General features: G+C 63.6%; 50 protein-coding genes and 1 pseudogene (1 of these 51 running past the window's edge). 34 read left to right on the top strand and 17 right to left on the bottom strand.

The genetic code is table 11. The features are described 5' to 3' along the window. The first annotated feature begins 254 nt into the window (after positions 1 to 254). The 5 genes from ACP7BY_RS16610 (at position 255) to ACP7BY_RS16630 (ending at position 7,234) form a co-directional block, all read left to right on the top strand. On the top strand, positions 255 to 1,484 hold the full coding sequence (locus tag ACP7BY_RS16610; protein WP_066112623.1) for a TolC family protein: 1,230 nt from the start codon (positions 255 to 257) through the stop codon (positions 1,482 to 1,484). Next, a complete protein-coding gene (locus ACP7BY_RS16615; protein ID WP_010405530.1) occupies positions 1,481 to 2,974 on the top strand; it encodes an efflux RND transporter periplasmic adaptor subunit in 1,494 nt (497 codons plus the stop codon). The genes ACP7BY_RS16610 and ACP7BY_RS16615 overlap by 4 nt, the downstream gene beginning before the upstream one ends. Further along, positions 2,971 to 6,114 carry an efflux RND transporter permease subunit gene (locus tag ACP7BY_RS16620; RefSeq protein ID WP_033963083.1) on the top strand — a complete coding sequence of 1,048 codons (3,144 nt, stop codon included), beginning with the start codon at positions 2,971 to 2,973 and terminating at the stop codon, positions 6,112 to 6,114. The genes ACP7BY_RS16615 and ACP7BY_RS16620 overlap by 4 nt, the downstream gene beginning before the upstream one ends. 17 nt (positions 6,115 to 6,131) lie before the next feature. Further along, on the top strand, positions 6,132 to 6,524 hold the full coding sequence (locus tag ACP7BY_RS16625; protein ID WP_010405537.1) for a copper-binding protein: 393 nt from the start codon (positions 6,132 to 6,134) through the stop codon (positions 6,522 to 6,524). Positions 6,525 to 6,649: 125 nt separating this feature from the next. Beyond that, on the top strand, positions 6,650 to 7,234 hold the full coding sequence (locus ACP7BY_RS16630; protein ID WP_269430243.1) for a YgjV family protein: 585 nt from the start codon (positions 6,650 to 6,652) through the stop codon (positions 7,232 to 7,234). On the opposite strand, the gene ACP7BY_RS16635 is transcribed toward ACP7BY_RS16630, so the two are convergent. The 8 genes from ACP7BY_RS16635 to ACP7BY_RS16670 form a co-directional block, all read right to left on the bottom strand. After that, positions 7,166 to 7,609, bottom strand: coding sequence for an MAPEG family protein (locus ACP7BY_RS16635; protein ID WP_010405543.1), 444 nt, complete (start codon positions 7,607 to 7,609; stop codon positions 7,166 to 7,168). The genes ACP7BY_RS16630 and ACP7BY_RS16635 overlap by 69 nt on opposite strands. 274 nt (positions 7,610 to 7,883) lie before the next feature. Then, complete coding sequence (locus tag ACP7BY_RS16640; RefSeq protein WP_081988567.1) at positions 7,884 to 10,004, bottom strand: NAD(+) synthase; 2,121 nt, start codon at positions 10,002 to 10,004, stop codon at positions 7,884 to 7,886. Positions 10,005 to 10,039: 35 nt separating this feature from the next. Further along, entirely contained in the window at positions 10,040 to 10,606 is a 567-nt protein-coding gene (gene lspA, locus ACP7BY_RS16645; RefSeq protein WP_126849018.1) for a signal peptidase II, read from the bottom strand. 64 nt (positions 10,607 to 10,670) lie between these two features. Then, a complete protein-coding gene (locus ACP7BY_RS16650; protein WP_245535557.1) occupies positions 10,671 to 11,936 on the bottom strand; it encodes a sodium:proton exchanger in 1,266 nt (421 codons plus the stop codon). Between the two features lie 27 nt (positions 11,937 to 11,963). Next, on the bottom strand, positions 11,964 to 12,305 hold the full coding sequence (locus tag ACP7BY_RS16655; RefSeq protein ID WP_010405551.1) for a DUF190 domain-containing protein: 342 nt from the start codon (positions 12,303 to 12,305) through the stop codon (positions 11,964 to 11,966). A 14-nt stretch (positions 12,306 to 12,319) separates the two neighbouring features. Next, positions 12,320 to 15,586, bottom strand: a complete 3,267-nt coding sequence (locus ACP7BY_RS16660; protein WP_010405552.1) for an efflux RND transporter permease subunit — start codon at positions 15,584 to 15,586, stop codon at positions 12,320 to 12,322. A gap of 3 nt (positions 15,587 to 15,589) precedes the next feature. Continuing rightward, on the bottom strand, positions 15,590 to 16,759 hold the full coding sequence (locus tag ACP7BY_RS16665; protein WP_010405553.1) for an efflux RND transporter periplasmic adaptor subunit: 1,170 nt from the start codon (positions 16,757 to 16,759) through the stop codon (positions 15,590 to 15,592). Positions 16,760 to 16,847: 88 nt separating this feature from the next. Then, complete coding sequence (locus tag ACP7BY_RS16670; protein ID WP_033963168.1) at positions 16,848 to 18,128, bottom strand: TolC family protein; 1,281 nt, start codon at positions 18,126 to 18,128, stop codon at positions 16,848 to 16,850. A 279-nt stretch (positions 18,129 to 18,407) separates the two neighbouring features. On the opposite strand from ACP7BY_RS16670, the gene ACP7BY_RS16675 reads away from it, so the two are divergent. The 4 genes from ACP7BY_RS16675 to ACP7BY_RS16690 all read left to right on the top strand — a co-directional run bounded on the left by ACP7BY_RS16675 (position 18,408) and on the right by ACP7BY_RS16690 (position 21,561). Beyond that, the gene (locus tag ACP7BY_RS16675; RefSeq protein ID WP_033963081.1) at positions 18,408 to 18,806 is read left to right on the top strand and encodes a MerR family transcriptional regulator; all 399 of its coding nucleotides are present in this window, start codon (positions 18,408 to 18,410) and stop codon (positions 18,804 to 18,806) included. Positions 18,807 to 18,918: 112 nt separating this feature from the next. Beyond that, positions 18,919 to 19,659, top strand: a complete 741-nt coding sequence (locus tag ACP7BY_RS16680; protein WP_126849019.1) for a transporter — start codon at positions 18,919 to 18,921, stop codon at positions 19,657 to 19,659. Positions 19,660 to 19,778: 119 nt separating this feature from the next. Further along, the gene (locus tag ACP7BY_RS16685) at positions 19,779 to 21,011 is read left to right on the top strand and encodes an aspartyl protease family protein (protein WP_231564856.1); all 1,233 of its coding nucleotides are present in this window, start codon (positions 19,779 to 19,781) and stop codon (positions 21,009 to 21,011) included. A 313-nt stretch (positions 21,012 to 21,324) separates the two neighbouring features. Further along, entirely contained in the window at positions 21,325 to 21,561 is a 237-nt protein-coding gene (locus ACP7BY_RS16690) for a copper-binding protein (protein ID WP_010405563.1), read from the top strand. A gap of 229 nt (positions 21,562 to 21,790) precedes the next feature. On the opposite strand, the gene ACP7BY_RS16695 is transcribed toward ACP7BY_RS16690, so the two are convergent. Further along, positions 21,791 to 22,663 carry an undecaprenyl-diphosphate phosphatase gene (locus ACP7BY_RS16695; RefSeq protein WP_010405564.1) on the bottom strand — a complete coding sequence of 291 codons (873 nt, stop codon included), beginning with the start codon at positions 22,661 to 22,663 and terminating at the stop codon, positions 21,791 to 21,793. Between the two features lie 65 nt (positions 22,664 to 22,728). Continuing rightward, a complete protein-coding gene (locus tag ACP7BY_RS16700; RefSeq protein ID WP_249340854.1) occupies positions 22,729 to 25,251 on the bottom strand; it encodes a heavy metal translocating P-type ATPase in 2,523 nt (840 codons plus the stop codon). Between the two features lie 67 nt (positions 25,252 to 25,318). Between ACP7BY_RS16700 and ACP7BY_RS16705 the strand changes: the two genes are divergently transcribed. The 22 genes and pseudogenes from ACP7BY_RS16705 (at position 25,319) to ACP7BY_RS16810 (ending at position 48,277) form a co-directional block, all read left to right on the top strand. Next, entirely contained in the window at positions 25,319 to 25,738 is a 420-nt protein-coding gene (locus tag ACP7BY_RS16705; RefSeq protein WP_010405566.1) for a MerR family transcriptional regulator, read from the top strand. Between the two features lie 140 nt (positions 25,739 to 25,878). Further along, positions 25,879 to 27,816 carry a cytochrome c/FTR1 family iron permease gene (locus tag ACP7BY_RS16710; protein WP_029622657.1) on the top strand — a complete coding sequence of 646 codons (1,938 nt, stop codon included), beginning with the start codon at positions 25,879 to 25,881 and terminating at the stop codon, positions 27,814 to 27,816. A 170-nt stretch (positions 27,817 to 27,986) separates the two neighbouring features. Next, positions 27,987 to 28,337 (top strand): hypothetical protein, encoded by a 351-nt coding sequence (locus ACP7BY_RS16715; RefSeq protein WP_081988561.1) that lies wholly within the window; start codon positions 27,987 to 27,989, stop codon positions 28,335 to 28,337. Positions 28,338 to 28,402: 65 nt separating this feature from the next. After that, positions 28,403 to 29,755 carry a TolC family protein gene (locus tag ACP7BY_RS16720; protein ID WP_010405568.1) on the top strand — a complete coding sequence of 451 codons (1,353 nt, stop codon included), beginning with the start codon at positions 28,403 to 28,405 and terminating at the stop codon, positions 29,753 to 29,755. Then, on the top strand, positions 29,755 to 30,921 hold the full coding sequence (locus tag ACP7BY_RS16725; protein ID WP_010405569.1) for an efflux RND transporter periplasmic adaptor subunit: 1,167 nt from the start codon (positions 29,755 to 29,757) through the stop codon (positions 30,919 to 30,921). The genes ACP7BY_RS16720 and ACP7BY_RS16725 overlap by 1 nt, the downstream gene beginning before the upstream one ends. A gap of 3 nt (positions 30,922 to 30,924) precedes the next feature. Then, entirely contained in the window at positions 30,925 to 34,179 is a 3,255-nt protein-coding gene (locus ACP7BY_RS16730) for an efflux RND transporter permease subunit (protein ID WP_126849020.1), read from the top strand. Further along, positions 34,179 to 34,526 (top strand): DUF190 domain-containing protein, encoded by a 348-nt coding sequence (locus ACP7BY_RS16735; RefSeq protein WP_033963078.1) that lies wholly within the window; start codon positions 34,179 to 34,181, stop codon positions 34,524 to 34,526. Before ACP7BY_RS16730 ends, ACP7BY_RS16735 begins: the two co-directional genes overlap by 1 nt. 146 nt (positions 34,527 to 34,672) lie before the next feature. Further along, complete coding sequence (locus ACP7BY_RS16740; RefSeq protein WP_010405572.1) at positions 34,673 to 35,173, top strand: SRPBCC family protein; 501 nt, start codon at positions 34,673 to 34,675, stop codon at positions 35,171 to 35,173. 131 nt (positions 35,174 to 35,304) lie between these two features. Then, positions 35,305 to 35,547, top strand: a complete 243-nt coding sequence (locus ACP7BY_RS16745) for a zf-TFIIB domain-containing protein (protein WP_010405574.1) — start codon at positions 35,305 to 35,307, stop codon at positions 35,545 to 35,547. Between the two features lie 117 nt (positions 35,548 to 35,664). Then, complete coding sequence (locus ACP7BY_RS16750; RefSeq protein ID WP_010405576.1) at positions 35,665 to 36,105, top strand: hypothetical protein; 441 nt, start codon at positions 35,665 to 35,667, stop codon at positions 36,103 to 36,105. Continuing rightward, positions 36,105 to 36,560, top strand: a complete 456-nt coding sequence (locus tag ACP7BY_RS16755) for an MgtC/SapB family protein (RefSeq protein WP_010405579.1) — start codon at positions 36,105 to 36,107, stop codon at positions 36,558 to 36,560. Before ACP7BY_RS16750 ends, ACP7BY_RS16755 begins: the two co-directional genes overlap by 1 nt. Positions 36,561 to 36,586: 26 nt before the next feature. Further along, complete coding sequence (locus ACP7BY_RS16760) at positions 36,587 to 37,042, top strand: hypothetical protein (protein ID WP_010405581.1); 456 nt, start codon at positions 36,587 to 36,589, stop codon at positions 37,040 to 37,042. Between the two features lie 65 nt (positions 37,043 to 37,107). Then, positions 37,108 to 37,443, top strand: coding sequence for a hypothetical protein (locus tag ACP7BY_RS16765; protein WP_231564852.1), 336 nt, complete (start codon positions 37,108 to 37,110; stop codon positions 37,441 to 37,443). Positions 37,444 to 37,474: 31 nt separating this feature from the next. Beyond that, positions 37,475 to 38,158, top strand: coding sequence for a ZIP family metal transporter (locus tag ACP7BY_RS16770; RefSeq protein WP_010405583.1), 684 nt, complete (start codon positions 37,475 to 37,477; stop codon positions 38,156 to 38,158). After that, on the top strand, positions 38,155 to 38,760 hold the full coding sequence (locus ACP7BY_RS16775) for a cation diffusion facilitator family transporter (protein WP_010405584.1): 606 nt from the start codon (positions 38,155 to 38,157) through the stop codon (positions 38,758 to 38,760). The genes ACP7BY_RS16770 and ACP7BY_RS16775 overlap by 4 nt, the downstream gene beginning before the upstream one ends. Next, positions 38,760 to 41,285 (top strand): heavy metal translocating P-type ATPase, encoded by a 2,526-nt coding sequence (locus ACP7BY_RS16780; protein ID WP_010405585.1) that lies wholly within the window; start codon positions 38,760 to 38,762, stop codon positions 41,283 to 41,285. Before ACP7BY_RS16775 ends, ACP7BY_RS16780 begins: the two co-directional genes overlap by 1 nt. After that, positions 41,282 to 41,569, top strand: a pseudogene (locus ACP7BY_RS16785) (HAD family hydrolase); the annotation flags it as partial. The gene ACP7BY_RS16780 and the pseudogene ACP7BY_RS16785, both read left to right, overlap by 4 nt. Before the next feature lie 726 nt (positions 41,570 to 42,295). Continuing rightward, positions 42,296 to 43,780: a multicopper oxidase family protein gene (locus tag ACP7BY_RS16790; protein WP_010405588.1), complete on the top strand. Its 1,485-nt coding sequence runs from the start codon at positions 42,296 to 42,298 to the stop codon at positions 43,778 to 43,780. Between the two features lie 444 nt (positions 43,781 to 44,224). Beyond that, positions 44,225 to 45,757 carry a PAS domain-containing sensor histidine kinase gene (locus tag ACP7BY_RS16795; protein ID WP_033963157.1) on the top strand — a complete coding sequence of 511 codons (1,533 nt, stop codon included), beginning with the start codon at positions 44,225 to 44,227 and terminating at the stop codon, positions 45,755 to 45,757. Next, on the top strand, positions 45,747 to 46,373 hold the full coding sequence (locus tag ACP7BY_RS16800) for a response regulator transcription factor (RefSeq protein ID WP_033963074.1): 627 nt from the start codon (positions 45,747 to 45,749) through the stop codon (positions 46,371 to 46,373). Before ACP7BY_RS16795 ends, ACP7BY_RS16800 begins: the two co-directional genes overlap by 11 nt. Positions 46,374 to 46,467: 94 nt before the next feature. Continuing rightward, positions 46,468 to 46,887: a response regulator gene (locus tag ACP7BY_RS16805; RefSeq protein WP_052191973.1), complete on the top strand. Its 420-nt coding sequence runs from the start codon at positions 46,468 to 46,470 to the stop codon at positions 46,885 to 46,887. A 226-nt stretch (positions 46,888 to 47,113) separates the two neighbouring features. Beyond that, positions 47,114 to 48,277, top strand: a complete 1,164-nt coding sequence (locus ACP7BY_RS16810) for an MFS transporter (RefSeq protein ID WP_171010527.1) — start codon at positions 47,114 to 47,116, stop codon at positions 48,275 to 48,277. Between the two features lie 52 nt (positions 48,278 to 48,329). On the opposite strand, the gene ACP7BY_RS16815 is transcribed toward ACP7BY_RS16810, so the two are convergent. The 7 genes from ACP7BY_RS16815 to ACP7BY_RS16845 all read right to left on the bottom strand — a co-directional run bounded on the left by ACP7BY_RS16815 (position 48,330) and on the right by ACP7BY_RS16845 (position 53,767). After that, positions 48,330 to 48,755 carry a DUF6691 family protein gene (locus tag ACP7BY_RS16815; protein WP_031308708.1) on the bottom strand — a complete coding sequence of 142 codons (426 nt, stop codon included), beginning with the start codon at positions 48,753 to 48,755 and terminating at the stop codon, positions 48,330 to 48,332. Continuing rightward, the gene (locus tag ACP7BY_RS16820) at positions 48,752 to 49,189 is read right to left on the bottom strand and encodes a YeeE/YedE family protein (RefSeq protein ID WP_024018485.1); all 438 of its coding nucleotides are present in this window, start codon (positions 49,187 to 49,189) and stop codon (positions 48,752 to 48,754) included. The genes ACP7BY_RS16815 and ACP7BY_RS16820 overlap by 4 nt, the downstream gene beginning before the upstream one ends. Positions 49,190 to 49,224: 35 nt before the next feature. Further along, positions 49,225 to 49,719 (bottom strand): hypothetical protein, encoded by a 495-nt coding sequence (locus tag ACP7BY_RS16825; protein WP_130752805.1) that lies wholly within the window; start codon positions 49,717 to 49,719, stop codon positions 49,225 to 49,227. Positions 49,720 to 50,031: 312 nt separating this feature from the next. Continuing rightward, positions 50,032 to 50,481 carry a four-helix bundle copper-binding protein gene (locus tag ACP7BY_RS16830; RefSeq protein WP_024018487.1) on the bottom strand — a complete coding sequence of 150 codons (450 nt, stop codon included), beginning with the start codon at positions 50,479 to 50,481 and terminating at the stop codon, positions 50,032 to 50,034. Between the two features lie 48 nt (positions 50,482 to 50,529). Next, complete coding sequence (locus tag ACP7BY_RS16835; protein WP_370569401.1) at positions 50,530 to 51,420, bottom strand: copper resistance protein B; 891 nt, start codon at positions 51,418 to 51,420, stop codon at positions 50,530 to 50,532. A gap of 44 nt (positions 51,421 to 51,464) precedes the next feature. After that, positions 51,465 to 53,183, bottom strand: a complete 1,719-nt coding sequence (locus ACP7BY_RS16840) for a copper resistance system multicopper oxidase (RefSeq protein WP_137902812.1) — start codon at positions 53,181 to 53,183, stop codon at positions 51,465 to 51,467. A 221-nt stretch (positions 53,184 to 53,404) separates the two neighbouring features. Beyond that, on the bottom strand, positions 53,405 to 53,767 hold the full coding sequence (locus ACP7BY_RS16845; protein ID WP_052191971.1) for a hypothetical protein: 363 nt from the start codon (positions 53,765 to 53,767) through the stop codon (positions 53,405 to 53,407). Between the two features lie 386 nt (positions 53,768 to 54,153). Here ACP7BY_RS16845 and ACP7BY_RS16850 point away from each other — a divergent pair, with 386 nt between their 5' ends. The 3 genes from ACP7BY_RS16850 to adhP form a co-directional block, all read left to right on the top strand. Beyond that, positions 54,154 to 55,206, top strand: a complete 1,053-nt coding sequence (locus tag ACP7BY_RS16850) for a retropepsin-like aspartic protease (RefSeq protein WP_010405608.1) — start codon at positions 54,154 to 54,156, stop codon at positions 55,204 to 55,206. A gap of 225 nt (positions 55,207 to 55,431) precedes the next feature. After that, positions 55,432 to 56,952: an aldehyde dehydrogenase family protein gene (locus tag ACP7BY_RS16855; RefSeq protein ID WP_010405610.1), complete on the top strand. Its 1,521-nt coding sequence runs from the start codon at positions 55,432 to 55,434 to the stop codon at positions 56,950 to 56,952. Positions 56,953 to 57,009: 57 nt separating this feature from the next. After that, positions 57,010 to 57,671, top strand: the 5' portion of a protein-coding gene (gene adhP / locus ACP7BY_RS16860; protein ID WP_033963068.1) for an alcohol dehydrogenase AdhP. 376 nt of this gene lie beyond the right edge of the window; only the first 662 of its 1,038 coding nucleotides appear in the window; its start codon is at positions 57,010 to 57,012; the stop codon falls past the right edge of the window.

Raw genomic sequence — 57,671 nt, forward strand, 5'->3', positions numbered from 1 at the left:
CAACATCATCGACCTTTGCTGCGAGGCTTGGAACAGGCTGGTTGATCAGCCATGGCGCATCATGACAATCGGACGCCGCAAATGGGCGCGTGGGTCGTGATCAATGCAGGTTGGTATAAGCACAGGTTCTGGCCGCTACAGGTCGCATAGACGGCTAGGCCAGCAGTGGCGGCGGGATGCCCCCCATCCCGCCGCCACTGACATGCCTGTCATATTGCGCGATGCCGGCCTGACCCTCCGATCAGGAGTTTTCCATGCGATTGTTTCTTTGCGCGCCGCTTCTTGCGGCGATCCCCGGCATTGCATTCGCCGGTCCGCTCACCTTCGAAGCTGCGCTCCAGCGCGCCCGACAGGAAGCCCCGTCGATCAAGGCCAAGGCGCTCGGCGCCGATGCCGCGCGTTACGCGCGCGGCGCGGCCGGAGCTCTGCCTGATCCGACGCTCGGCGTGAGCGTCGAAAGCTTCCCGATCTCGGGACCGCTCGCGTTCGAGCCCAATCGCGACGATTTCACCATGGCGCGGGTCGGCGTGTCCCAGGACATTCCCAACCTCGCCAAGCGCCATGCCCAGCAGGCGCGCGCCGATAGCGACATCAAGGTGGCCGAGGCCGATACCGCGGTCGAGGCGCGCACCGTCGAGGTGGGCACCGCGCTTGCCTGGATCAATCTCGCCTACGCCGAACGCCGGCTTGCCGCTCTCGACGATGTTCTCTCCCGGCTCGAGCGCGTGGTGGGAACGACGCCGGGGGCTGTCGCCTCGGGCAACGCACGGCCGGCGCAGACGCTTGCCGGTCAGCAGGCGGTCGCGGCGATGCAGGATCGCCGCAGCGAACTGGTCTCCAACGTGGCGCGCGCCCGCGCGACGCTGACCCGCTGGACAGGCGATCCCGCGCCTGAGATCGCTGGACCAATCCCTGAATTCCCGGTCGATGCCGCCAAGCTGCGTGCCGGCCTTGATCACCATCCCACCATCGAGATGATCGATGCCCAGGCCGACCAGGCGGATGCCGATGTGCGTGTGGCCGACGCCGGTCGGCGCTCTGATTTCGGTGTCAACCTGGCCTATCAACGCCGCGACCCCCGTTTCGGCGACTTTATCTCGGCCGGCGTGACGGTCAGCCTGCCGTTCTTCACCCGCAATCGCCAGAATGCCGGGATCGCGGCGGCCCAGGCCAGTGCCGGGCGGGTCTTGGCCGAACGCGAGGCCGCGCGGCGCACGCTTGCCGCCGACCTTGACGCTGATATCGCCGACCATGTCATGCATCATGAGCAGTGGATGCGCGCGCAGGGCACGCTGCAACCGCTCGCCGAGCAGCGCGTGAAGTTGGAAACAGCGAGTTATGGTGCGGGCCGCGCCAGTCTGATTGACGTCGCGGACGCTTTTGCCGCGCTCGCCGATGCCACCCTGACGACCGTTGATCGCGAAGCCAAGGTCGCAGCGGACGGAGCCGGATTGAACTTTACTTACGGGAGCGCACCGCGATGAGCCAAGTTACAATTACCCGCAGCCGCCTTCTTGGTGCCGCTGCTCTTCTTGCGCTCGCTGCTGGCGGGATCGGTTTTACCGTGGCCCAACAATGGGAAGGTTCGCACGATCCGGAGAGCGCGAAGCCCGCCGCGCGCAAGATTCTCTATTGGTACGACCCGATGATCCCGGCCGAACATCATGACGGTCCCGGCCTTTCGTCGATGGGGATGCAGACGATCCCCCGCTATGCAGATGAGGCGGGGGCAGGCTCGGCAGCGCCGGGGATTTCAATAGATCCTTCCGCGTCTCAGGCGCTCGGGCTGCGCACCGTCCTGGTCCGACGTGGCGCTTTGGCGAGTAGCGTGACCGCGACGGGGACGATCGATTTCAATCAGCGTGATATCGCAGTCGTCCAGGCACGCACTGGAGGTTTCGTCCAGCGCGTCTATGCGCGCGCACCTGGCGACATCATCGGGGCAGGGGCACCTCTTGCCGACCTACTGGTGCCGGAATGGGGCGGCGCGCAGGCTGAATTCCTTGCGGTCCGCCGCACCGGCAACGCGGCGCTGACCCAGGCCGCGCGCCAGCGGCTCATGCTGCTCGGCATGTCGTCGGGCACGATCGCCTCGGTCGAGCGAGCGGGACGGCCGCACAATGTCATCACAATCTCTACGCCCACCCGCGGGGTCATCAAGACATTGAACGTGCGGGCGGGCATGACCATGATGGCAGGCCAGACGCTCGCGGAGGTCAATGGCCTCGGCACGGTCTGGCTCAATGCCGCTGTACCCGAGGCGATCGCCGGTCCGCTCAAACCCGGACAAACCGTGCAGGCCACGCTTGCCGCTTTTCCTGGCGAGACCTTGTCGGGCCGTGTCTCGGCGATCCTGCCCGAGACTCAGGCCGACAGCCGCACCCTTACTGTCCGGATCGAGCTGCCCAATCGCGGAGGACGTCTGCGTCCCGGCATGTTTGCTACCGTCTCGTTCGGTGGAGCCACGCAACCGGCGTTACTTGTGCCCTCCGAAGCGCTGATCCGCACCGGCAAGCGGACCTTGGTGATGCTGGCCCTCGACAAGGGCCGCTACCGACCCGCAGAGGTGCAAATCGGAAGGGAATCCGGCGATGACACCGAAATCCTCGCCGGGCTCTCCGAAGGTGAGAAGGTTGTCGCCTCGGGCCAGTTCCTGATTGATTCCGAGGCAAGTTTGTCCGGTGTCGAAGCGCGGCCAATCGGAGCTGCCACGCCAACCGCCGCCGCGAAGCCCGCGGCTACGGGAACGCTTTACGAGACCGTCGGCAAGATCGAACAGATCACCGCCAATTCGGTGACGCTGAGCCACGAGCCCGTGCCGGCGATTGGCTGGCCGGCGATGACGATGACGTTCCAGCTTCCCGATCCGAAGATTCCGCGTGGCCTGAAGACAGGGGACCGCGTTCGCTTCGGCTTCGACCGGCCTCCCGCGGGGCCAACGATACGACGTATGACCAAGGTGGCGGGCCAATGATCGCTCATCTCATCCGCTGGTCGGTCAGGAACCGCTTCTTCGTCTTGATCGGCGTACTGGCCCTCATCGGCGTGGGCGTCTGGGCCGTGCGATCGACCGCGATCGACGCGCTGCCCGATCTCTCCGACACGCAGGTCATCATCCGCACCAGCTACCCGGGCCAGGCACCGCAGATCGTCGAGAACCAGGTCACCTATCCGCTCACCACCACCATGTTGTCGGTGCCAGGGGCGAAGACGGTGCGCGGCTACTCCTTCTTCGGCGACAGCTTCGTCTATGTGATCTTCGAGGACGGCACCGACCTCTACTGGGCGCGCAGCCGTGTGCTCGAATATCTCAACCAGGTGCAGGGACGATTGCCGGCGAGCGCGCGTAGCGCGCTCGGTCCCGATGCGACCGGCGTCGGCTGGGTCTATGAATATGCGCTGGTCGACCGGAGCGGCCGGCATGACCTGTCGCAGCTCCGCGGGCTTCAGGACTGGTTCCTGCGCTACGAGCTGAAAACCGTGACCGGCGTCGCCGAGGTCGCCAGCATCGGCGGCATGGTGAAGCAATATCAGGTGCTGCTCGATCCAGTGAAGCTCGCTGCCTACGGCGTCACCCATCAACAAGCAGTCCAGGCGATCAGACAAGCCAACCAGGAGTCGGGCGGCTCGGTGCTGGAGATGGCCGAAGCCGAATATATGGTCCGCGCCTCGGGCTATCTGAAGACGCTCGACGATTTCCGGGCGATCCCGTTGAAGACAGCAAGCGGTGGCGTTCCGGTCCGGCTAGGCGACGTCGCCACGATCCAGATCGGTCCGGAGATGCGGCGCGGCAGCGCTGAGTTGAACGGCGAAGGCGACGTCGCCGGCGGCGTCGTGATCCTGCGCTCGGGCAAGAATGCCCGCGAAACGATCGCAGCGGTCAAAGACAAGCTCGCCGCCCTGAAGGCAAGCCTGCCGCCCGGCGTTGACGTCGTGACGGTCTATGACCGCTCGCAACTGATCGATCGCGCGGTCGATAACCTCACCCACAAGCTAATTGAGGAGTTCATCGTCGTCGCGATCGTCTGCGGCCTGTTCCTCTGGCACGTCCGCTCGGCGCTGGTGGCGATCCTGACCCTGCCCTTGGGCGTGCTCGCCGCGTTCGTCGTCATGCGGTTTCAGGGCGTGAACGCCAACATCATGTCGCTGGGCGGCATCGCCATCGCCATCGGCGCGATGGTCGATGCGGCCGTGGTGATGATCGAGAATGCCCACAAGAAGATCGAGCGCTGGGAGCAGGATCATCCGGACGAGCATCTCGAGGGCGAGATGCGCTGGATCGTCGTCACCGAAGCCGCGGCCGAAGTCGGCCCGGCCCTGTTCTTCAGCCTGCTGATCATCACGCTGTCGTTCATTCCGGTGTTCACGCTGGAGGCGCAGGAGGGCCGGCTGTTCGCGCCGCTCGCCTTCACCAAGACCTATGCGATGGCGTCCGCCGTGATCCTGTCGGTGACCCTCGTTCCGATCCTGATGGGGTGGTTGATCCGGGGCCGCATCCCAGCCGAGCAGGCCAATCCGGTCAACCGCTGGCTGACCAACCTCTACCGCCCCGCGATCGACTGGACGATGCGAAAGCCGAAGGCGGTGCTGGTGATCGCTGCGCTGGTCTTCGCGACAACGGCCTGGCCACTCACCCGGCTCGGCGGTGAGTTTATGCCCAATCTCGACGAGGGCGACCTGCTCTACATGCCCTCGGCCTTGCCCGGCCTCTCTGCGGCCAAGGCCTCGCAACTGCTCCAGCAGACCGACCGGCTGATCAAGACGGTGCCCGAGGTCGAGAGCGTGTTCGGCAAGGCCGGCCGCGCCGAGACCGCGACTGATCCGGCGCCGCTGGAGATGTTCGAGACGACGATCCAGTTCAAGCCCCGCGACCAATGGCGTCCCGGAATGACGCCGGACAAACTGGTCGACGAACTCGACCGCACGGTGAAGCTGCCCGGCCTCGCCAATGTCTGGGTGCCGCCGATCAGGAACCGCATCGACATGCTGGCGACCGGCATCAAGAGCCCGATCGGGGTCAAGGTGTCGGGCGCCGATCTCGCCCAGCTCGATCGCATCGCGCATGATGTCGAGACGGTCGCCAAGACCGTGCCGGGCGTTTCCTCTGCCCTCGCCGAACGGCTGACCGGCGGGCGCTATGTCGATGTCGATATCGACCGCGCTGCCGCCGCGCGGTTCGGGCTCAACATCACCGATGTGCAGGCGATCGTCTCGGGCGCGATCGGCGGCGAGACGATCGGCGAGACTGTCGAGGGGCTGGCCCGCTATCCGATCACCGTGCGCTATCCGCGCGAACTGCGCGACAGCCTGGAGGGTCTGCGGACACTGCCGGTCCTGACCCCTTCGGGGCAGCAGATCACGCTCGGTACAGTTGCGAACATATCGATCGCCGAAGGGCCGCCGATGCTCAAGACCGAGAATGCCCGGCCATCGACCTGGGTCTATGTCGATGTGCGCGGGCGCGACCTCGCCTCGGTGGTCGGCGATCTGCAAAGGGCGGTGGCGAAGCAGGTCAGACTCTCGCCGGGCGTCAGCATCGCTTACTCAGGCCAGTTCGAATATCTCCAGCGGGCGATCGACAAGCTCAAGCTGGTGGTGCCAGCGACGCTGCTGATCATCTTCGTGCTGCTCTACATGATCTTCGGGCGCTTCGACGAAGCTGCCCTGATCATGGGCACGCTGCCGTTCGCGCTCACCGGCGGTATCTGGACGCTGTACCTCCTTGGCTTCAACCAGTCGGTTGCGACCGGGGTCGGGTTCATTGCCCTCGCCGGTGTCTCCGCCGAGTTCGGCGTGGTGATGCTGATCTACCTCAAGAACGCGCTCGAAGAGCGCGGCCACGATCCCGATGCGAGCCAGGTCGAGACGGCGGTTCGAGAGGGGGCTCTTCTCCGCGTCCGCCCCAAGGCAATGACGGTCGCGGTGATCCTTGCCGGCCTGCTGCCGATCCTCCTCGGCTCGGGCGCGGGCTCGGAGGTCATGAGCCGGATCGCAGCGCCGATGATCGGTGGCATGCTGACCGCGCCGCTGCTCTCCATGTTCGTTCTGCCCGCCGCCTATCTGCTGCTGCGCAAGCCCAAGACCAAGACCAAGCCCACCCATCAACCCGCCTAACATGCAAGGAGAAGACCATGAACTATGCACGACTGACTATCGCCCTCGGCCTCGCCGCCCTGACCGCCGCGTGCGGCAAAAAAGCGGAAGCACCTATCGCGACCGAGACCAATCAGGCATCGCCCGATGCGGCGATGAGCGGCGATATGGCGAATATGGCAATGGCGCCCTCCGCGACATCCGCGATCAAGGCCAAGGGACAGGGGACGGTGAAGGAGATCGATAAGGCGGCAGGCACGATCACGCTCGACCATGGCCCGATCCCGGAAGCCAAATGGCCGGCGATGACGATGGCGTTCAAGGCAGCGCCTGGGATCACCGATGCCGCCAAGGTCGGCGACAAGGTCGATTTTGATGTCACGCTTGTTGGCAGTGCGGGTGAGGTGACAGCAATCCAAAAGAAGCCTTGAATGGTCGATTTCATGAGGGCCATTAAAGCGTAATTAACCTCGTTCCTTCACGCTTCAGCTATGGGAAAAGACAGAGCTGAGCGCGGCACGCAGATCAACACAGGAACAACCGCGCGGGGGCCGTCGTGATTGCCACCGCGTTCGGTTGCATGGCTCTTTTGTGCGTCATCAGCTGGCCGTTTTTCAGCGACTATAAAAAGGTCGTCCAAATTCAGAGTGCAGGCGCTGCCGCCTTCGCGATGTATTTTCTGATGTTGGGATCTCCTACGGCGGCGATCGCGTGCCTCATTTCCTGCGCGCAGCTCGTCGTTTCGGCATCGGTGCGTGATCGCTATGTCGTCGTGCGACTCTACGGAGCCAGCCTCATTATATTGTCTTTCCTTTCGGTAGTGACATGGCACGGCATACCGTCTGCGCTGGCATTGACGGGGAGCTCGCTGGGTAGTCTGGCGCGCTTGCAGACATCGACTACGCGTATGAAGGGGCTCTTCCTCCTGGGGGCTCCATTTTGGCTTGCCCATAATTTGATCGTCGGAGCTCTGTTCGCGTTGGGGACAGACGCGGTATCGTTGGCGTCAAACCTGGCGAACCTGATGAGGTTTGTGGTGCGTCGCCGGAGGACTGTATCTTTCAGCCAAAGGTCAAGCGCTTCCGCCAATGCGCCCGGAATATTTGCTCAGGCTGGACCGGTTTCGACACTGGGCATTTAGTGGCATGCCACGCACCTCGATCCGTCCTGCCGCGAACAGGACTACGGCGCCGGTGATGAAGCCGAGCGGAGCGTCGCCATCGACGGTGGAGAGCCCGAGAAAGGCGATGCTCGTCATCGTCGCCTGCTCAAGCGTGTTTTGAAGAAATGCGAGCGGCACCCTCAGCCGCTCGCTTGGAGGAGCGAAGGCGGAGCCGGGATTGTCATGTGCCGAGTAGCGCCGGATGGTCGACACCATCCCGACACCGATGGCGACCCACAGCATTACGAGGAGGCTTTCGCGGGCGGCAAACGCGAGCCGCGGGGCAGTTTCCCGTGGCAGCTCAATCTGTTCGGGAAGCCACAAAGTGGCGACACCCAGGACCGTTGCGCACATCAGGAAGACCCACCCGGCCCTCCCTTCGTATTCCCGACCGTTCTGCGGCCATGGTCAAAGGCTTCGGATGCTCAGCCATTGTCGTTCGCTCCAGCTTGCCTGCCGATGGATCGTCGCCGCCCCTCCGCGCCCTGGATGGGGGCCGCCCCGCAACGGCGCCTCCGTCGCACCCACGTCGGGCTGCCTCTTCGCCGTGCTCGGGACGACGATGTCGCCGGGCGCCCCGAGGTGCGGACGGCCGGTGCGCAGCCACCGGGCCGTATGGTATCGGATTTCATCGGACAATGGGTCTGCCCTCCGCGGCTACCGCAGGTGGTTCCTGCGTCAGAGGAGACACGTCCGCCGCGTTGAGGTCCTCGGGCACGTTGTTGCAAAGCTCATCGATCCAGAGCTGGCCGTTGGCGTCCGAGGGCGCGCGCCAATCGCCGCGCGGCGACAGCGAGCCGCCAGTCGTGACCTTCGGCCCATTCGGCTGGGCGGATCGCTTGAACTGGTTGGCGAAGAAGCGGCGCAGGAAAACGTCGAGCCAGTGGCGGATGGCAGGTATATCATAGGAGCGCTTCTGGTCCTCCGGAAAGCCCGGCGGCCAGTTGCCCGCGGAGGCGTCCTGCCAAGCGTGCATTGCTAGGAAGGCGATCTTGGAGGGGCGCAGCCCAAATCGGGTCAGATAGTAGATCCAGAAGTCGTGGAGTTCGTAGGGGCCGATCTTTTCCTCTGTACTCTGCGACTGGCCTTCGGATGCCTGCGGGATGAGCTCCGGCGATATAGTCGTCCCGAGCACGTCGAGCAGGATGTCGGTCACTTGGGCGTCGAACAGCCGGTTCGACGCCGTCCACCGGATGAGGTGCTGAATGAGGGTCTTCGGAAGCGAGCCGTTGACGTTGTAGTGGCTCATCTGGTCGCCGACGCCGTAGGTGCACCAGCCGAGTGCGAGCTCCGACATGTTGCCGGTGCCGAGCACCAGGCCCTGGCGCTGGTTGGCGGCCCTGAACAGGAGATCGGTCCGGATCCCCGCCTGCACGTTCTCGAAGGTCGTGTCGTAGACCGGCTCCCCGCTCGCGAACGGGTGCCGCAGATCGCGAAGCATCTGGTTGGCCAGCGGCGTGATATCGATTTCCTCGGCCGTCACCCCGAGCCCGCTCATCAGCGAATGCGCGTTGGACCTGGTCCTGCTGCTGGTGGCGAAGCCGGGCATCGTGAAGCCGAGGATGTCGGTACGCGCACGCCCGAGCAGATCAAATGCCTTCGCCGCGACAATCAGGGCGTGGGTCGAATCCAACCCTCCGGACACGCCGATGCAGATCTTGCTTATTCCGGTCGTCTCAAGGCGCTTCGCGAGCCCGGTCACCTGGATGTTGAACGCCTCGTAGCAGTCCTGATCGAGCCGGGCTGGATCGTTAGGTACGAAGGGGAAGCGATCGATGCGTCGCCGCAGGCCCAAGTCGCCAGCGGGCGGCTGGAGAACGAAGGACACGCGACGGAAGCGCCGGTCCGGCATGCCGTTGGCGATTGCCGCCTCGTTGAACGTACCGGTCCGCATGCGCTCCAATTGCAGCCGCTCGATGTCAATGTCCGCGACGGCCATCTGGGACTCTGCGCTGAAGCGCTCCGTCTCCGCGAGTTGGGCCCCGAGTTCGTAAATGCAGGCCTGGCCATCCCAGGCTAGATCGGTTGTCGACTCCCCGTGTCCAGCCGCCGAGTAGACGTAGGCGGCCCAGCAGCGGCCGGACTGGACCTCGCAGAGGCGTCGCCGTGTGTCTGCCTTGCCCACCACGATGTTGCTGGCAGAGAGGTTCGTCAGGATCAGCGCGCCGGCGAGCGCGCCGAAGTCGCTGGGCGGGGCGGGCGCCCAGGCATCCTCGCATATCTCGGTGTGGAAGATCAGGCCGTCGACATCCTCCGCCTGGAACAGGAGGTCCATCCCGAACGGAACGGGCTCGCCTCCGAGGCAGATCTCGCCGCGCACGTCCCGCCCGGAGGCGAACCAACGCTTCTCGTAGAACTCCCGATAGTTGGGCAGGTGCCCCTTCGGCACGACGCCGAGAATTCGACCCCGATGAATGGCGATGGCGCAGTTGTAGAGCCGCCCCTCACGGCGCAGCGGTGCCCCGACGAGGAGGACCGGGTGGAGATCGCTACTTTCGGCGACCAGCTCCAGAAGTCGTCGTTCGACCTCGTCGAGCAGGGCCCGCTGATGGAGGAGGTCGTCGATCGAATAGCCCGACAGCCCGAGCTCCGGGAAGACCATCAGCGCGACCCCTTCATCACTCCCTCTGCGGGCGAGCCTCAGTGTTTCCTCGAGGTTGAACGCCGGTTCCGCGATCCTGCAGAGGGGGCAGCAAGCGGCGACCCTCACAAAGCCTTGTCGGTAGATCGACAGGAAGTGGCCTGTCATGGGTGGCGCTCCCTCATTCATCCCCGCTTCTGACATCAGTTCTTCCCGCAACGGGTGGATCGCGGCTTCAAATGCCCGTTGGACTCGTCGCAGGCGATGAGCATGATGACGAAGCCAACGGTGATGAAAGCATCTGCCATATTGAACGTCGGCCAGTGAGATCCGCCCCAGTGGAGGTCGATAAAGTCGCGTACGGCGCCGAATCGCAGCCTGTCGGCGATATTCCCAATGCCGCCGCCGAGGATCATGCCCAGCACGGCGCGGTAGAGAGGACTCGCCGACCGCAGGATCATCGCGAGGAGAAGAGCCGTGACGGTCGCCGCGACCCCGATCAGCAGGATCGGATGCACCCTTGTGCCGATCCCGAAGGCAACGCCGGCGTTCATGCTGGACGTGATGGTAAGGAAGGGGAGGACGGGTATCGCGCCGTGGCTTGCAACGAGCTCGAAGGCCGCCGGCTTGGTCACCTGGTCCACGGTCAGGGCGAGCCCTGCGCCCAGCCAGGTGGCAGCCCTCGTCATGGCTTCACCCTCGCGCTGCGGCGTATTCCCCGGCCTAGAGGCTGGGCTGTCGAGGACCGGAGCGGCGAGTTGGTCAAACAACGACTCCACCTCCTACGTTTGCCGGCGGGCCGGCCGTGTCGGTTCAACGACGCTGGCCGTCTCACTAGCCTGTTTTCCTGAAAAGCGCGCCAAGCGCTTTGCGGTTCGTCAAGAACAGGCCAGCCGCGAGCGCCAGATAGCCCCAAGCCAGCCACGTCAGACTGTTGACGATACGCAGTTCGTCACCCTGCCAGATTACCGCCAAAGCCACCTGGGCGACGAAAAGGGTAGCGAGCGCCGCCGCACCCACCAGACTGAGGCGAAGACGCAGCAGCAAGCCGATACCGAATAACGACTGTGCGGCAGTGAGGAAGAATTCCTCGTGTTGGCGTGTGTCGAGCGGGAGGCTGGTCAGATGCCCCGCGCCCAAGCTGACCGCCAGCGGCAACATGCCGACTAGCAGAGTCCATTGATTGATCTTGTCGGACATCATCGTCGCGAGGCCGGACGCGGCGCGGCCCGACAGCACGAACAGCGCCGCCACGACGACGGCAGGCGCTTCGCTGGCCAGCGGCGCGAGCCACTGGATCAGCAAGAACTCGTCGAACCCCAAAAGGCGGCCCGAGTCGATCATCGACTCTGCAAAAGGTTCGGCGGATACAAGAATAATCGCGGCTGCGACGATCGTCAGCGCTCCCATGGCTAACCATTGGCGAAGGGGTGAAAGCAGCATGAGCGCCGCGGCCGGGCCAGGCTCGTCGTCATCGTCGTCATCGTCGTCATCAGCGTCTGCGCCAGTTTCCTTCCGACTGGCGCGCCACATATACACCCCGAACAGCGCGATAAGGACGATGGTGTCGATGGGTGAAATTCGGCCCTTCGCCACGATCGCGAAGGCATAGATGCTTGGCAGAAGCAGAAAGAGGATTTCGGTTCGGTTCGCGGGCCGTAACTCAATGGCGCGATCCCGCGTTCGCCGCCAGTGAAGCAATACCAGAAGCGGCCAGGCAAGGCCGACGAGCAGCCGATTTGCGCCGGTCATGTTCGCCGCGGCATAATGGACGTAATTCGATCCGGGGTTCGCGCCCGCCGAATAGGCGTAGTAAAAATCCACGGCATATTCAGGGAGCACGGTGATCAGCGCGACGATCGCCACGATCAACCCTGCCGAAATGCGCTTCTCGGCCGCCTCGGCGCCCCATGACAAAAGGAACCCCGCAGCGAGGATAGCCGCTCCGAAAACGAACGTGTCGAGCAGCGGGTTGGGACGCCAGCCTTCGATCCGCAGGATCACGGCGGGAATCATTGCCGCCCCGACCAGCACGAGCAACAGGGCAAAGCGGCGCAATGATGGCCGTGGAGACGAAGCGGAAGGAATATCAGTCGCCAAGAACGATCCTCACCCTGATCCCAAACCTCACTCTGGTTGTATACTGCTGACCGAAAGCTCTGACCCGAGAACCTCCACTGCTTCGAGCGTCATCAATCCTATCCCTGGCACGTCGGACAGGTCCGACACGAACGCCCGCAAACGAGCGTCGAAATCGACGATCTCGATCACCACGGCTCGATCGCTTTCGAGTACATGCCTGCGATGAAGATGCGCCGATCGCCCGAACCCAATAAGCGCCTCAAGCACGGTCACGCCGGCGAGTCTGGCGTCACGCGCCTTGGATGCGACCACCTCGAGCACCTTGCGGTCGCCGTAATAGGCGGCCTCGTCGGTGTAGATGCGGAGCAATTTGGTATGTTCGCTCATGCTCGCCTCCTGTGTCATGTCGAGATCGGCTCGGGGGTCGGATGCGCCGCCACGCCGCCATCCGGCTCGGGATCGCGGTGCTTGCCCACGCGTTCGCCCCAGCCAAGCACCACGCGGGCGATGGCGGGGAGAACGAGCAAAGTGAGAATGGTAGCCGCAACCAAGCCCCCGATAACAGTGGTCGCCAGGGGCTTCTGGACCTCGGCGCCGGTGCCGTGCGCGAGCGCCATCGGCACGAAACCGATCGCCGGCACAAATCCGGTCATGACGACGGCGCGCATCTTTTCGGCCATCCCGTCGCGGATCGCCTGAGCGAGCGGAAACCCTGCCTCGATCCGTTCGCGTATCGCTGTCATCACCACGAGGCCATTGAGTACGGCGACGCCCGCAAGACAGATGAAGCCGACAGCGGCTGATACCGAGAATGCAATGCCGGTGAGCGCCAAGGTGAACACGCCGCCCGCCAATCCTAAGGGCACCGCCAGGAACACCGCAGTAGCGCGTCCAAAGCTGCCGAGAGCCATGTAGAGCAGGCCAAAGATCAACGCGAAACAGAGCGGCACAACGATCGAAAGCCGCTTAGATGCATCCTGCAGACTCTGGAACTGCCCGCCCCATTCGAGATAATAGCCGGCCGGAAGTTTGACCTGTGCAATCTTGGCCTGCGCTTCGGCGACGAACGACCCGGCATCACGTCCCAACAAGTTCACCTGAATGGCGAGACGGCGCTTGCCGTTCTCGCGCCTGATCTCATTGAGGCCTTCGGTGACGCGAATCTGCGCGACTTGCGAGAGCGGCACTTGCTGGCGAGCTTGCCCGGCCTTCTCGGGAAGCAACACCGGCAGCGCCTGGATGTCATCCAGGCTGGTGCGCGTGGTTTCGGGCACGCGCACCGTGATGTCGAACCGCCGGTCGCCCTCATAGAGCAAACCGGACTCGCGGCCCCCGAGCGCCGCGGAAACCGTGTCGGCCACTTCGCGCATCGTGAGACCATAGCGTGCAATGGCGGCGCGATCGAGCTTCACGTCGAGCGTCGGCGCACCACCAACCTGGTCAGCCTTTACGCTGCCCGCGCCCGGAATGGATTGCAGGACGCGAACCATCTCGCTGGCCGTCTGCGCCATCTTGTCGAGGTCGTCGCCGTAGAGCTTGATGGCGACGTCACCGCGAACACCCGCGATCAGTTCGTTGAAGCGAAGTTGGATCGGTTGGCTCATTTCATAGATTTGACCGAGCTGACCACGTGACACCTTCTCAATGCGCTCGATCACCTCGGCTTTTGTATGGACGCTGGCGGGCCACTGATCCTGGGGCTTGAGAATGATATAGCCGTCCGACATATTCTGCGGCATCGGATCGGTCGCAACCTCAGCGGTGCCGGTCTTGGAAAACATCAGCTCGACTTCGGGCAGTTTTTTCACGGCGGCCTCGACCTGTCGCTGCATAGCGAGCGACTGTTCGAGGTTGACCGAGGGAACGCGGGTCGAGGCGAGGGCAATATTCTTCTCGTCGAGCTGCGGGATGAACTCGCTGCCCAACAATCCGAACGCCGGCACCGCGGCGAGAAAGAAGGCCAGTCCGCCGAGGATGAACGGCCACGGCCGTGCGATCGCCTTGTCGAGCAGCGGCAGATAGCGCTCCTTGCTCTTGCGGATCAGCCACACTTCCTTCTCGGCGACCCGGCCGCGAATGAGCAGCGCCACCATGGCCGGCACGAAGGTCAGCGCCAGGATGAAGGCCGCGACCAGCGCGAGCATGATCGTGATTGCCATCGGCGAGAACGTCTTGCCCTCGACGCCGGTGAACATGAGCAGCGGCGCAAAGGCAAGCAGGATGATTGCTTGCCCGAAAACGGTCGGCTTTATCATTTCCTGAGCGGCGCGCATGGTCTCCTCAAGCCGCTCGCGAAGGGCGAGCAGCCGGCCCTCATGTTCCTGCCGGTGCGCTAGCCGCGCCAGACAGTTCTCGATGATGATCACCGCGCCGTCGACGATAAGACCGAAGTCGAGAGCCCCCAGGCTCATCAGGTTGCCGGGCACGCGAAAGGCGTTCATCCCCATTGCCATCATGAGGAACGAGAAGGGAATAACGAGCACCGCGATCAGCGCCGCGCGCCAGTTGCCGAGCAACAGGAATAGCGCGACCGCCACCAGGATCGCGCCCTCGGTCAGATTGCGCTGCACGGTCGCGACCGTCGCGTTGACCAGCTTCGAGCGGTCGAGCACCACCTTGACGGTAACGCCGGGCGGCAAGGTCTTCGATACCTGCTCGAGCTTTGCAGAGACATCCTGCGCAACGATGCGGCTGTTCTGACCGATAAGCATCAACGCGGTGCCGATGACGGCTTCTTTGCCGTTCACGCTGCCCGCACCGGTGCGAAGGTCGCCCCCGCTCTCGACATTGGCGATCTGGCCAACGGTGATGGGAACACCGCCGCGTGTGGCGGCGACGGCGTTCTTGATTTCATCCACCGAGCGAACCCGCGCATCGAGCCGAACCAAATAGCCTTCGCCGCCGCGGTTATAGTAGTTCGCGCCCACCGCGAGGTTGGCGTTCTCCAGCGCCTCGCCAAGCTCGCTATACGAGATACCGTAGGTCGAGAGTTTCACCGGATCTGGTTCAACCACGAATGTCTTGGCGTAGCCGCCGATCGAGTCGACGCCGGCCACGCCCGGAACGGCGCGGAGCTGTGGGCGGACGATCCAGTCCTGAACGGTGCGAAGGAACCCGGCCTGTTCGACCGCATTCGTCAGCCGATCGCCTTCGGGCGTCAGGTAACTCCGATCCGATTGCCAGCCGGGCTGGCCGTTCACAATTTTCGCGCCTTTGCCGTCAGGATTGGCATATTCGACCGTGTACATCACGACTTCGCCAAGACCGGTCGTAACCGGGCCGATCTGCGGCTGTACGCCGTCGGGCAACGTATCGCGCGCCTGGGTCAGGCGTTCGCCTACCTGCTGGCGCGCGAAATAGAGATCGGTGCCTTCCGAGAATATTGCGGATACCTGGCTAAAGCCATTGCGGGAAATCGAACGGGTCGTCTCCAGTCCAGGGATGCCAGCCAGCGCGGTTTCGATCGGATAAGTGACAAGCTTTTCCATCTCGACCGGCGAGAGGCGCCGATCGACGGTGTTGATCTGTACCTGTTTGTTGGTGATGTCGGGCACGGCGTCGATCGGCAGCTTGGTGAGCTGCCACAGGCCAAGACCGGCAATCGCCAGGAAGATGAACAGGACCGCCCAGCGCGCACGGACGGCCAGCGCGATAAGGTTGGCGATCATCTGTTATTCTTCCTCGCCCGCGCCCTTGCCGAGTTCGGCTTTGAGCAGGAAGGCGTTCTTGGTGGCGATGGTCTGCCCGGCTGAGAGGCCCGACACGATCTCGATGCGGCCGGCGCTGCGCTGGCCGGTAGTGACATTCTGGGCGCGGAAACCCTTAGCAGTGCGTGTGAACACGACGTCGCGACCTTCAAGGCTCTGAACGGCGTCTTCTGGCACGACAATCGCGTTCGAAACCTCGCCGCGGCTTGGCAGGAGCCGCACCCGGACTGCGAGACCCGGCTGCAGAGAACCGGGAACATCTAACACCGCAGTCGCGGAACGAGTCTCCCCGCTAAGGCCAGGGGTCACGGCGCGCACGCGCGCCTCGATCGTCCGCCCGCCGGGCAATTCGACGATTGCGCGGTCACCGGGGGATAAGCGCTGAGCATCAGCCGGACCGACCGCGGCTTCGATCTGAATCTTCGCAGGATCGGCAACCCGGAACAGTTCGGTCTCGGGTTGAACGAACGCCCCGAGACTTACGTTTTCGGCGGTCACGCGCCCTGTGATCGGACTTGCGACGACGACACCGCGACCATCGCTTGTGACGTTTGCCGCTCCCGCGGCGACCTGCGCGCGTCGCGCCTCGGCCGCCGCGGACGTCGCCCCGGCCTGAGCCTGCTCGAGATCGACCCGCGCGGATACTTTCTGCCGGTACAAATATTGCTCTCGCGCCAATGCCTTTTGCGCCAGCGCTGATTTGGCAGCTGCGACCGTGCGATCCGCCGCGAATTGAGCCGCCTCACGGCTCTCGACGATCGCGAGCGCTTCGCCTGCTCGTACGGGATCGCCCAGGCGCTTGAGCAAGCGCGTCACCGCACCTCCGGCTCTCGCTGTGACGATCGCCTCGCCAGTAGGGGAGGCTGCCACTGTCGCTTGGCTAACGATTTCGGCACCCAGACCGCCTGCCTTGACCGTTTCAGTCGCAATGCTAGCTTGCTGCATTGCTTGTGCGGTCATTGCCAAGGTATCCGGCTTCTTCTCCTTGCCCGATGCAGCCGCAGGAACGCTGGCCGGGGCCTCGACGGGCTTCGAGCCGCCCGTGGTATAGCGGGCAACCGCGAAACCACCGAGCGCGGCGATCAACGCGACACCGGCCGCACTGCCAAGCAGGCGCTTATCCTGAAGGATCATAGGTGTTCTCCGAGATAAAACGAGGCGCGAGCATACGACTTATGCCCAAGGCACGTGCGGCCGGAACCCGGCTTATGTTCCAAGTTCATCACTGCCGCGCCTCACCGTTGGCGAGGGTGGCTGGCGTCGTCAGACGCTGCAATCTCGCCACTGCATCGTGGTAGGCGGCAAGCGCATCGACATAGGCTTGCCGGGTTTGAGACAGCGTTCGCTCGGCGTCTAGCAGCGCGATCTGGTCAAACTTGCCTTGAGAGTAACCGATACGCGCGATCCTGGCCGCCTCCGCTGCGGCAGCGAGACCTGGGCCTCCCGTAGCGCGTGCAGTCGCGGCAGCATTGGCGACTTCGGTTTGCGCGCGGGCGATATCCTGGCGGGTATCGAGTGCCACGAGGGAGCGCAGCGCCTGAGCCTGCGTCTGCTCGGCTTGCGACTGACTGACGAAGGCCCGACCATTGTTAAAGATCGGGATGGGGACACTCACGCCGACCACGGCGGCTGTGTCATTGGTCTCCGCCAAACGACGGGCTCCTGCGCTGATCGTGATGTTAGGAATGCGTGACGCGCGAGCTAGTCGGACCTGAGCATCCGCCGCGCGAACGTCGGCGGTGGCAGCGGCAAAAGCGAGAGTCTCTTCGACATCGACGGGCTGAGCGGGCCCATAGAAACTTGCGACCTGATCGAACCAGGCGCGGTCAAGCAGCCCCGTGATCGGGCGACCGATGAGCGCGGCGAGATTTAGTCTTGCAGCCTGTGCCTGCCGCCCCGCACTGTCGGCAGCGACCTGTGCGTTGATCCGGAGGACATCAGCGCGTTGCTGCTCGATTGGCGATGCCGCGCCGGCACGAACGCGTTCGCTTGCGATCCGCAAGGCATTTGCTGCAATAGCAGACTGCTCCGACAGCACTTCTGTACGACGCTCGGCTGCGGCCGCCTCGACATAGAGCTGCGTGATCCTGAGCCGAAGGTCGGCAACGGCGATTGCGGTCTGGATCTCAGCCCGGGTCAGTCGTGCGTTCGCCAGCGCAAGCCGCGCGCTGCGCTTGCCTCCTAGTTCCAGAGGCAGCGCAATTCCGACGCTTGATTCAGCGCTGCGGAAGCCTCGATATTGCCCCGAACCCGCTAAATTTTCGACTTGCAGCTGAACCTCGGGGTTTGGGCGCAATCCCGCTATCGTACGGGCGGCCGTGACCGCCTGCACACCGGCAGTCGATGCTGCGATCGAGGGCGAAGCGGCGCCGCCCTGAGACAAGGCCGCTTCAAGGCTAAGCACCTCTCCCTCGGTCGAAGTCGTCGGCACCCCCGGTTGAGACCCCGTTTGCGCCTGCGCGACCGACGCGCCAGCGAGGCACGCGACCAGCGTTGCATTCAGCACGCACAAAACCGCGCGCGGCGGAACGATCATCCTGCGCACCTCTAGGTTGCCGGCCGGAGTTCAGTCCGCGCATTGCGGACGATCTCATACGCGGAAGGAAGGAACAGAAGCGCGATCACGCCGTCAACCGTGAGGTCGGGCAACGCTCGCCCCGTCCATGGCGGGCGGGCGCGTTAACGATTCGGGTGTCAATCATCTGGCTTCTTTACAATCTCTAGCTGCTGTAGGAGCAAGCGCAAAGTTCGATGGCAGCAAATGATTTGGAGCAAATGCGAGATGAAGATTGGTGAGTTGGCGCGCGCGACTGCGACCAAGGTGACGACGATCCGCTTTTACGAGCAAATTGGTGTGCTCGAAACACCTGAGCGCACATCCTCGGGCAGACGCACCTATGGTGACGGCGACGTGGATCGCCTGAACTTCGTGCGGAACGGGCGAAGGCTCGGTTTCTCGATCGAGGAAATTCGTTCGCTCCTCGCGCTTGCCGATCAACCGGAGCGCGACTGTGCGGAAGCAGCGGAAATCGCAGCGCGGCACCTGGTCGGTGTGGAGGATCGGCTTCGCCAGCTTTCTGCCTTGCGCGACGAGCTGAGCGCCATGAGCGCGAGCGGGTGCTGCGCCCGAACGATGGCCGAGTGCCGGGTCATTCAAGCGATAGCGCGGCCAGCCGCTTAGGTGCCGACTGATTGCGTCCAGGAGCGGAGTAAGTTTTCGATGCCCCATTGCCATCTTCGCACATCAACAACGCTCATTATCGTTGCGGCGTTCGCAGTGGCAGCTCCAGCTCATGCGGACCCTTCCGACGACTTCATCAATCCCGATCGGCCCGGGATCGCGGATGGAAGCACGACGGTTGGCCAGGGGTCATTTTCAGTTCGAGACGGCTATCCAGCGCGAGTATCGCAGCAACGGCGATGAACGAGAGCATACGACCTTTATTCCGAGGCTGCTGCGATATGGGTTCAGCAAGAACTGGGAGTTCCGTGTCGAAGGCAACACGTTCACTCGGCAGCGCCAGCACGACCCGGCCCTAGTCGATACGGACAGCAGCGGGTTTGCGCCGTCCTCGATTGGTCTGAAGTACAATATCGTCAAGGCAGTGGGATCGACCCAGCCATCAATCGGCGCAATCGTTCGGGTCTTTCCACCTTCTGGTTCCAGTGCTTTTCGTAACTCGCGCGCAACCGGGGATTTCCGCTTGGCGGCCGACTGGAATTTTGTCGACAAATGGTCATTGAACCCCAACGTCGGCGTGGCGGTGTACGAGGACGACACGAAGCGCTCCTATGCCGCCGGACTGTTCGCAGCTACGTTGAACTACAATCCGAGCAAGATCCTGAATTTTTTCGTCGACACCGGGCTTCAATATGCCGAGGAGAAGAATGGACGTGCTTCGTTGATCTTCGACGTTGGGGCCGCGTACATCATCGGGCACGATATACAGATTGACCTTAGCGTCGGGACGGGTGCCGCCGGCACAAAACCACCTCATCCTTTTCTCGCGGCGGGCTTCTCGAAACGCTTCTGATCGCTAAACCCGCAGCATGGCCGTATCATTTTCGGTCGGGGGGCTTGATCCTTGAGGGGCTGGAGCATGTAGCAACGCTCGAACCTCTCCGCGACTCGTGAGAAGCGAATGGAAATTCGGTGGAACCCAGGGAAGAAATCAAGACGATTTGGCATGCTGACCGGCGGGCGGCGATCATGTGGCTCGGGGCCGGGCTCATGACGAGCATTCCGCTTCCTCTATTGGCAGCGAGGACCGAGCGGGGTCGGTCTTGGGGCGGCTTCGCTACGCCTCCGGTCTGGCGCCCGATAGAAGTCGCAACCGGCGACACGCTGATCGTGCCGGCCAAGGTGTCCGGCGTAGCAATCGACGCGGTGCTCGACAGCGGAAGCGGCGCGTCAATTATCAGCAAACCGCTCGCGGCCAAGCTTGGCTTGACGAACCTGGAGCCGCGACGGATCAACGGCCTGGGCGGCAAGGCTCCGGTTGGTCTGGTCCGTAATGTCGCGGTGATGCTGGACACTCATGCTACCGTCCTCCCCTCCGCAGTCGTTGCAGACTTGGGGGCGGTTTCGGCCGCCTTTGGTCGGCCGATCGACATGATCCTCGGGTCAGACGTACTAGCGGGTGGCTGCCTGGCGCTCGATTTCACGACACGGCGGTTTGCATTTGAGAAGACCGCCAGCTTTGTGGGGGGTCCGGAATGGACTGTACTTCCGCTCGGGCACGGGGCCAAACGGGAATTGTTTGTGCTCGCGTCCATCGCCGGACTGGACCCGGTGCCGCTGATGCTCGATTTCGGCAGTTCGTCGGCGTTGATGCTATCCTCCGCCTATATCGAGGCGCACTCCGTTCTCGTCGGCAAGACCGTCTCCACCGCCGCCCTTGGCGGGGTCGAGGGAGTGCAAATCGTCAAGGCCTTCGTTGCCGACAAGGTGAGCCTGGGCGCGCTCTCGAGCGCCTTAGTTCCGGCGCTCGCCCTTGATCGGTGGACCTCGGTGAGCACGGTAGGGAATGTGGGGATGCCGTTGCTCGGACAATTCGACATCGTACTGGACGTGTCTCAAGGACAGTTGTGGTTGCGTTCCGCCCCTCCTCGGGCGCGCCTGCCGATGCTGAAGGATCGAAGCGGCCTCGGCCTCGCCGCCTCCACTACTGACCTGACTGTCGTGCATGTGGCATCCGGCAGCCCTGCGGATCGGGCGGGGTGGGCCGTCGGTGAGCAGGTTGTAGCCGTGGACGGTCGTCCTATCGACAGCTCCTATACGCGGGGATTGCTTTGGCAATGGCGCTACGGCCCCGCAGGAAGCCGGGTAACGCTTAAGCTCGCGAACGGAACGACGCGGGTTCTAAAGCTTGCCGACTACTACTGAGCAGCTCGACACGAAAGCAATGGGAAGCTACAGGTCCTGCTCGGGACTGGCGCTGGTTTGGAGGTGATGAGCCGGATCGCCATACTCAGTCGGTGGCATGCTGGCAGCCTCGCCGGTGTCAATGTTCGTTTTGGCGGCCGCTTAGCCGCTGTTGCTGCGCAAGCCGCTACGTCCATCTTCCAAAACGACCCCAACCTCTCAGCAAAAGGAAGTCATCATAAGAGCGCTACGCATCGCATTGCGTACCGCCGCCATCTTCCGCCGGTCCGGCCCTCGCTCAATCCATGAGCGGAGATATGAAAGGCATGCCGGTATGGCGGGCATGGACAAGAAGGCGCCTGCCGTCACGACGGGGCAGGGTGTCGATGTCATCACCGCGATCGATACCAAGGCGAACAAGCTCACGATCCAGCATCGGCCGATACTGGCGGTGGGCTGGCCAGCAATGACCATGGCGTTCAAAGGCCATTCCGCCGACACCGTTCGTGCCTGCGACGTCGGCGATCAGGTCGGATGCCCGTTGATCACAACATTGTCTGCTACCAATTGAGCACGATTTGATCGATGTTGCTGCAAGAGCGGCGAACCTGTCACGGCGCCTCTCATCGTCGCCGAAATCTAGTATCTATCGGACTGTGGCTACATCTGACTGAGCTGCACGACCATTCGCCTGATACCAGATTGGGTGAACCTCCTAGGCATAGGCATAGGCATAGGCATCGCGATGCGTCGACGAGGCATTGCCATGCCAATTTCCCGATGTGTTGGGAGGCTGACGCTTAGACTAGCCAGGCGTTGGTGGTCGCGATGACCAGAAGAACGCCAAGCACTCCGCGATAGATGACGAAGGGCCAGGCGGAGAAGCGCTCGAGGACGCGCATTAGCGCCCAGATCGCCGCGAATGCTGAAACGGTTGCGACGCCAAGGCCGACCGCCAGAATGGACCAGCCGTGCATGTCGAGGTGGACTTTGTGCAGCTCCCACAATTCCTTCAATCCGGCGAGAGCGATAGCCGGGATGCCCAACAGGAATGAAAAGCGCGCAGCTTCTTCACGCTTAAATCCGAGTGCGAGCGCAGCGGTGAGAGTCGATCCGGAGCGTGAGACGCCTGGGATGAGGGCTCCGACCTGGGCCAGGCCGACGAGCAGCGCGTCCACCAGTGATGCATTCTCGACGCTGCGGCGGTGGCGTGCCAGGATTTCGGTGAGCGCCATCAGCACCGCCATCAAGATGCACGCCCAGCCAATCACCGGCAATGCGCGAAGGGGTGAGTTGCATGTATTGAGGCTGCTCGAAAGTAACGCGCCCGCCAGCGCGATAGGAATCGTTGCCAGCACGATCCAGGTCGCCAGACGAAGATCGGGATCGGCGAATTCGCGGCGGCTGATCGCCGACACTGACCCGACCGCAAGACGGCGAACGTCTCGCCAAAAATAGCTGATAACGGCGGCGAGCGCCGCAAGCTGCATCGCGGCCGAAAAGGCCGAACCCGGATCTCGCCACCCCAGCACGGCAGGTACGACGCGCATATGGGCTGTCGACGAAATCGGCAGAAGTTCGGTAATGCCCTGCACCACGCCCAATAGGGCGACCTTGGCATAGCCCAATGTCACAAAGCCCGTGTCGATGCTCGCGGTACATTGGCCGGCCATATCAATGTAGTCCTTTGCGGGATGGAAGAGCGAAGATCGTGGCTTCGGGACGCTCGGTAACCGGGCTATCGCGCCTGCTGGTCGCGATCGATAAGACGCAGCCCGTTGAGCACGACCAGGAGCGATGCTCCGACATCTGCTGCTATCGCGCCCCAGAGCGACGCCATTCCAAGCAGCGTCAGCCCCCCGAAGACGAGCTTTACCGCAAGCGAGAAGCCGATGTTCTGCCGGATGATGGTGAGTGTCGCTCGTGAGTGCCGAATGAGCCACGGTAGCTGGGAGAGATCGTCCTGCATCAGTGCGATGTCGGCCGTCTCGATCGCCGCATCACTCCCAATCGCGCCCATCGCGATGCCGAGGCTCGCCCGCGCCATCGCCGGCGCGTCGTTGACGCCGTCACCGACCATGGCAACAAGGCCGTGCTGCGCCACCAGTCTTTCTATCGCCTCGACCTTCTGTTCGGGAAGCAGCTCGGCGTAAACCTCATCCACGCCGGTTTCATGCGCGATCGCTTCGGCCGGCGCGCGAGCATCTCCCGTGAGCATGACCACTTGAGCGATGCCAAGGGCGTGTAATTGTGCAACGATTAGTCTTGCTTCAGGTCGCACCGCATCACCCACCGCGATCAACCCGATCACTGTCATGGATTCCCAGACCGCGATTCCAGTCAGTCCGGCTCCAGCGATACGTTTCAAGGCGGTTGTCAGTTTTTCGCTGTCGCCGCCGCCGAGCCTCTGTTCAAGATAGATGGCAGAACCGACCCAGACGTGGCGATCATTGATCTTGCCAACAACCCCTAGGCCCGGGACAGCCGTCACGTCTTTCGCGGGGACCACGTCTATGCCGCGCTCCGCTGCAATGGCGAGGATTGCGCGCGCAATGGGGTGTTCGCTGCGGGCTTCAACGGCAGCAGCAAATGACAGTAACTCAGATTCGCTCCGGGTGCCGATCGGTATGATTTCGATCACCTTGGGGCGGCCAAGCGTGAGTGTGCCGGTCTTGTCCATCGCAATCGCCGTGAGGCGGGCAGGCGTTTCCAGATGGACACCTCCCTTGATCAGCACGCCCCGCCGGGCCGCGCCGGTCAATCCTGCGACTATGCTGACAGGGGTCGAGATGACCAGGGCGCAGGGACAGGCGATGACGAGCAACACCAGCGCTTGATAGAACCATGCGGCCCAACTTCCCCCGAGCAGAAGCGGCGGCACGAGGAATGCCGCCAGGGAAAGCGCCATCACGACCGGCGTGTATATCCGCGCGAAGCGTTCCACCCACTGTTCGCTCGGAGCCCGTTTGCTCTGCGCCTCGCCGACCATGCGCACGATACGCGCGAGCGTGGTGTCGGAGGCTGGCCGGGTGGTTACGATCTCGAGCGCGCCCATGCCGTTGATGGTCCCGGCATAGACCACCGCGTCTTGCGTCACCGTAACGGGTACGCTTTCGCCCGTGATTGGCGCCTGATTGACCGCGCTCGTCCCCGCAACCACATAGCCGTCGAGCGGTATCTTTCCGCCCGGGGGAACGATCACATGGGTTCCGACCGCAACTTCGGCAACGGGTACGTCCTTCTCGACGCCTGCCGCATCTCGTATCCGGGCAGAATCCGGCGCGATTTCCATAAGTGCGGCGACGGCACGGCGGGCACGTCCCAGGCTCCATGCCTCAAGCGCCAGCGCAAGGGCGAAGAAAAATGCGACAGTCGCCGCTTCGAACCATTGGCCGATGCCGAGGGCACCCGCCACCGCGACCAGCATGAGCAGGTTCATGTCCGGCCGGAGTCGCCGCGCCGCGAGGATCGCCTTGGGTGCGACGTATCGAACTGCCGACAGGACCGACAAGGAATAAGCGAGCATCGCCAGAACCGGGGGGTGCGCCTCGCGCGCCAGACTCTCGTGCAGTACCGCAGCGAAGCCGTTTGCGCGCGCGTGAATCGCAAAACCGACCAGGACCAAAGCGCCGCTTGCGATGGTCAGCCCGGCCTGAACCCGGCGTCGCCGCTGCTCCTCTGGCGCACCGGCACTGCGCTCGCCTTCTTTCCACAGTTCGGCGCGCATCCCCGTGCGTTCGACTGCCCTTAGGATGTCGGCGTGAAGAGAGAGATCGGCACCGCTCGCGATCGACATGCGACCGTTGATGAGATCGAACGACAGATTTTCCGGCCCTACGATCGGACCGAGTTCGCGCTTGAGCACCGCGACTTCGTCACCGCAGTCCATGCCATGGATTTCGAAAATGACGCCGTCCGGATGGTCCGGGAGAGCCTGGGCAACGGGCGCCGGTTCACCCGAGCAGCTTCTGCAACCGTCGGCTCCTGCGGCATCTTTTGAGATACCGCTCTGACCATCTAGCTCGGCGGTCATCCCGGTGGTCGATACGGCCGCGATCACGGCTTCGACTGTGAGGCCGGACGCGACATCGACGTCGAGCAGGCCAAGCTTCGGCTGGAACGACAAAAACCGCTCATCTCCAACGAGTGGGATAAGCGCTTCTCTGAGCAATCGAACCTCATTCTGGCAGTCTAGCCCCTGGACCTTGAAGCGCCACCGGCGCCCTATCGCTATGGGGCTCGTCCCGGTCTGCTCGAACATTGCGTCACCTCGACTTTTCGACATGACACCCACTATACAGTCTGAAGTCACTAGAGGGTCAAACGATATGTCCACCGAGCCGCTCAGCATCGGGAGTCTCGCCAAAGCCACCGACAGCAAGGTGGAGACGATCCGCTATTATGAGAGCATCGGCTTGTTGGCGGCGCCCGCCCGAACAAAGAACAACTATCGCGCCTACACCGCCCAACATCTCGCACGGCTCAGTTTCATTCGCAGGGCTCGCGCGCTGGGTTTCTCGATCGACCAGGTTCAGGAGTTGCTCAAGCTCGCCGACCAGAAGGATATTTCTTGCAAGGCGGTGGACGCGATCGCGCGGGAGCATCTCGCCGAAATCGACCGAAAGCTCCGCGATCTGAATACTTTGAGGTCCGAGTTGAGCAACGTGATTGTCCAGTGCGGACAGGGCACTATTTCCGAGTGCCGCATCATCGAGACATTGGCGCCGGATTCCGCCACGTTCAGCTGAGCAGGGCGGTTGATGATACCACCGTTCGCAATTGCCAGCAGCTAATGCAAACAAGTCGCAAAACCACTTGACCCTCTAGCGGCTAGAGGGTGTAGACGTTGCGCATGTTTACGCCTTCAAACAGCCCTTTGTCGATTCTCTTGCGGACGGTCTCGTTGCGCCGCGCGCTGGCGGTGCTCGGCGCCCTCTTGTTTGCCCTTGGCACAAGCGTCGCGGCCCATGCCCAAACGACCGACGTCCAGACGGCATGGCGGCTACTTGATTATATGGCGGTCGACTATGGCGGTGCTGTCAGCGGCGGACGGGTGAAGAGTCCTTCCGAATATGCCGAGATGACCGAATTCGCGGCCTCGGTATCGACTCGCCTTTCGACGCTGTCGCCCACGCCGGCGCGCGGGAAGCTGATCGCGGGCGCAGCTCGACTTCAGGGCGTCATCGCCGCGAAGGGAACGCCCGAAGAGGTCGCCCGCATCGCCCATGGCCTCGCCGCCGATCTGCTCAAGGCCTATCCCGTGCCGCTCGCGCCGGGCAAGGCGCCCGACCTCGCCCGCGGCGCCACGTTGTTCGCGCAGAATTGCGCGAGTTGTCACGGCATGACCGGGGATGGGCATGGCCCCGACGCGGCGAAGCTCACCACGCCGCCGATCGCCTTCAGCGAAATAACGCGCGCGCGGCAACGCAGTCCCTTCGCGCTGTACCAGGTCATCGACCAGGGCATCGACGGCACGGCGATGCAAAGCTTTGCGACCTTGCCGAGCGATGATCGCTGGGCGTTGGCCTTCTATGCCGGTCGCTTTGCCTTTCCCGACGCCCTTGCAAGCCAGGGCGAGCGGCTGTGGAAATCCGATCCCGGCCTGCGGCACATGATCCCCGACCTGACAACACTGGCGGGACTGACCCCGGAGGTGCTTGCCAAGACGATCGGACCTGCCAAGGCCGACGCGGTGATCGCCTATCTGCGCCGTCACCCGGACGCGGTGATCCGGCAGGCACCCGGCTCGCTGACCATCGCGCGCGAAAAACTGGCACGGAGCCTTGCCGCGTACCGCGGTGGCGACCGTCACGCTGCCCAGGAACTCGCGCTTTCGGCTTATCTCGATGGCTTCGAGCCACTCGAGCCGATGCTGACCGCGCGCGACGCAACGCTCATGGGGCACATCGAAAGCGCCATGGGCGAATTTCGGGCATCACTCCAGCAAGGTCGCCCCGCCGACGAGGTTGCCACGCGCGTCCAGGTGCTCGACGGCCTGTTCGACGATGCCGACGCGGCATTGTCCCCGGACGCAGCGAGCAGCGCATCGACCTTCCTGGGCGCCTTCACCATTCTGCTGCGCGAGGGGCTCGAAGCCCTGCTGATCGTCGTCGCGATGATCGCTTTCCTCCGCAAGGCCGAGCGGCCTGAAGTGCTGCCCTATGTCCATGGCGGCTGGATCGGGGCGCTCATAGTCGGCGCGGTCACATGGGGAATCGCGACCTATGCGATCGGGATCAGCGGCGCGAGCCGGGAGCTTACCGAAGGGTTCGGGTCGCTGTTCGCGGCTGTCGTCCTGCTCTCCGTGGGGATCTGGATGCACGGCAAGGCGCAGGCGGACCAATGGCAGCGCTACATCCGCGAGAAGATATCGCACGCATTGTCGAAGCAGTCGGCCTGGTTCCTGTTCGGCCTGGCCTTCATCGTCGTTTATCGCGAGGTGTTCGAGACGATGCTGTTCTATGCCGCGCTCTGGACCCAGGGCAATGGCGGCATGATGTTGGCGGGCGCCGGCTCGGCGGTCGTTCTGCTCGGGCTCATTGCCTGGGCCATGTTGCGCTACAGCCGCGCCCTGCCGATCGCGAAATTCTTTGCCTACAGTGCTTGGCTGATGGCCATCCTCACCGTAGTCCTCGCCGGCAAGGGCGTGTCGGCGCTACAGGAAGCCGGCATCATCGACATTGCGCCGCTTGGCGGCGGGATCCGCGTTTCTATGCTCGGTATCTTCCCGACCTTGCAATCGATGGCGGCTCAGCTCCTGATGTTCATCGCGGTAATCGGCGGGTTCATCCTCAACCGGCGCCGAGCCGCTGCGGCCACCGGCTGATGCAGCCCGAACGCGCGTGTATATTCCTAGGCGAGTGGGTGCGTGCCGAGGCGATCCCGATATGGCGCAAGGCACGTCCTATTTTATTGCAGACTTTCCGATGACGGCTTTATTTCTTCATGCGACGAGCGGACTAGCCCGTTACCTGCGTTCCTGTTAGAGCGTGATCCGTGCGACGCCTGCTGAACATCCTTGCGTATTTGACGATCGCCCTCTCCTTGGGAACGACGGCGACTGCGCATGTGCTGGAGCGACCGGATGTTAGCGCTTCATCCCATGAGGCGCGCGTGGACGAAGTTGCGTTAGGCCATGTACCTGGCGACGCCGACCAAGTGCCTTCTGATAGCGACAAGGGCTATCCTCATCATCACGGTGGTTGCCATGGCGATCACGTCGCAGCGCCGGTCAAGGCTACCAACGCAGCACTGACGCGCGATCTTCGGGTCGCCCCCGTCTTCGCGAGTCATTCCATGCGGCCGCTCTCTACCGCCGATCCGGCGCTGAGGCCTCCCCAAGCCTGAGGATCCGCTGACCTCGCCGGCAATTGCCGCGCGGGGCGAACCCGGTTCGTCAGGAGTTATCATCCATGTATCGTACAATCGCGGCCGTCATGGTCGCGGCGTCCCTTGCCGGTGCGGCCGGGGCGCAAACAACAACGCCGCCCGGCATTCCGGCGGCGACCACTTCGTCACAATCGGCCGATGCGTTCTCGCTCGAGAACGCTCTCGCTGCGGGCGGCATGCCATCCATCCCGTCGGCCGTCCTCGACAACGGCGCGGCATCGGGGGGGAGCGGATCGGCTCCACTTCCGTCGATCGCGGCGGCCACGGCCGGCGTCGATGCCGCGACCGCGGCGCGGCGTGTCGCAGGCTTGCGCCCCAACCCAGAAGTGCAGGCGCAGGTTGAGAATCTTGCGGGGACCGGCGTCTACAAGGGTTTGCGAAGCTCCGAGACGACGGTTGGCGTGGCGCTCCCGCTAGAGTTGGGCGGCAAGCGGCCAGCGCGTGTCGCGCTTGCAACCGCACGCCTCAGTCGCGCGCAAGTCCAGGCTGAAATCGCGAAGGCGGATCTCCGCTTGCGGATTACGCAGCTCTATATCGAAGCCGCCGCCGCCGAGCGCCGTGCCGAAGTGCTGAGCGAGCAGGCAGGGATCGCCAACAACGCGTTCCGGGTCTCAAGCGAGCGCGTCAAGGCCGGCGATGTAGGTCCGATCGAGCAACAGCGCGCCGATGTGCTGCGCATCAATGCGCAGGTCGCAGCCGATATCGCGGCCCGGCAGGCACAGGCGGCGCGTGCAAACCTTGAGACATTGTTGTCGGTGCCGGTGATGGGCCCACTCGATCGCGCCTGGTTCGAGCGGATCGCTGATTACGGACCGCCCCGGCCCGTCGATGTTGATGGGACGCTCGCCTTGGTTGCTGCGGAAGCGGATGTTCGCACCGCGGATGCGCAGGTTCGCGTGGCTCGGTCGTTGCGGGTTCCTGACGTAACGGTCAGCGCCTCCGCCCGCCGACTGGCGGCGACCAACGACACCGCCGCGGTCGTCGGCATTTCGATCCCGATCCCGTTCTTCAACAACGGCAGCGCCTTCGTGGCGCAGTCACGCTCTGAACAGACGCAGGCGATCGCGCTGCGCAACCTCGCCGTGATCGATACCCGGCAACAGATCGCTAGCGCACAAACCGAAGTGGCGAACGCCGCTGCGACCGCGCGAGCGGCGGGCGGGCCGGGACTGGCGGCGGCACAGGAGGCCGCCCGCATAGCGCGGATCGGTTGGACGCAGGGCAAGTTCGACCAGATCGCGCTCCTCGATGCCGAGCGCACGCTTTCACAGACCCGCCAGACCTACGTCGATGCGCTTGCGGCGTACCACGACGCGCAGGCCCGGCTCGACCGGCTCACGACGCCGGCCCCGACGATTTCCGGAGATGATCGATGATGAACGATAAGCGCTTTCTTGGCGGTGCGGCGGCTGTCGCGATCGTCGCCGCACTTGGCGGCTTCGGGATCGCACGCTGGACCGCGAGTGAACCTGCCGCGACCGAAGCGGCAAGCGGCAACACCGCCGCCCCTAAAGAGGAGAAAAAAAACCCCGACACGGTGGCGATGACCGCGCAAGCGGTCCAGCAGGCCGGTATTGCCGTCGAGACGATCAATCCCAGCGGGCTCGGCGCGGAAATCGTAGCGCAGGCGACAGTCAGCGCATCACCGCAAGGCGAAGCGATCGTGACCGCCCGCGCAGGCGGCGCGGTCACGCGATTGATGAAGCGGCTCGGTGATCCGGTGCGTGCCGGCGAAACGCTCGCCGTCGTCGAAAGCCGGGACGCGGCGCAGTTTGCTGCCGATCGCACAGCTGCCGCTGCGAAATCGACGCTGGCGCAAAAGGCACTCGCCCGCGAGCAATATCTATTCCGCCAGAAGGTCTCGGCGCGGGTCGAGCTTGAACAGGCAGAAGCCGAGGCCGCGTCTGCTGTGGCTGAGGCGCGCCGCGCCAGCGTGGCGGCAGGGGCCGCACGGGTGACGTCCGATGGCCGCGGCGTGTTGGTGTCCAGCCCGATTTCCGGCCGCGTTACCTCGGAGAACGTAAGCTTGGGCGCCTTTGTCCAGCCCGAGACCGAGCTGATGCGCGTCGCCGATGCGTCGAAGATACAGGTCGAGGCCGCGGTCGGACCGACCGATGCACAGCGGCTATCGCCCGGCGATCGGGCGATTATCGAATTGCCCGACGGCCGAACCGTGGAAGCACGGGTGCGCGCCGTCACGCCTGGCCTCGCCAATGACACGCGCTCGGCGACTGCTGTCCTCGATGTGACGGGCAGCCTTCAGCCAGGGCTCGCGGTGCGCGTGCGGCTCCTACCGAGCGGAGGCGGCACGACTAGCAATGCGATCGTGGTGCCGGAGGATGCGGTGCAGACGCTCGAGGGGCGTGACATCGTGTTCGTGCGGACCGCGCGGGGCTTCAAGGCTCAGACCATCACGATCGGACAACGCAGCAACGGCCGGGTCGAGATCCTGAAGGGTCTCGCGGCAGGCAGCCAAGTCGCAACCAAAAACGCATTTCTGCTCAAGGCCGAACTCGGCAAGGGCGCGGGCGAGGAAGAATAGATCATGATCGCAAATCTCATGGCGCTCTCCGTCCGCGCACGCTGGACGGTCCTCGCATTGTTCCTCGTCATCGCCGGCCTCGGCGTGTGGCAGCTTTCCAAGCTGCCGATCGACGCGGTGCCCGACATCACTACCAAACAGGTTCAGATCAACACGATCGATCCGCGGCTGTCGCCGGTCGAAATCGAAAAGCTCGTCACCTATCCAGTCGAAATTGCGCTCGCAGGCATTCCCGGGCTAGAAACCACACGTTCGATCTCGCGCAACGGCTTCAGCCAGGTCAGTGCGATCTTCACCGACAGCACCGACCTCTATTTCGCGCGCCAGCAGGTCGGTGAGCGCCTGCGCCAAGCGGCCGAAAAATTGCCGGACGGTGTGCAGCCGCAGGTCGGGCCGGTCTCGACCGGCCTCGGCGAGATCGTCATGTATACGGTCGGCTACGCCAATCCGGACGGCAGGGGCGCGAAAAAGGTCGCCGGCCAACCCGGCTGGCAGCCTGACGGCAGCTATCTGACGCCCGAAGGCGAACGACTAACGGACGCGGTGGCCAAGGCGAGCTATCTGCGAACTGTCCAAGACTGGATCATCGGTCCGCAGCTTCGCTCGGTTAAGGGCGTTGCCGGCGTCGACTCGATCGGCGGCTTCGCTAAGACATTCGTGGTTGAGCCTGATCCGACGAAACTAGCCAGCTATGGCATCTCCTATAGTGAACTTGGCCAAGCTCTCGAGAACGCAAATCTCGCGGTGGGCGCGAACTACTACAACCGCGGTGGTGAAGCGTACCTTGTGCGCGTCGACTCCCGCGTGCGTACCGTTGACGAAATCCGCAACGCGGTCGCCGCTACGCGGGGCGGGACGCCGATCACGATCGGCCAGATCGCCAACGTTCGTGTTGGCGGTGACCTGCGTACCGGCGCTGGCAGCATGAACGGCCGCGAAGCGGTCATCGGCACGGTGCTGATGCTGATTGGACAGAACAGCCGGGTCGTGGCCGAACAGGCGACTACCAAGCTCGATCAGATAGCAAAGACGTTGCCGCCCGGCATCCAGGTTAAGGTGGTGCTGAACCGCGCGGCGCTGGTCGGGGCAACGGTGGCCACGGTCCAGCGCAACCTGACCGAAGGCGCGATCCTCGTCGCGGCGTCGCTGTTCCTGCTGCTCGGCAACTGGCGCGCCGCGGTGATCGCGACGCTGGTAATCCCGTTCTCGTTCCTGATGATGGCCATGGGAATGAACGCGTTCAACGTCCCCGGCAATTTGATGAGCCTGGGCGCGCTTGACTTTGGGCTGATCGTCGATGGCGCGGTCATCATCATCGAAAACTGCCTCGCCCGATTGGCGCATAGGCAAGAACATGAGGGAAGGCTGCTTTCGGTCAGGGAGCGGCTGGAGGAGACCATGCGGGCCGCGCAGGAGATGATCAAGCCGACCGTTTTTGGTCAGGCCATCATCCTCCTGGCATTTGCACCGCTGCTGACCTTCACCGGCACCGAAGGCAAGACGTTTTCGCCGATGGCGATCACGATCATGCTCGCGTTGGTGGCGGCGTTCGTGCTGGCGATCACGCTGGTTCCGGCGCTGGTCGCAATCCTGATCCGCGGCAAGGTCGCGGAGAAGGATGTGTGGCTGATCCGCAAGTCCAAAGAGCGCTACCTTCCACTGCTCGACAGGGCGATCGCCAAGCCGTGGCCGTTCATCATCGGCGGGCTTGCCTTCTTCCTGGCGGCGATCCCCGCCTTTGGACTGCTCGGTTCCGAGTTCATCCCCCAGCTCGACGAGAAAAATCTCGCCTTCGCGTCTACGCGCGTGCCCTCGGTCAGCCTCGAACAATCGCTGTTGATGGAACGCAAGGTCGAGGAGGCGGTGATAAAGGTGCCGGAAGTCGCGTTGATGTTCTCCAAGACGGGCATCGCGGAAGCCGCAACTGACCCGGCGCCGCCGAACGTCTCGGACGGGTTTGTGATCCTGAAGGAGAAGGAGGAATGGGCCAAGGGCACGACCAAGGCCGACATCGTTGCCAAGATCCAAAAGGCGACCGGCGGACTGCTCGGCAATCTTTATGAGGTCAGTCAGCCGATCCAGCTCCGTTTCAACGAGCTGATCGCGGGCGTCCGCGGCGACGTCGCGATCAAGATCTACGGCGACGATCTTGACAAGATGGCGCAGACCGCTGGCGAAATGGTGCGGGTGCTCCAGACGGTACCCGGCGCGGCGAGCGTCAAGGCCGAACAGGTCGGGGGCGCGCCAGCGCTCGACGTAAAGCTCAATCGCGCGGCGATCGCGCGGTACGGCCTGACCATCCGCGATGTCGCGGATACCGTTGCGGCTGGACTCGGCGGTCGTGAGTCCGGGCGTGTGTACGAGGGCGATCGGCGTTTTGATATCACCGTGCGTGTGCCAGATGCGACCCGTGCCAATCTCGACGACATCCGCTCGTTGCCGGTGCTGCTACCCGAGGTAGCGGGTCGTCCGCGTGGGCAGGTGCCACTGGCGCAAGTCGCGCAAATCCGGCTGACCGAGGGTCTGAACCAGATCAGCCGCGAGAACGGCAAGCGTCGCGTCGTTGTTCAGGTTAACCTGGGCGGTCGAGATGCCGGGTCGTTCGTACAGGAGGCGCAGGCAAAGATCGCGCAGATCAAGCTACCGGCCGGCTACTATCTTGAGTGGGGTGGCCAGTTCGAGAACCTGGCTGCAGCGTCCAAACGACTGTCGATCGTCGTTCCACTTTGCTTCCTGGCCATCTTCGGGCTCCTCTATATGGCGCTCGGCGGGTTCGGCAGGGCGGCATCGGTGTTCCTGGCGGTTCCACTGGGCCTCGCCGGCGGCGTGTTCACACTGGCGCTGACGGGCATCAACTTTTCGGTGTCGGCGGCGGTTGGGTTCATCTGCCTCGCCGGCGTGGCGGTGCTAAACGGGCTTGTCGTCATGACGGCGATCCGAGACCGGAGTGAAGGTGGACTGCCTATCGCGCAGGCGATTCGCGAAGGCATGGCCGAGAAGATGCGCGCGGTCATCATGACGGGGTTCGTGCCGGCGATCGGCTTCGTGCCGATGGCGCTCGCGCACGGTACCGGCGCTGAGGTCCAGAAGCCGCTTGCGACGGTCGTGATCGGCGGCCTGATTGCGGCAACTATCCTTACCTTGCTCGTGCTGCCGGCGCTCGCGAAAGTGATCCTCGGGCGAACCCAGGACCAAAAAGAACAAGAGGGTAGCACCCCGCACGACGAGGATCCTGCCCCTTTGATAGGAGAAGCGTGATGGGACAACCCGCTCGAAAATTGCTGCGGATCTACACAGACGAAGCGGCCTATATCGGCGATCGCAAGGTTTTCGAACATGTCGCCTCGCTGGCGCGCGATCGGAAGATGGCGGGTCTCACGGTGCTTGAGGCGCTGATCGGGTTTGGGGCGTCGTCGCACGTCCACCGCCGCCATGTGCTCGAAAGTGATCGAGCCGTGGTGATCGAGATCGTCGATTTTGAGGATGCGTTGCGCGCGTTCGTTGCCAGTCTGGATGATGTGCCTGACATCGGCCTCATCACTCTCGAAGCCGTAGAGGTCATCGGGGGCAAGGCCAGTAAAACGCTGGAAAGCCCTAGCCAATGAGGATCGGCCCGCACGCACCGGGGCCTGGTCCGTACCAGCCCCTGGCGTCCACGCAGCTCCCATCAATTTCCCGCTTAATCGGGGAGGAGGCCGCTTTTGCGCGGCCTCCGGTTCGGCCGTGTCGGGCCCCGACAGGACAGGCAGTCATGAAGGAAGAGACGAGTTTCGATTTCAACATGTCAGCGCTCCGCGTTTGGTCGCTGATCTCCGATCTAAGGAGCTTTGCACGATGGCACCCCGTATATCGCATCGCGGGCGAGGCCGAACGTGGTGCCGAAATCGATGTGACATGGCTCCTGTTCGGCGGCGATCGGAAAATGACGACGCAAATGATCATCAACCGGCTGACGAAACCCCAGCTCATCGGATGGCAGATGGGTGTGCGAGGTTTTCTCACCCTGGACGAACGCTACGAGATCGAGCCTATCGCGAACGGCGTCTGTGTTCACCATTCAGTCGAATGTCGGGGTATCGTCGGCGCCTTGGTCGGCCGCATGATGCGCAAGGGCCTGCGCCGGACCATGCGTCAGCAGGATGCGGCTTTTTTGGCCCTTCTGCGCCGTCAGTCCCGATTGCCGGGGCGATCCACGCGAAACCGCCCACGGCCGATTAAACCGCCCGCTGCTCGCAATGCCGCCAATGACTGACACGCTGTCGAACGCGGCGGACATTGGCTGATCGTCATTTGCTTCTTAAATCCAAAAGAAAGGGTGTCGTCATGGTAGAGAACAGAACCTCACAAGGTCTGTTGTGCCCGACTTGCAAGGTTGATCTCGTCATGAGCGAGCGCCAAGGCATCGAGATTGACTATTGCCCGCAATGTCGCGGGGTCTGGCTCGATCGCGGCGAACTCGACAAGATCATCGAGCGCAGCGCCGGCGGCGACATCGCGCCGCCGGCGAGCGGCGGTCGCGCCGGGATGTTCGACGATCGTGGCCATGGCGATCATGGCGGGAAGCACGGCGACGAGCGGGGCCATAAGGGTCGCCGCAAGGGCTTCCTGAGCGAATTGTTCGACTGAACTGCTGTGGATCGGCCGCCGCACAACGAGTCCTTCGGGTGTCCGTGTGAGAACGGCCCGCGCCATGGGCGTGCCCCCTGTAGCGCCCATGGCGATAGATCGTGGGAAGACAGGGAGATGACGGCTCGGCGACCTAGCAGCGGTCCGGTTCGATGGATCATCATCGCAACCGGGCTTGCCCTGGCGCCGGGCCTGCTCGGCTGCTCGCCATCTGCGAGCGACAGCGAGGCCAAAGCATCCCGTGATCGTCAGATGCCCGACTTCATTGGCGAGCATTTCTACGCATGTCCTGATGGTTCACGCCTCGATGTCGATTTTCTCGGCGATGGCCTGACCCTCGCTATAAAGACAAATCCGAACGCAGCCCCGATGCGAGTGACTTCGCCGGCAAGCGGGCTGACCTACGTCGGCCCAAATCTTAACGTGTCGATCTCAGGCGGCGACCTGATCACGCTCGAGCGCCCCGGCGCGCGCGCCATGACCTGCAAGAGGGCGCCCGCCTATCGAGATTCAGCGGACAAGGCAGCAAGCGGAAAAGCCGCGGGCTCGGCCGCATGATGCTGCTGCCGTCATTGTGGGAAGCCCTTTCCCATATCGTCAGCCTCGCGCTGGCGTATGCGCTAGCGCTTCCGGTTGGCTGGGACCGGGAGAAGGACGAACGCAGCGCTGGCATCCGAACCTTTCCGTTGGTCGCCATCGCCAGTTGCGGGTTCGTGCTTGTCGCTATCGCCATTCTCGGTCGCACGTCTCCTGCCCAAGCACGTCTGCTCGAAGGATTGATCACAGGCGTCGGGTTCATCGGCGGTGGCGCCATTTTGAAGCATGGCGGAAAGGCTTCCGGGACCGCTACCGCTGCAAGCCTATGGGCGACCGGAGCGCTGGGGGCCGCAGTCGGCTATGGTCTCTACGACATCGCGGCGGTTCTCAGCTTGACGACCTTCCTGACGTTGCGCTTTTCTCATCCGCTGAAGCGTGCCTCCCAAGATCACGTCGAGCCGGTTGACCGGCAATGAGGCACAATCGTCCCGCAGACACGCGCATGAAATGGCGAGTGCCGAAGAGTGGTGGGCAATCCGAGCCGGTGTCCGCGCTCCCGAGCGGCGACCGTCGTTCACGCTTGGTGCGCTGGGCTTCTCTGCTCGAACGCGATCCGCACCGGCTTATCGCGCTGCTGCGTCCGTCATGGGCAGCGGGCGACGACATCTCACCGATGGCCGCGAATCCAAGCGCCATCGAACTGGCTTGGGCCGACCCGGTTTTTCGCGTGACGGGTCTCACGGGACGCTCTCGGACTGACGTGAAATCGTTTTTCCGCCTTTCGGATACCGAGCTGGACCGGATCGCGTCCGGGTCTTGGCGCGTCCCGGTGCGCCCTGCCTGGCAGGTCGCGGCGCGAATACGAAACGTCGCCGATCCGCGCCGTGAAAAGCTGATCCTGGTTGGCGTCATCGTCACGATCGCCGGCGTCATCGGAGCTGCTCAATGGCTTTTATGAGTATCAGGATGTGCCCGGCGACACACATGACGCGATTTCGGATTGGAATCGCCGGCATATGCGTTGTGCTGACGTTATCGGGTTGTTCCGAACAGCCTCGCAAAGGGCCGCCGACCGAACAGGAAATCCACGCCGGCGACAGCGGGGATGCGAGCGGAACCCGCGGTCGTCACCCCTATCGGTGCGAGGACAATCGCCCGCTCCTCGTCGACTTCAAGGATGAGGGCTTGGCGCTCGAGCTGCGCCGCGATGCGAACGCGGCGCCGATCGTCCTGACCGCGCCGGCACCCGGCCTCCAATATGTCGGCGACACGATGAGCGCGACCTTCTCGGGCAGCGAAATCAAAATCGAGGAAGCGGACAAGCATCCGGTCCTGTGCAGGAAGGCAACGAGCTTGTGACCAATTCACCCGGCCCAGAGGGGCGCTGACGATGGCAGCGCTCAAATTCTCCTTGATCCCCATGATCGCGATCATGATCGGCGCGCTAGTCGCCGGATGGCGCACGCCCGGCGAGAAGCTGGTCGCGGCCATGCAGCACCTCGCGGCCGGCGTGGTGTTCGCCGCCGCTGCGACGGAGATCCTGCCGCTGGTGATGCACGGCAGTTCTCCGACCGCAACGTTGATCGGCGGAGCGCTGGGCGTCGCTGTGATGCTCGGCCTGAAGGCGGCGGAAAGCCGGTTCAGGGGGCCGGTCGCGCTGCTCGCCGCGATCGGTCTTGATCTGGCGATAGACGGCCTTGTTCTCGGCCTCGCCTTTATCGCCGGCGAGAAGGCGGGTTCTTTGCTGGCCGTCGCGCTGACCCTCGAAGTGCTGTTCCTGGCCCTGACCCTCACCAACGATCTGGCAGGCCGGTATCGCAAGATGAAAGCGATCGGCCTGACCTGCGCGCTGGCGGTGCTGGTGCCGATCGGCGCGCTGATCGCACAGCCGGTGGCGTTGCTGACGCCGATATGGATCACCGGCTTCCTGAGCTTCGGTCTTATGGCGCTACTCTATCTCGTCACCGAAGAGCTGCTGGTCGAAGCGCACGAGAAGCCGGACTCGCCGCTTATTAGCGCGATGTTCTTCGTCGGCTTCCTCGTCCTCCTGCTGATCGAGGAAATCATGGTATGACGGCTTCCCCGGATGGGCAGGTTTCAGTCGAGCGCCGCACGCTCTGGATCGTGCTGCTGCTCAACGTAGTGATCGCCGCGGGCTTCTTCGTGACCGGCCTGATCGGCGATTCCAGCGCGCTTATCGCCAATGGCGTCGACAACCTCTCCGACACCGCGGTCTATGCCCTCAGCCTGATTGCCCTGAGTCAGGGACGCGCTTGGAAGACGCGGGCTGCAACAGTGTCCGGCGTCATGCTGCTGATCTTCGCCGGCGGCATCCTGATTGACGTCGGCCGCCGCTATATCCAGGGCAGCGACCCGATCGGGCCGACAATGATGGTGATGTCGGCGATTGCCGGCGTCGTGAACTATATCTGTCTGCGACTGCTGCAACGGCTCAAGCAGCCCGATGTTAATCTACGCGCCGCGACCACGTTCAGCTTCAACGACTTCATCTCTAACGGCGGCATCCTGATTGCTGGGGCGTTGGTGCTCTGGCTGGGAACGAATTGGCCCGATCTACTGGTCGGCCTGGCTACCGCCCTTATCGCGATCAAGGGCGGCATCGAAATCCTGCGTGATGCGCGCGCAGAAACCAAGACCAACGCGGAGACGGCGTGATGACCGAAAAGCTCGAACTCGATATTCCCGTCCTTCTGCCCGAGGTTCCCGACGCGGCCGATGCCTGTGTCGGGCGCCTCGTCTCGACGTTGAGCGCCAAGCGCGGCGTCGAGCGCGCGCATGTCCTGCCCGCCGACGGCGATACGGCGGCAAAGCTCTGCATCCATTTCGACGGCGAAGCGCTGCCGCTGTCACGCGTGCGCGACATGGTGCGGGCGGCAGGCGCCGAGATCAGCGGGCGATACGGTCATGTGACATGGCAGGTCGAAGGGATCGGCCACGAACGCCGCGCCCGTACCGTCGGGGAAACCCTGTCCCAGGTGCCCGGCGTATTGCAGGCCGATGCCAGCGCCTCGGGCAGCGTCCGTGTCGAATATGACAAAGAACGCGTCGACGAAGCGGCGATCCTCGCGGCACTGGGCAGGCTCAAGGTCAAACCCGGCAAGCGGACTGGCTCCGATCAGGCCGGTGATCATGCCGGACACGATCACAACTCCGGCGACCATGCCGGGCACGATCACGGCGAAGGCGCGGATAAGCATGGGCCGGGGGATCGCCACGACCATGCCCACGCCAATTTCCTCGGCCCTAATACCGAGCTGATCTTCGCGCTGGCATGCGGCGCGCTGCTGGCGATCGGCTTCGCGATCGAGAAGCTGGTCGCGGGCGCGCCCGACTGGCTGCCGACCGCTTTCTATGTCGGCGCCTATGTGTTCGGCGGCTTCTTCACGCTGCGCGAGGCGATCGACAATCTGAAGCTCAAGAAATTCGAGATCGATACGCTGATGCTCGTCGCGGCCGCCGGCGCCGCGGCGCTCGGCGCCTGGGCGGAAGGCGCGCTGCTGCTGTTCCTGTTCAGCCTCGGCCATGCGCTCGAGCATTATGCGATGGGTCGCGCCAAGCGCGCGATCGAGGCGCTGGCCGAACTCGCGCCCGACAAGGCGACGGTGCGCCGTGACGGGCAGACGACGGAGATCCCGGTCGAGGAGCTGGTGGTCGGCGACATCGTGGTCGTGCGCCCCAACGAACGCCTGCCCGCCGACGGCTTCGTCATCAAGGGGTCGAGCGCGATCAACCAGGCCCCCGTCACCGGCGAGAGCATTCCGGTCGACAAGGAGCCGGTCGCCGATGTCGAGGCGGCGCGCGCGAAGCCCGATGCGGTCGAGGCGACGTCGCGGGTGTTCGCCGGCACGATCAATGGCGGTGCGGCGATCGAGATCGAAGTGACGCGGCGTTCCAACGAAAGCGCGCTCGCCAAGGTCGTGAAGATGGTGAGCGAAGCGGAGACGCAGAAGTCCCCAACGCAGCGCTTCACCGATCGGTTCGAGCGCGTCTTCGTGCCGGCGGTCCTGGCGCTCTCGTTCATCCTGCTGTTCGCGTGGGTCGTGGTCGACGAGCCGTTCCGCGACAGCTTCTATCGCGCGATGGCGGTGCTGGTCGCGGCCAGCCCCTGCGCGCTAGCGATCGCTACACCCAGCGCGGTGCTGTCCGGCGTCGCGCGGGCCGCCCGTGGCGGCGTGCTGGTAAAGGGCGGCGCACCGCTCGAAAACCTCGGCTCGCTAAAGGCGATCGCCTTCGACAAGACGGGGACACTGACGGAAGGCCGGCCGCGCATCACCGATGTCGTCCCCGTCGACGGCGCGAGCGAAGAGGATCTGTTGGCGCTCGCCATCGCGGTTGAGGGGTTGAGCGATCACCCGCTGGCACAGGCGATTGTGAAGGATGGACGCGAGCGGTTGGGCGGGCGCGAGCTGCCGACCGCGACCGACCTCAAGAGCCTGACCGGACGCGGCGTCACCGCGACCGTCGACGGCGAGACGGTATGGATCGGCAAGGCCGAGATGTTCGGCAAGGAGGGTATCCCCACGCTGAACGCGGCCGCGACCGACGCCATCGCCACCCTGCGCGAGGGCGGGCGCACGACGATGGTGGTGCGCAAAGGCGACAAGGACATCGGCGCGATCGGGCTGATGGATACGCCGCGCGAAGCGGCCAAGGTCGCGCTCAAGCGGCTGCGCGAGATGGGCATCACCCGGATGATCATGATCTCGGGCGATCATCAGAAGGTGGCGGACGCCATCGCCAAGGATGTCGGGCTCGACGAGGCATGGGGCGACCTGATGCCGGAGGACAAGGTTGCCTCGATCAAGAAGCTCGCTGGCGAGGACAAAGTTGCGATGGTTGGCGATGGCGTCAACGACGCGCCGGCGATGGCGTCGGCGACCGTCGGCATCGCAATGGGCGCTGCGGGCTCGGACGTGGCGCTGGAAACAGCCGACGTCGCGCTGATGGCTGACGATCTCGCGCATCTGCCCTTCGCGGTGGGGCTGAGCCGCCACACCCGCGGCATCATCCGGCAGAATGTGTTCGTCAGCCTCGGCGTCGTCGCGTTCCTCGTGCCGGCGACAATCCTCGGCCTGGGCATCGGCCCGGCGGTCGCGATGCATGAAGGCTCGACGCTGCTGGTCGTGTTCAACGCTCTGCGGCTGCTCGCCTACCGCGATCCGGCGCTCAACGCAGCATGAAATGGCTGATCGTGTTCGACCTCGACGGGACGCTTGCGGAGAGCAAGCGCCCTTTATCGGCTGAAATGGGGGCGACGTTCGCGCGTCTGCTGGCCGTGGTCGATGTTGCGGTGATCTCGGGCGGCGACTGACCCCAATTCGATCGGCAAGTCGCCTCGCGCTTGCCGATCGGCGCCGTGCGCGAGCGGCTGTGGCTGATGCCGACCACTGGTACGAAGCTCTACCGCTGTGTCAACGGTGCATGGCGTGCGATTTATGCCGAGCTGTTCGACGATCGCAGTCGGCTTCGGCCTGAAATTGCAGCCGTTGCGATGGCTGGCGACAGACAGATGAGTCCCAATCCGCATACCAATGGCGGGGCTCTGATACGCCCTCTGCGGTTATCCGACTTCGCATCCTACGCGATCCGGTCGTAAGCGCCGCCGGAACCCGGTCTTGTTGAGGGCGGCAGATTAGGACAGCTCGCGGACCCTCACGAAAGGCGGCGAGTGATGGGTGGTCAGCGGTCAAACGAGATGGGGTGGTTGCCGCCCTCCCCAGACGGCATCGAGATGTGCCAGGATAGTGGAGTTAGGACCACTGAGCGGAAAGGACGGCAACCGTGTCAAAGGATACAATGATCGGGGTGGACTCCAGGCACTTGAACGTGAGGAACGACTGACGCGTCAGGAGGAAATCACCGCCGAGGTGGTTGAGCTGGCGGCCGGAGCACGCGCACGCGGCCGAACCCGGACGGTATCGGAGTAAGGGTGGCTGAGATGACGCCGGTGGCGACGTGACTGCCTTGCATACGTTTGCGGCACTGCCATCCGTATCAATACGCATGTTGCGAGCGGTCTTCCCCATTCATGGTTGCGCCGGCAGCATCGAGGCGATGCGCGTGGCGCTGCTCGATGTCGCCGGACAATGCCGGGGCAACGGCCGGCGAGCCTGTCCGATGATCGATAAGCTGGTGGCGCGCTGAATGCTCATTTTGCAAACCGGCGCTACGCGCTAACCAAGAGGCGGCCATGACGTTATTGGACCGGCGGACATTGCTGGCGGGCGGGGGCCTGCTCCTGGCGGCGGCGTGTACCCGAAAATTCGCGTCGCCCGAGCGTGCCGGGACGCTTCCGATCCCGCGCCTGATCGATGCGCGCCAACAGGGCCAGCTGATCAGCCTGCAGGCACAAAAGGGCGAGACCGCGTTCTTCCCGGGCCGGCGAAGCACCACGCTCGGATATAATGGCAGCTATCTCGGCCCGACGCTGCGGGTTCATCGCGGCGACGATGTGACGATGGCCGTCCGCAATAGCCTGTCGGCCGATACGACGGTTCACTGGCACGGGCTGCTGGTGCCGGGAGAACTGGATGGCAGCCCGCACCAGCTGATCGCATCCGGTGCGACCTGGCGTCCTACGCTACCGATCCGCCAGCCGGCGGCGACCCTCTTCTATCATTCGCACGCGCATGGTTTGACGGGCGAGCAAGTCTATTCCGGGCTGGCGGGCATGCTGGTCGTGACGGACGAGGAAGAGCAGGGGCTTGGCCTGCCATCGGACTATGGCGTGGATGATCTCCCGGTACTGATCCAGGATCGGCAATTCGAGGACGGCCGTCTGGTCATGCCGACCGGCATGATGATTGCGTCGCAGGGCCGCCGCGGCAACACCATCCTGGTCAACGGCGCACCCACGCCTCGCGCCGACGTTCCGAACGGTCTGGTGCGGCTGCGGCTCGTGAACGGTTCGAACGCCCGCATCTATGAGCTTTCGTTCAGCGATGATCGGACGTTTCATTGGATCGGCACCGAGGGCGGTCTCCTGGCGAGGTCCGTTGAACTGCAGGCCATCACCCTGGCGCCGGGTCAGCGTGCAGAGATACTGGTCAGCTTCGCCGACGGCCAGCCGGTCTCCCTGGTCACCGGCCAAGATGCGAACGCGTCGATGATGGGAATGATGGGAGGCATGGGCATGATGGGCGGCCATCACGACGATGAAGACGACGCTTCAACGACGGAGACGGTGCTGGCCTTCTCGCCGCGCCCAGGCTTGGGCGGGCGGGCCGCAGCCCCTGTCCCAACGCTCCTGGCAGCACGCACCGTGCCAGATCCCGATGCGGCCGTAACGCGCCGGCGCTTCGTGCTCAATATGTCGACGGAAGGGGAGGGGATGATGGGCAGCGATGGCGACGCCCTCACGATCAACGACAGGTCGTTCGACATTGGCCGCATCGATGAGGAAGTCCGCCTCGGGGACGTCGAGATATGGAAAGTCTCCGGGCGGAAGATGCCACATCCCTTCCATATCCATGGCGTGCATTTCGATGTGCTACGCCGCGATGGCGACGACCCGGACGTTCTCGATCAGGGGCCTCGCGATACGATCGTCGTGAAGGAGGCGGTGGAACTGTTGGTCCGGTTCGACCAGCCGGCGACGAAAGCACCTTTTATGTATCATTGCCATATCCTGGAACATGAGGATGAAGGCATGATGGGGCAATTCACGGTCGCCTGATCCCGTCCGGAAACTCGCAGAAGACCAGCGAACAGCGGGTGCAGCTCATCGCGGCAGCCAACGCCACGTTTTCTTGCCCCTCGATCGACAGCGACCGGCCCTCCCACCCGCATTCAACGCTATCCGCGTGTCATCATGAACGCGCCCGGCTCGTCGATACCGCTTGACCCTGGACTATGGTCCAAGGTCCACAACGGCCATCCGGACGATGTCCGGTCCATCGAAGGACTGGAAACGGAGCGTGAGGGGTAACCGCTGCTCCTGCGTATAGGGTTATGGGGAGCCACGCTTGATGTCTCGTTTCGAAAGCCAACGCCGATTTTCGCTCGCCGGGTGCATGGCGGGAACGATGGCAGAAACCCTGCCTCCGACGCCTGTCGGCGCCTGTCCGCAAATCCATTCCAACCTTGTTTGACTGTGGATGACGAGGAGATGGACGGGGGCATGATTGAGGGCGACAAGGCAAATCGGCATGATGCTGCTTCGGGCACGATCCTCCAGGTTGTGGAGAGCGCACCAAATTACGCCGTTTATGCGCTTGACCTTGGGGGCCTCGTAACAGTCTGGAACAAGGGCTGTGAAGACATTACGGGATGGGCCAGCTCCGACGCGATCGGGAAACACCATTCGTTCCTGTATTGCGCGGAAGATGTCGCGGCGGGCGTTGCGGACAGGCACCTCGCGCAGGTCGAGCAGCTTGGCAGGGTCGAGCAGGAGTCGTGGCGCGTCCGGAAAAACGGGTCAGAGTTTCTCGCACATCTGACGACGACGGCGCTCCGGGATGAAACCGGCCAGCTGAGCGGCTATGGCAAGATCCTGCGCGACACGACCGATGAAGCCGCGACCAAGGAAGCGATCGTTGCCCGCGAGCAGCACCTCCAGTCGATCCTGGATACAGTTCCCGATGCCATGGTCATCATCGATGAGCGCGGGCTGATAACGTCCTTCAGCGCCGCGGCCGAGCGCTTGTTCGGATATTCGGAAGCAGAGGTGCTCGGCGCCAATGTGAGCAGCCTCATGCCGTCCCCAGACCGTGAACGGCATGATTCCTATATCGGCCGATATCTGTCGACGAGCGAACGGCGGATCATCGGTATTGGCAGGATCGTCGTTGGCCAACGGCGGGACGGTACCACCTTTCCGATGGAACTCTCGATCGGAGAGGCCGGTCACCGTGGCCACCGGGTCTTCACGGGCTTCATTCACGACCTGACAGAAAGCGACCGCAACGAACTGCAGCTCAAGGAGCTGCAAGCCGAATTGATTCACGTCTCGCGCCTCAGCGCGATGGGCACGATGGCGTCGACGCTGGCCCATGAGTTGAACCAGCCGCTTACCGCGATCGCCAATTATCTGGAAACGACGCGCGACCTGCTTGTCGATCCCGATGCCGAGACCGTCGCGATCGTGCGCGACGCGCTCGACGAGGCAGCTAAGGAGTCCCACCGCGCGGGGCATATCGTCCGAAGACTTCGTGATTTCGTGGCGCGAGGGGAGACCGAGAAGCGGATCGAGGATTTGCCGCGGCTGTTTGAGGAAGCCGCTGCTCTCGGCCTTGTCGGCGCCCGTGAACGAGGCGTTCGCAGTTTTTTCGATTTTGATCCGGCGGCCTCGCCGGTGCTCGCCGATCGCATACAGGTTCAGCAGGTCCTCGTGAATCTGATCCGCAATGCGGTCGAGGCGATGGCGCAGGTCGCCATTCGCGACCTCACGATCACGACGCGGCGGCGGCCGAAGGCAATGGTTCAGGTGTCCGTGGCGGACACGGGCCCAGGCATATCCGAGCAGGTCGCGCCCCAACTTTTCGAAGCCTTTGTGAGCAGCAAGACCGACGGCATGGGCCTTGGCCTTTCGATCTGTCGAACGATCATCGAAGCCCATGGCGGCCGGATCTGGACCGACGGCGCGCCGAACGGAGGCGCTGCTTTTCATTTCACCTTGATGCAGGCCCGCCCGGAGGATGAGCATGACGCCTAAACGTATTGTCCATTTGGTCGATGACGAAGAATCCATCCGCAAGTCGGCCGGCTTCATGCTGAAGACATCGGGATTCGCCGTCCAGACCTATGCCTCCGGCATTGCGTTTCTGAAAGCCGTCAAGACCGCTGAGCCGGGATGCATTCTGCTCGACGTTCGCATGCCCGGCATGGACGGGCTCGAGGTCCAGGAGGTGCTTGCAGAGCGTGGTGTCACCATGCCGGTGATCGTTTTGACCGGGCATGGCGATGTCGGGATCGCGGTTCGCGTCATGAAGGCAGGGGCGGTCGATTTCCTGGAGAAGCCGTTCGAGAAGACCGCGCTCCTGGCCTCGATCGGCGTGGCATTCTCGAGACTCGATAATTCCGACGCGCGGTCGCTTCGAGAGGCGGAGGCGAGGGTGCGGGTCGCCGTGCTCACGCCTCGCGAACGAGAGGTTCTCATCGGCCTCGCCAACGGCTTTCCCAACAAGACGATCGCCTATGATCTCGACATATCGACTCGAACGGTGGAAGTTCATCGGGCGAACCTCATGACCAAGCTCGAAGTGCATAGCCTGTCGGACGCGCTGAGGATCGCGTTTTCGGCCGGATTGGGCGATGCGCCGGAATCGTGAGCTTGGGATCACTACGTAGCGACGGCCTCCTGTTCATTTGCGATGCATGCCCAGGATCCGAGGGTGGATCAGCGAAGAGGCAGCATCGTCGGTCATGGGCGTTATCGATCACCAAACGAGCGAGAAAGCGGCCCTGATCCTGTTGTCTGACGACGATGTCTCGGTACGCAGGTCCCTTCATCTCTTGTTGCGGTCCCGCGGCTTTGGCGTCCTGTCCTATGCGAGTGGCAATGCCTTGCTGCTCGATCCGCAAACGCAATCGGGCGATTGCCTCGTGGTCGATTATCTTATGCCGGACATCGACGGCATTTCGATCCTGAGGAAGCTTCGGTCGGCGGGCTGGTGTGGGCCGGCGATCCTGATCACGGCGCATTACGCGGATAAGCTCGCCGAAAGCGCGCAGGAAGCGGGCTTTGCCGCTGTGCTCGAGAAACCTCTGCGCGATGGTGTGCTGGTACAGACCATCGGCGAAGTAATCTCCGCCGGGCGGAAAGTTGGCAGCGATCACTGCTAGGGAAATGGAATATCGCGCCGTGATCGGAACCTCTGCGACATCCTCGCACCTTCCCGGGACCGGCGCTCGTCCCACAAGGCATTTTCTCCGCCGCCTTCTGATGGTGGATATGCGCGCGATTCCGCGTGCGATCTTCTTCGCGGGCGCGCCCGGCCCTGGTGACTGCAAGGGCGGGGCCAGCGCGATCCGGGTATTCATGGCCGGGTCGTAGCATATGGAGGCGAGCTTGCCCGCCACGGTCATCGAAGCGGCGCGCGATCGGGGCGAACTTGGCTTCGTCGTTCTTCTCTTCGCGGCCACGGCGGTTGCCCTGGGTAATAGCGTCGTCCTGCCATTCCTGCCAGAAATGGTGGGTCAAATGTCTCCGGACGCGAGTGCCCTCGCGAGAGGGCGCCTTGTCGTCGCCCTGGTCACGGTTTCCCAGATCGCAGGGTGTCTGTCGGCGCCGTTATGGGGCTGGATTTCCGACCGGTGGAAACGGTGGCCGATCCTGGTCGTGGGGCTGTTGGGTTTCAGCCTGACAATGGCGTTGTATTCCGCGGTCGGATTCGAGCGACTCTATGTTTTGCGGTTGCTCAATGGCGTGTTTGCGGCGGCCGTCGTGCCGACGGCATTTGCGATGGTCGCCGATCGTTCACCAGATCTGGTTCGGCGAGCGCGTCAGTTCACCTGGCTGAACGCCCTGGTCTTCGCGGGCGACCTGACCGGCCCGCTCCTTGGAGAAATTTCGGTGGCGCTCGGAGCAACGTCGCCATTCCTGGCGCCAGCTGCATTGAGCGCGATCGCCATGCCCGGTCTTCTTCTGGTTTCACGGGAAAGTGCCACTGGTCCGGTCGGCAGCGTTCCACGCCCGAAAGCGCGTGAGGCGCTTGTCCCGCTGCTCCTGATCTCGGCCATTGCGTCCGGGTGCCTCACCGTTCTGCATCTGACGTTGTCGCTTGGATCGGGCGCGCGGGATCTGTCCCGCGAGAACGTCTCGATGCTGTTCGCTCTGTGCGGCGGAGCGATGCTGGTGGCGCAGCTCGTCCCGTTCACAGGGCGCAGAGTCACGGTCGGCGCGGCCTGGCTGTTGCGGCCAATGCTCGCCGGGCTGGCCGCCGCATTGATCATTGCCGTCTTCGCCCGGACCTTGTGGGTGCTCGTGCCTGTATTTCTGCTCGCCGGCTGGAGCACCGCGACGCTGAAGCTGCTCACCAATTATCTGACGTCGAAAGCGTCTCCGGGCACGCAGGGTTCGGGCCTTGCGCTCCAGTACGCGGCGGTGAGCGCCAGTCAGGCTGCGGCGTCGATCGTCACTGGATGGGCAAGCGCGTCGGAGCATTTGATGCTGTGGCTTGCCGCTGCCGCCGCGTTGGCGGTCACGGCGATGACGTTACGGTTGAAAGATTGAGGCGCCTCTCGTTCGCTCCGTCGTCAAAGTACATCAAAGGGCCGGCTCCGATTCAGATCTTCGGGCGATCGATGAAGCGGTGCACCGCGAACCCTGCCAGCATCGCGATCACGAAGGGCGCGGCAAGCGTCGGGCGGATGGCAAGGTCCGCAATCGCCGGACCGGGGCAGAGGCCGGCAATTCCCCAGCCGATCCCGAAGATTGCACTACCGCCGATCAGGCGCGCGGTGATCTCGCGGGCATCCGGCAGCGAGAAGCGGCTGTCGGCAAGTGGCGTCTCCATCCGCCGCCGGATCACCCAGGCCAAGGCCATCGGGGCGATGGCGCCTCCCATCACGAAAGCAAGCGTAGGGTCCCAGCGGCCTCCGAACAGATCGAGGAAGGCACGCACGCGGGTCGGATCTGACATGCCGGAACAGGCGAGTCCTGCGCCAAACAGGAGCCCGGCAATGAGTGCGATAGGGATGCGGACCCTCACCACGAAACGCCTAGCACGCGCATCACCGCGACGGTCGCGAAGCCAAAGCTCACGAAGCTCAAAGTTGCTACGATCGATCGCGCTGACAGGCGGGAGAGGCCACACACGCCGTGGCCGCTGGTACAGCCGCTGCCCATCCGGGTACCGAAGCCGACCAGCAGCCCGCCGATCAGGACCACCGCCGGCGAGGATGGAAAACGGGCAATTACCGGACCTGAGATCAGGTTCACGATCCCCGCTCCGAACGGCAGGCCGACAATGAAAGCCGCAGCGATGCTCCAGGGCGGGCCAGTCTGTGAGAGGGCGAAGGCACGCGCGGCGAGGCCGCTCACGCCCGCTATCCGGCCGAGGCCGAGCAACATGATCGCGCACGCCAATCCGATCAATATTCCGCCCGTCAAGGCAGCGAGCGGCGTGGCGTTGGTCCAGTCCATCAGAGCATATCCAGCGGCAACCTCAATGGCGCCATTCAGGCTGTGGCGTCCATCGCCATCGCTTGAGCCTGGCGGTCGGCAGGGTTGATGCGTTGGTGTGCCGCCGTCGCAGCACTGGCCGTCGCGACAGTTACGTTCGCGTTGAAAAGCTGAGGGGCTTCAGGAACGCTCTGTCGGCCAAGGGCGGTCAGGTCGTGATGGACCAGTACGCTGGCCGGCTTGTACCGAATGGCTGGGACCGCCTCATTTTCTCCACGTTCACCCGCTGCGGCGGCTGCGGATGTTGCGCGACGGCTCTGGGCCATTTCCGGGTCTTGCCCTTCGCAAAGGCAGGCGCGTTCAGCACAAGGCTGGCTTCCCCGGTCGCCTCGCTCACGAAGTTGGTCCCGCCGTATTCCCACCAGCAAATGCTGATAATTCTCGACGAAGCGTCGGTGGATCAAGCGCGCCTCGGGGCAATTCGCCGCCGCTGCCTGTGACCGGTGGGCGCGCACGCGCCGTAGCAAGTAAGGAATATCGCACTCGTTCATGACCGCCTCCATGCATTGAAAGTCGCAATTGGGTCGCGCCGGGTCTCTACGGAAATATACGAATGCTTCTCGTGCTTATGCCGGCTCGGATGCGGCGCCCTATGAGTGCGGGACGGATATGCCAGATGCTGTTGCGCCAGAACGCAAAGCGCCGGGAAGTTGTTGCTGGCTCAGACGGGTGGCCTGGGGCCGGCAAACATGCGGTCCGCAGCGGAAATCTGGCACGATCGTGCCCGCGGCTGATTGGCCGGTCGCGTGGCTTGCGGAATGAACGTCGGGTGCGGATCCGGAGGCAAGCGGTGACCGGCCAGATCACATTCCCATACTGGCCATTTCCTTGCAGCTCGCCGCGCAATCCCTGCAGGTCTGGGCGCAGGCCTGCATGCGGGCGTCGCCGGAGATCTTCGCGCAATCGCGCGCGCAGGCTTCGCACATCCGGGCACAGGCGTCGCACAACAGGGCATGCTGCGGCGATCGGCGCAGCATGGAATTGGCGGTTGTCTGGCAGAGCTCCGCGCAGTCCAGAAGCAAAGCGATGTGCGTCGCCTCGATATGAGCCGGTGCGCCTTGCTCGGTGCAGTATCGCGCGGTTTCCAGGCACATGCGGTGCGATGCGATACAGCTGTCGACGCACTCGTCGAGCGTCATCATGCCGTCACCACGCTTCCTTGGCGCCGCGATGGCCGGGCCTGCCGCGGCGACAGCCCCGGTAAGCGCCGCGAAGGTGAGTCCCGAACCGATGACGGCGCGACGATCAAGCATGATTTGGTCCTTTCCAAAAAGTTTAGCCGCTGCGGTTCAGCGCGCGTCTCACCACCAGATCCGTAAGCCAGCCACAAACCGGTGTTCGGTGGGATTTTCGCCAGCAAGGCGACGAAAATCCGCCGTCTCACCAAAGGAGCGCTCCCATACAAAGCCGACATAGGGAGCGACTTTTCGGTGAATCTCGTAGCGCATCCGCAAGCCGAGCTCGAGGTTGCTCAGGCCTCCGCCGAGCCCGCGCTCGGGAGCCGCCTTGCTGTAGGCGTTCGATTCCAGCTGCGGTACGAGGATGAGGCGGTTGGTGAGCAGCACGTCATAGGATGCCTTCAGACGTGCCGCGAGACGGCCATCGTCTCCAACGTAGCCGGTCAGCTGGACATCGAACCAATAGGGGGCCAGGCCCTCGATCCCCCCGGCGATCCAGCGATGGGCTCCCGGGCCGATGTCCTGACGCACGCCAAGGATCGTTCCCCAAAACGGGCGCTGTCCGTGCCACCAGAACGCCTCGACCGAGGATTCCGGATCAAGCCGCTCACCGGATTGTTTCAGGCCCTGGCTCCGCAGCAAGAGTTTGTCGTTGTCCGGGCCATTGGTAATCTGACCCGACCAGCTGATGCCTTGGCCTTGCTTGTTCGTGAGGAACTCGAGCTCATCCACGAGCACCTTGGCCACCGAAATTTTGTCGGCCATCTCATAGCCGGGCAGCGTCGAATTCCTGTAGCCGTCGGAATAAGCGTCCGGGTCGCGCGCATCGGCGCCGGGCTTTCCGCCACTCATGTCCATGCCGGGCATGTTCATCGGGGGCGCGCTGCTGCCATCTTTTTGCTGGTCGCCCATCTGCATATCCGGCGGCATGGCCTGATCATTGGAGCTGGCGGCCTCGGCGTTGCCCGCGGGTTTCACCTGCTGGCTGAGCGCGGGTTCGGTGATGGTGGTCATCGCGAGCCCGGTGAGAGCCAGCAACCAAGTTGAGCGCGAGCTTGTCATGCCACGACCACCTCGCGGAACATGCCCGCCGCCATGTGGTAGAGAAGGTGGCAGTGAAAGGCCCACCGGCCCATCGCGTCGGCCGTCACGCGAAAGGCCACGCGCTGGGCCGGTTGCACCGAAATGGTGTGCTTGCGGACCTGGAACTGTCCGTCGGGCGATTCAAGATCGCTCCACATCCCGTGCAGGTGCATCGGGTGGGTCATCATCGTATCGTTGACGAGGATGATCCTGAGCCGTTCGTTCGGGGTGAAATGCAGGGGCTTCGAATCGTTGAGCTTCACGCCGTCGAATGCCCACACGAAGCGTTCCATGTTGCCGGTCAGATGGAGTTCGATCTCGCGCTGCGGTTCGCGGGGGTCTGCCGCCGGCCCTGCTGTCTTCAGATCCGCATAGGTCAGGGTCCGGCGCCCATTGCGCCGCAGCCCGACGCCGGGATCATCGAGATTGGTACGCGGAAAGTCGACGCGCATGTCGGTATTGGCACCATATTCGGTACGCGCATGGCGGGCTTTGGGTGTCGTCTCGACCATGCCATGGTCGTGACCGGCCGGTCCCATCCCCGCCATCCCGGCCATCCCACCCATCATGTCGATCGGATCGAGCCAGGAGCGCGGATCGACCGGGGGAATGTCCGCGCTCATGCCGTCACGCGGCGCGAGCACGCCGTGGACAAAGCCGGTGCGATCCATGGACTGGGCGAAGATCGCATAGGCCTTGTCGTCCGCGATGGTCGCGATGACGTCGTAGGTTTCACCGGGTCCGATCCGGAATTCATCCACGTCGACCGGCTCGACGGGTTGTCCGTCGGCGGCGACGACCGTGAGCATCAGGCCGGGAATCCGAACGTCGAAATAGGTGGCGGTTCCGGCGCCGATAAAGCGCAGGCGAACCCTTTCGCCCTTCCTCGCAATTCCCGTCCAGCGCCTGGCGGAGGGGGCGCCGTTCAGGAGATAGGTGTAGGTAGCGGCCGATACGTCGCTCAGATCGGTCGGATTCATGCGCGCCTTGTTCCACATCGCCCGCTTCGACAGAGCGCCGCTCAGCCCGAGCTTGCCGGCATCGCTCGCAAAATCGCCGACGGTCGGCTGCGCGAAATTATAATAGCCGCTCATCTTCTTCAGGTTCAGATAGACCTGAAGCGGAGCCTCGTCCGTCCAGTCGCTGAGCATGATCGTATAATCGCGGTCGGCTGCGAGAGGCGGTTCGCTCTTCGGTTCGATGATCATCGGGCCGTAGAGGCCCGTCTGCTCCGCCAATGTATGAGCATGGTACCAGAAGGTGCCGCTCTGCTTCACGACGAAGCGGTAGGTAAAGGTTTCGCCCGGCGCGATTCCACCAAAGCTGATCCCTGGCACGCCATCCATCTCCGTCGGCAGAATCAGGCCGTGCCAATGGATGCTGGTCATTTCGTCCAGGTTGTTCTTGACCCTGATCGTTACAGCGTCGCCTTCGCGCAGCCTGATCAGCGGCCCCGGCACGCTCCCGTTGACGGCGGTGGCGACACTGGCTTTTCCGGAATAATTGACCGTGACCCGGCCGATTTCGAGATCGAGTTCAGTGCCGCTCAGTACGGTCGGCGTCGTCACCGCCGGCACCGCGAACGCATGGGCGGGCCAACCCAGCGTGGCAAGAGCTGTCGCGAGCAAGAGACCTTGCACGAAGCCTCTGCGACCGGTGGTCGTCTCGGCGAAAGGGGGAAGTGGAGTCCGCATCAATTCGATCTTTCGGAAGCAGCCCTAAAGTGACGCCGCGGTGCCGATTGCCACGCGGATGTATGTTCGTAGCACGGCGGACCCGGTAGGCGGGGCCAGGCGTATGAAACCTGGCCGAAGAAGCGAAAGGCACACAGGGTCAGGATCCAATGGGGCATCCGTATCCGGCGGACCCTCGCATCTGTCTCGCCAACGCTGTCGGCCCTTCGCTTCCGCGTTTCCTACATGTCGTCGCCCATGGGCGCGGAGGGCATGTTGGCGGCGGGCGGTGCCTGGTCCGGCTTTGCCTTGGGCGCCATCGGCATTTTGTCCTTGCACCCGGCCGTACCGCCACATCCCATCTGCATGCCGCCCGACGCGTTCATCCCCATCTGATGGTCATGCATCATCTCGTCATGCATCTGCCTCGCGCCATGCTTCATCCCTCCCTGATGGGCCTGATGCGCCTGGTGGTTTTGGTGCTTGACGAGTTTCGCCGGTACGGGCGGGGCCTCGTCCGCCCAGGCCTGTGTCGCCGAGAGCGCGACAAGTGCAGCGATGGCGGGGACGATCAGGCCAGCTTTGCGACGGAAAACATTCTGCATGACTTGGCTCCTCGAAGAATTGGAAAGGGGACCGCAAGATTTCGATCCGTTTGAAGATGTCGGCAGAAGTGCCGTTCGTGCCGCTCGGGGAATATACGTTTTGTTACGGATGCCCGCCGTCGGGCGCGGCATGCGAACTATCATACCGGGCGATGAGACCCCCGGTGCGGCTTTGATCGTCGTACGGGCTGTCTCCCAGAAGCAGGCAGGGCTGATTGGAAAACGACGGAGACGATTACGACGCGATGGATCGTCGAACGCTTCTCGCCCGCGGTCTGTCGGCTGCGTCGCTTGTGGGCGCCTCGTCCGTTGCCGGCCCTCTGGCGGCTCTCACCCACACAGGCGAAGGGTGGGGTTCCTTTGCGTGGACGCCTGCGGAGATAGCGATGGGCGATACGCTGATGATCTCCGCAGACGTGGCCGGTAGTCCCGTCCGCGCCATTCTGGACAGCGGAAGCGCCGCTTCGATCATCAATACGCGCCTGGTGAAGAGGCTGGGCATCGCCCCATCCGGGAAACGTATCATTCGCGGCACCGGCGGCCGCGTCGAAGTCACCGAGATCAGCGACGTTGCCCTCACCGTCGCCGACGATCGTAGGCGCTTGCCGTTCGCCATCGTGAGCGACCTTGCGGCAATATCGTCGGCATTCGGCCGCCCGATCGATCTGGTCCTGGGTGAGGACATCCTCGCCGGACGCTGTGTCGCCCTCGACTTCACGCAGGATCGGATCGGCTTCGCGCAGACGGGGAGTTTTGCTGGTGGGAGCGGCTGGCGTCGCCTCCCTCTGACGCATGGGACACGTCGCGAGCTCCTGGTCGCCGCGTCTATCGGGGGCGGAAGCCCCGTGCAGCTCATCTTCGATCTCGGGAGTGCAAATGCGCTCATGCTGTCCACCGCCTTGGTGGCCGCGCAGAATCTCCTCGCCGGCAAAGCCCGGTCGACCGCGGCGTTGGGAAGCCTCGATGGGGTTCAGATCGTGACCGCCTTTGTCCTGGACGACGTTGCTATCGGCGGAGCCCACATTGTCGTGGTGCCGGTGGCGGGGCTGGATCATTGGCAATCCGACAGCGCGGTGGGCAGCATCGGATTGCCGCTTATCGCGCAATTCGATGTGATCATGGATATCACCGCGGAAAGTCTGTGGCTGCGCCCGGCGCCGCCAAAGCGCAGGCTTCCGATGCTGAAAGACCGCTCAGGCTTCGGCTTGGCGGTTTCGCCTTCGGCCCTGACCGTCGCCCACGTCGCGGCCCATAGTCCGGCCGAGATGAGCGGCTGGTCGATCGGCGATCAGATCGTCCGTATTGACGGTCGGCCAATCAATGCCAGCTACACGCGCGGGGAGCTTTGGCGCTGGCGCTTCCTCCCTGCCGGCACGCACGTTAGGCTCGTCGACGGATCCGGTATCGTGCGGCGGCTGACGCTCGCCGATTATTACTGACGTTGACGCCGGTGTCGGCGTTCGGCCCCGATACACTGCTTCTAGCGTCCGATCCGCGGCGCATCATCCCGCCCTCGGATTGGTCGCCCAGCAGCTACGTAACAATCCCAATATTTCGCAAAGTCGTCAGCTCGCACACCCCAACTCAGCCCTCCTGCGAGGGAGAATATCGGGTTCGCGGTGCCGCACACCTGGGGGCCCGGCCATGTGTAGCGGAGACGTTTCATGTTCCAGCAAGCGATCGACACCGTCCGGGCGAAGGGTCACGCACCGTCACGCTACGGCAACTTCATTGGCGGCCGATGGGTGGAACCCATTCGCGGGGAATATTTTACAGACCATAGTCCGATCAACGGCCGGCAGCTGGCCGAGATCGCCAAGTCTTCGCCAGAGGATGTGGAGGCAGCGCTGGACGCTGCTCACCGGGCGAAGGAGGGCTGGGCGCGCATGGCCCCTGCCGAGCGCGCAAAGATCCTCAATTGCGTGGCCGACCGGCTCGAGGAGAATCTCGAGCTGCTCGCGCTTGCCGAGACCATGGACAACGGCAAGCCGATCCGCGAAACGCGCGGCGCCGATGTGCCGCTGGCCATCGACCACTTCCGCTATTTTGCCGGCTGCGTCCGCGCAGAAGAAGGGGCGATCTCGACAATCGACGACAAGACGATCGCCTACCATTTCAGGGAACCGCTGGGCGTCGTCGGGCAGATCATCCCGTGGAATTTCCCGCTGCTGATGGCGGCATGGAAGATCGCCCCGGCGCTGGCGGCCGGCAACTGCACCGTCATCAAGCCGGCCTCGCAGACACCTCTTTCGCTGCTGCTGTTCGCCGAGCTGACCGCCGATATCCTGCCGCCTGGGGTGGTAAATATCGTGACCGGACCCGGCGCGTCGGTCGGGCGCGCGATTGCGGCCAATCCGCGGATTGCGAAAGTGTCCTTCACCGGCGAAACGACGACCGGCCGGCAGATCATGGGCTATGCCGCCGAGCATCTGATCCCGCAGACGATGGAGCTGGGCGGAAAGTCCCCGAACATCTTTCTGGCAGACGTCATGAACGAGGACGACAGTTTCCTCGACAAGGCACTGGAAGGCTTCGCCCTGTTCGCGTTCAACAAGGGCGAGGTCTGCACCTGCCCCTCGCGCGCGCTCGTCCATGAATCGATCTTCGATCGGTTTGTCGAAAGAGCGGTCGCGCGCGTCGGGGCGATCCGGGTCGGCGACCCGCTCGATCCGCTCACGCAGATGGGCGCGCAGGCATCGGAGGATCAGCTTCACAAGATCCTGGGCTATATCGACATCGGCAAGCAGGAAGGCGCCGAGTGCCTGACGGGGGGACAGCGCGCCCGTCCGGGAGGCGAGTTCGACGACGGCTTCTTCGTCGAGCCCACCGTGTTTGTCGGCAACAACAAGATGCGGATTTTCCAGGAGGAGATTTTTGGGCCGGTCCTGTCGGTGACGCCGTTCAAGACGGTCGAAGAGGCGATCTCGATCGCCAACGACACCATCTATGGATTGGGCGCCGGCGTGTGGACCCGCAGCGGCAATGATGCCTATCGGCTGGGCCGCGCGATCGAGGCGGGCCGGGTGTGGACCAATTGCTACCATGCCTACCCGGCGCACGCGGCATTCGGAGGTTACAAGGCCTCCGGATTCGGGCGCGAAAACCACAAGATGATGCTCGACCACTATCAGCAGACCAAGAATCTGTTGGTCAGCTACGACGAGACGTCCCTCGGCCTTTTTTGACCCGGCTCACTCCGGCTGCGGCTAACCCGCGCGGCCGTCACCGCAAGGAACTCCACTATGAACAAGACAATGAAGGCCGCGGTCGTACGCGAATTCGGCCAACCGCTGGTGATCGAAGAAGTGCCTGTCACGATGCCGGGCCCGGGCCAGATCCTGGTGAAGATCGCGGCGACCGGCGTCTGTCATACCGACCTTCATGCGGCCGAGGGAGACTGGCCGGTGAAGCCCAATCCGCCCTTCATCCCAGGCCATGAGGGTGTCGGTCATGTGGTCGCGGTAGGTAGCGGCGTGACCTATGTGAAAGAGGGCGACCGTGTCGGCGTCCCCTGGCTCTACACGGCCTGCGGGCACTGCGTTCATTGCCTCGGCGGATGGGAAACCCTGTGCGAGGCCCAGCAAAATACCGGCTATTCGGTGAATGGCAGTTTTGCGGAATATGTTCTTGCCGATCCCAATTATGTCGGTCACCTGCCGGCCAATATCGGGTTCATCGACATCGCTCCGATCCTGTGCGCCGGCGTGACGGTCTACAAGGGGCTGAAGGTCACCGAGACGAGGCCCGGTAATTGGGTGGCGATCTCGGGCATCGGCGGTCTCGGACATATGGCCGTGCAATATGCCAAGGCAATGGGGCTCAATGTCGTGGCCGTCGACATCGACGACGCCAAACTCGTGCTCGCGGAGCGACTGGGCGCGGATCTCACCGTCAACGCGCGCAA

The organism is Sphingomonas sp. PSPC2-2 (genome assembly GCF_049897725.1).
In the GTDB taxonomy this organism is placed as follows: domain Bacteria; phylum Pseudomonadota; class Alphaproteobacteria; order Sphingomonadales; family Sphingomonadaceae; genus Sphingomonas.

Bases quoted from the DNA above. Each gene is read 5' to 3' on its own strand.
- ACP7BY_RS16610 (WP_066112623.1), top strand. From the start codon at position 255: ATGCGATTGTTTCTTTGCGCGCCGCTTCTTGCGGCGATCCCCGGCATT.
- ACP7BY_RS16615 (WP_010405530.1), top strand. From the start codon at position 1,481: ATGAGCCAAGTTACAATTACCCGCAGCCGCCTTCTTGGTGCCGCTGCT.
- ACP7BY_RS16620 (WP_033963083.1), top strand. From the start codon at position 2,971: ATGATCGCTCATCTCATCCGCTGGTCGGTCAGGAACCGCTTCTTCGTC.
- ACP7BY_RS16625 (WP_010405537.1), top strand. From the start codon at position 6,132: ATGAACTATGCACGACTGACTATCGCCCTCGGCCTCGCCGCCCTGACC.
- ACP7BY_RS16635 (WP_010405543.1), bottom strand. From the start codon at position 7,609: ATGTGCGCAACGGTCCTGGGTGTCGCCACTTTGTGGCTTCCCGAACAG.
- ACP7BY_RS16640 (WP_081988567.1), bottom strand. From the start codon at position 10,004: ATGACAGGCCACTTCCTGTCGATCTACCGACAAGGCTTTGTGAGGGTC.
- ACP7BY_RS16655 (WP_010405551.1), bottom strand. From the start codon at position 12,305: ATGAGCGAACATACCAAATTGCTCCGCATCTACACCGACGAGGCCGCC.
- ACP7BY_RS16660 (WP_010405552.1), bottom strand. From the start codon at position 15,586: ATGATCGCCAACCTTATCGCGCTGGCCGTCCGTGCGCGCTGGGCGGTC.
- ACP7BY_RS16665 (WP_010405553.1), bottom strand. From the start codon at position 16,759: ATGATCCTTCAGGATAAGCGCCTGCTTGGCAGTGCGGCCGGTGTCGCG.
- ACP7BY_RS16675 (WP_033963081.1), top strand. From the start codon at position 18,408: ATGAAGATTGGTGAGTTGGCGCGCGCGACTGCGACCAAGGTGACGACG.
- ACP7BY_RS16680 (WP_126849019.1), top strand. From the start codon at position 18,919: ATGCGGACCCTTCCGACGACTTCATCAATCCCGATCGGCCCGGGATCG.
- ACP7BY_RS16690 (WP_010405563.1), top strand. From the start codon at position 21,325: ATGGCGGGCATGGACAAGAAGGCGCCTGCCGTCACGACGGGGCAGGGT.
- ACP7BY_RS16695 (WP_010405564.1), bottom strand. From the start codon at position 22,663: ATGGCCGGCCAATGTACCGCGAGCATCGACACGGGCTTTGTGACATTG.
- ACP7BY_RS16700 (WP_249340854.1), bottom strand. From the start codon at position 25,251: ATGTTCGAGCAGACCGGGACGAGCCCCATAGCGATAGGGCGCCGGTGG.
- ACP7BY_RS16705 (WP_010405566.1), top strand. From the start codon at position 25,319: ATGTCCACCGAGCCGCTCAGCATCGGGAGTCTCGCCAAAGCCACCGAC.
- ACP7BY_RS16720 (WP_010405568.1), top strand. From the start codon at position 28,403: ATGTATCGTACAATCGCGGCCGTCATGGTCGCGGCGTCCCTTGCCGGT.
- ACP7BY_RS16725 (WP_010405569.1), top strand. From the start codon at position 29,755: ATGAACGATAAGCGCTTTCTTGGCGGTGCGGCGGCTGTCGCGATCGTC.
- ACP7BY_RS16730 (WP_126849020.1), top strand. From the start codon at position 30,925: ATGATCGCAAATCTCATGGCGCTCTCCGTCCGCGCACGCTGGACGGTC.
- ACP7BY_RS16735 (WP_033963078.1), top strand. From the start codon at position 34,179: ATGGGACAACCCGCTCGAAAATTGCTGCGGATCTACACAGACGAAGCG.
- ACP7BY_RS16740 (WP_010405572.1), top strand. From the start codon at position 34,673: ATGAAGGAAGAGACGAGTTTCGATTTCAACATGTCAGCGCTCCGCGTT.
- ACP7BY_RS16745 (WP_010405574.1), top strand. From the start codon at position 35,305: ATGAGCGAGCGCCAAGGCATCGAGATTGACTATTGCCCGCAATGTCGC.
- ACP7BY_RS16750 (WP_010405576.1), top strand. From the start codon at position 35,665: ATGACGGCTCGGCGACCTAGCAGCGGTCCGGTTCGATGGATCATCATC.
- ACP7BY_RS16755 (WP_010405579.1), top strand. From the start codon at position 36,105: ATGCTGCTGCCGTCATTGTGGGAAGCCCTTTCCCATATCGTCAGCCTC.
- ACP7BY_RS16760 (WP_010405581.1), top strand. From the start codon at position 36,587: ATGAAATGGCGAGTGCCGAAGAGTGGTGGGCAATCCGAGCCGGTGTCC.
- ACP7BY_RS16770 (WP_010405583.1), top strand. From the start codon at position 37,475: ATGGCAGCGCTCAAATTCTCCTTGATCCCCATGATCGCGATCATGATC.
- ACP7BY_RS16775 (WP_010405584.1), top strand. From the start codon at position 38,155: ATGACGGCTTCCCCGGATGGGCAGGTTTCAGTCGAGCGCCGCACGCTC.
- ACP7BY_RS16780 (WP_010405585.1), top strand. From the start codon at position 38,760: ATGACCGAAAAGCTCGAACTCGATATTCCCGTCCTTCTGCCCGAGGTT.
- ACP7BY_RS16790 (WP_010405588.1), top strand. From the start codon at position 42,296: ATGACGTTATTGGACCGGCGGACATTGCTGGCGGGCGGGGGCCTGCTC.
- ACP7BY_RS16795 (WP_033963157.1), top strand. From the start codon at position 44,225: ATGATTGAGGGCGACAAGGCAAATCGGCATGATGCTGCTTCGGGCACG.
- ACP7BY_RS16800 (WP_033963074.1), top strand. From the start codon at position 45,747: ATGACGCCTAAACGTATTGTCCATTTGGTCGATGACGAAGAATCCATC.
- ACP7BY_RS16805 (WP_052191973.1), top strand. From the start codon at position 46,468: ATGGGCGTTATCGATCACCAAACGAGCGAGAAAGCGGCCCTGATCCTG.
- ACP7BY_RS16820 (WP_024018485.1), bottom strand. From the start codon at position 49,189: ATGGACTGGACCAACGCCACGCCGCTCGCTGCCTTGACGGGCGGAATA.
- ACP7BY_RS16825 (WP_130752805.1), bottom strand. From the start codon at position 49,719: ATGAACGAGTGCGATATTCCTTACTTGCTACGGCGCGTGCGCGCCCAC.
- ACP7BY_RS16830 (WP_024018487.1), bottom strand. From the start codon at position 50,481: ATGCTTGATCGTCGCGCCGTCATCGGTTCGGGACTCACCTTCGCGGCG.
- ACP7BY_RS16835 (WP_370569401.1), bottom strand. From the start codon at position 51,420: ATGACCACCATCACCGAACCCGCGCTCAGCCAGCAGGTGAAACCCGCG.
- ACP7BY_RS16840 (WP_137902812.1), bottom strand. From the start codon at position 53,183: ATGCGGACTCCACTTCCCCCTTTCGCCGAGACGACCACCGGTCGCAGA.
- ACP7BY_RS16845 (WP_052191971.1), bottom strand. From the start codon at position 53,767: ATGCAGAATGTTTTCCGTCGCAAAGCTGGCCTGATCGTCCCCGCCATC.
- ACP7BY_RS16850 (WP_010405608.1), top strand. From the start codon at position 54,154: ATGGGCGATACGCTGATGATCTCCGCAGACGTGGCCGGTAGTCCCGTC.
- ACP7BY_RS16855 (WP_010405610.1), top strand. From the start codon at position 55,432: ATGTTCCAGCAAGCGATCGACACCGTCCGGGCGAAGGGTCACGCACCG.